Annotated in this window: 47 protein-coding genes and 2 tRNA genes (2 of these 49 only partly in view); 30 read left to right on the forward strand and 19 right to left on the reverse strand. The window is 71.8% G+C overall.

What is annotated here, in order from left to right:
* On the forward strand, positions 1-365 hold the end of the coding sequence (locus tag OG927_RS21675; RefSeq protein WP_199862813.1) for a ferritin-like fold-containing protein. Its footprint begins 391 nt before the window's first position; only the last 365 of its 756 coding nucleotides appear in the window; its start codon lies beyond the left edge, outside the window; its stop codon occupies positions 363-365.
* A 9-nt stretch (positions 366-374) separates the two neighbouring features.
* On the opposite strand, the gene OG927_RS21680 is transcribed toward OG927_RS21675, so the two are convergent.
* From OG927_RS21680 to OG927_RS21695, 4 genes are all read right to left on the reverse strand, one after another.
* Positions 375-647 (reverse strand): hypothetical protein, encoded by a 273-nt coding sequence (locus tag OG927_RS21680; RefSeq protein WP_124281245.1) that lies wholly within the window; start codon positions 645-647, stop codon positions 375-377.
* 184 nt (positions 648-831) lie between these two features.
* The gene (locus OG927_RS21685; RefSeq protein ID WP_056793994.1) at positions 832-1,059 is read right to left on the reverse strand and encodes a DUF3107 domain-containing protein; all 228 of its coding nucleotides are present in this window, start codon (positions 1,057-1,059) and stop codon (positions 832-834) included.
* A 145-nt stretch (positions 1,060-1,204) separates the two neighbouring features.
* The gene (locus OG927_RS21690; RefSeq protein ID WP_056793996.1) at positions 1,205-1,846 is read right to left on the reverse strand and encodes a TetR/AcrR family transcriptional regulator; all 642 of its coding nucleotides are present in this window, start codon (positions 1,844-1,846) and stop codon (positions 1,205-1,207) included.
* 169 nt (positions 1,847-2,015) lie between these two features.
* A complete protein-coding gene (locus OG927_RS21695; RefSeq protein WP_330320652.1) occupies positions 2,016-2,240 on the reverse strand; it encodes a hypothetical protein in 225 nt (74 codons plus the stop codon).
* 110 nt (positions 2,241-2,350) lie between these two features.
* Between OG927_RS21695 and OG927_RS21700 the strand changes: the two genes are divergently transcribed.
* From OG927_RS21700 to moeZ, 7 genes are all read left to right on the forward strand, one after another.
* Positions 2,351-3,316 (forward strand): alpha/beta fold hydrolase, encoded by a 966-nt coding sequence (locus tag OG927_RS21700; protein ID WP_330320653.1) that lies wholly within the window; start codon positions 2,351-2,353, stop codon positions 3,314-3,316.
* An 8-nt stretch (positions 3,317-3,324) separates the two neighbouring features.
* On the forward strand, positions 3,325-4,656 hold the full coding sequence (locus OG927_RS21705; RefSeq protein ID WP_056794001.1) for a DUF3152 domain-containing protein: 1,332 nt from the start codon (positions 3,325-3,327) through the stop codon (positions 4,654-4,656).
* A 498-nt stretch (positions 4,657-5,154) separates the two neighbouring features.
* On the forward strand, positions 5,155-6,921 hold the full coding sequence (locus tag OG927_RS21710; RefSeq protein WP_330320654.1) for a DUF3492 domain-containing protein: 1,767 nt from the start codon (positions 5,155-5,157) through the stop codon (positions 6,919-6,921).
* Positions 6,914-8,458 (forward strand): hypothetical protein, encoded by a 1,545-nt coding sequence (locus tag OG927_RS21715; RefSeq protein ID WP_330320655.1) that lies wholly within the window; start codon positions 6,914-6,916, stop codon positions 8,456-8,458. Before OG927_RS21710 ends, OG927_RS21715 begins: the two co-directional genes overlap by 8 nt.
* A 135-nt stretch (positions 8,459-8,593) precedes the next feature.
* Complete coding sequence (locus OG927_RS21720; RefSeq protein WP_056794003.1) at positions 8,594-9,559, forward strand: NAD-dependent epimerase/dehydratase family protein; 966 nt, start codon at positions 8,594-8,596, stop codon at positions 9,557-9,559.
* Entirely contained in the window at positions 9,547-10,374 is an 828-nt protein-coding gene (locus OG927_RS21725) for a spherulation-specific family 4 protein (RefSeq protein WP_056794005.1), read from the forward strand. The genes OG927_RS21720 and OG927_RS21725 overlap by 13 nt, the downstream gene beginning before the upstream one ends.
* Positions 10,375-10,458: 84 nt before the next feature.
* Positions 10,459-11,637, forward strand: a complete 1,179-nt coding sequence (gene moeZ, locus OG927_RS21730; RefSeq protein ID WP_056794007.1) for an adenylyltransferase/sulfurtransferase MoeZ — start codon at positions 10,459-10,461, stop codon at positions 11,635-11,637.
* 67 nt (positions 11,638-11,704) lie between these two features.
* On the opposite strand, the gene OG927_RS21735 is transcribed toward moeZ, so the two are convergent.
* The 3 genes from OG927_RS21735 to OG927_RS21745 form a co-directional block, all read right to left on the reverse strand.
* The gene (locus tag OG927_RS21735) at positions 11,705-13,207 is read right to left on the reverse strand and encodes an alpha/beta hydrolase (protein ID WP_330320656.1); all 1,503 of its coding nucleotides are present in this window, start codon (positions 13,205-13,207) and stop codon (positions 11,705-11,707) included.
* A gap of 137 nt (positions 13,208-13,344) precedes the next feature.
* Positions 13,345-14,934: an alpha/beta hydrolase gene (locus OG927_RS21740; RefSeq protein WP_330320657.1), complete on the reverse strand. Its 1,590-nt coding sequence runs from the start codon at positions 14,932-14,934 to the stop codon at positions 13,345-13,347.
* A 59-nt stretch (positions 14,935-14,993) separates the two neighbouring features.
* Positions 14,994-17,738, reverse strand: a complete 2,745-nt coding sequence (locus OG927_RS21745) for a lysylphosphatidylglycerol synthase transmembrane domain-containing protein (protein ID WP_330320658.1) — start codon at positions 17,736-17,738, stop codon at positions 14,994-14,996.
* A 221-nt stretch (positions 17,739-17,959) separates the two neighbouring features.
* On the opposite strand from OG927_RS21745, the gene OG927_RS21750 reads away from it, so the two are divergent.
* The 6 genes from OG927_RS21750 to OG927_RS21775 all read left to right on the forward strand — a co-directional run bounded on the left by OG927_RS21750 (position 17,960) and on the right by OG927_RS21775 (position 29,175).
* On the forward strand, positions 17,960-18,454 hold the full coding sequence (locus tag OG927_RS21750; protein ID WP_124281237.1) for an MGMT family protein: 495 nt from the start codon (positions 17,960-17,962) through the stop codon (positions 18,452-18,454).
* A gap of 200 nt (positions 18,455-18,654) precedes the next feature.
* Complete coding sequence (locus OG927_RS21755) at positions 18,655-22,230, forward strand: ATP-dependent helicase (RefSeq protein ID WP_330320659.1); 3,576 nt, start codon at positions 18,655-18,657, stop codon at positions 22,228-22,230.
* Positions 22,231-22,325: 95 nt separating this feature from the next.
* On the forward strand, positions 22,326-25,802 hold the full coding sequence (locus OG927_RS21760) for an ATP-dependent DNA helicase (RefSeq protein WP_330320660.1): 3,477 nt from the start codon (positions 22,326-22,328) through the stop codon (positions 25,800-25,802).
* Between the two features lie 10 nt (positions 25,803-25,812).
* The gene (locus OG927_RS21765; protein ID WP_330320661.1) at positions 25,813-27,207 is read left to right on the forward strand and encodes a dipeptidase; all 1,395 of its coding nucleotides are present in this window, start codon (positions 25,813-25,815) and stop codon (positions 27,205-27,207) included.
* A gap of 46 nt (positions 27,208-27,253) precedes the next feature.
* Positions 27,254-28,201: an NAD(+) diphosphatase gene (gene nudC / locus OG927_RS21770; protein ID WP_056794024.1), complete on the forward strand. Its 948-nt coding sequence runs from the start codon at positions 27,254-27,256 to the stop codon at positions 28,199-28,201.
* Between the two features lie 143 nt (positions 28,202-28,344).
* On the forward strand, positions 28,345-29,175 hold the full coding sequence (locus OG927_RS21775) for a hypothetical protein (protein WP_330320662.1): 831 nt from the start codon (positions 28,345-28,347) through the stop codon (positions 29,173-29,175).
* Positions 29,176-29,493: 318 nt separating this feature from the next.
* Here the strand turns inward: OG927_RS21775 and OG927_RS21780 are convergent, their stop codons facing one another.
* A complete protein-coding gene (locus OG927_RS21780) occupies positions 29,494-29,751 on the reverse strand; it encodes a mycoredoxin (RefSeq protein WP_056794029.1) in 258 nt (85 codons plus the stop codon).
* A 252-nt stretch (positions 29,752-30,003) separates the two neighbouring features.
* On the opposite strand from OG927_RS21780, the gene OG927_RS21785 reads away from it, so the two are divergent.
* The 5 genes from OG927_RS21785 to OG927_RS21805 all read left to right on the forward strand — a co-directional run bounded on the left by OG927_RS21785 (position 30,004) and on the right by OG927_RS21805 (position 33,987).
* The gene (locus OG927_RS21785) at positions 30,004-32,232 is read left to right on the forward strand and encodes an ATP-dependent DNA helicase UvrD2 (RefSeq protein WP_124281234.1); all 2,229 of its coding nucleotides are present in this window, start codon (positions 30,004-30,006) and stop codon (positions 32,230-32,232) included.
* A gap of 170 nt (positions 32,233-32,402) precedes the next feature.
* Complete coding sequence (locus OG927_RS21790) at positions 32,403-32,732, forward strand: hypothetical protein (RefSeq protein WP_079099458.1); 330 nt, start codon at positions 32,403-32,405, stop codon at positions 32,730-32,732.
* 172 nt (positions 32,733-32,904) lie between these two features.
* On the forward strand, positions 32,905-33,273 hold the full coding sequence (locus OG927_RS21795; protein ID WP_056794033.1) for a WhiB family transcriptional regulator: 369 nt from the start codon (positions 32,905-32,907) through the stop codon (positions 33,271-33,273).
* A gap of 17 nt (positions 33,274-33,290) precedes the next feature.
* On the forward strand, positions 33,291-33,629 hold the full coding sequence (locus OG927_RS21800; RefSeq protein WP_124281232.1) for a hypothetical protein: 339 nt from the start codon (positions 33,291-33,293) through the stop codon (positions 33,627-33,629).
* Positions 33,630-33,783: 154 nt separating this feature from the next.
* A complete protein-coding gene (locus OG927_RS21805) occupies positions 33,784-33,987 on the forward strand; it encodes a hypothetical protein (RefSeq protein WP_124281231.1) in 204 nt (67 codons plus the stop codon).
* A 7-nt stretch (positions 33,988-33,994) separates the two neighbouring features.
* Here the strand turns inward: OG927_RS21805 and OG927_RS21810 are convergent, their stop codons facing one another.
* Both OG927_RS21810 and OG927_RS21815 read right to left on the reverse strand, forming a co-directional pair.
* On the reverse strand, positions 33,995-35,518 hold the full coding sequence (locus OG927_RS21810) for an ABC1 kinase family protein (protein WP_330320663.1): 1,524 nt from the start codon (positions 35,516-35,518) through the stop codon (positions 33,995-33,997).
* Positions 35,519-35,582: 64 nt separating this feature from the next.
* Positions 35,583-36,728 carry a ThiF family adenylyltransferase gene (locus OG927_RS21815; protein ID WP_124281229.1) on the reverse strand — a complete coding sequence of 382 codons (1,146 nt, stop codon included), beginning with the start codon at positions 36,726-36,728 and terminating at the stop codon, positions 35,583-35,585.
* Positions 36,729-36,908: 180 nt separating this feature from the next.
* On the opposite strand from OG927_RS21815, the gene OG927_RS21820 reads away from it, so the two are divergent.
* From OG927_RS21820 to OG927_RS21835, 4 genes are all read left to right on the forward strand, one after another.
* Positions 36,909-37,532: a M48 metallopeptidase family protein gene (locus OG927_RS21820; RefSeq protein ID WP_079099456.1), complete on the forward strand. Its 624-nt coding sequence runs from the start codon at positions 36,909-36,911 to the stop codon at positions 37,530-37,532.
* 107 nt (positions 37,533-37,639) lie between these two features.
* A complete protein-coding gene (locus OG927_RS21825) occupies positions 37,640-39,256 on the forward strand; it encodes a TerD family protein (protein ID WP_056794043.1) in 1,617 nt (538 codons plus the stop codon).
* A gap of 11 nt (positions 39,257-39,267) precedes the next feature.
* Entirely contained in the window at positions 39,268-39,948 is a 681-nt protein-coding gene (locus OG927_RS21830) for an AIM24 family protein (RefSeq protein ID WP_056794045.1), read from the forward strand.
* Positions 39,949-39,966: 18 nt separating this feature from the next.
* A complete protein-coding gene (locus tag OG927_RS21835) occupies positions 39,967-40,722 on the forward strand; it encodes an AIM24 family protein (protein ID WP_330320664.1) in 756 nt (251 codons plus the stop codon).
* A gap of 68 nt (positions 40,723-40,790) precedes the next feature.
* On the opposite strand, the gene OG927_RS21840 is transcribed toward OG927_RS21835, so the two are convergent.
* Together OG927_RS21840 and OG927_RS21845 are read right to left on the reverse strand one after the other, a co-directional pair.
* Positions 40,791-41,336: an NUDIX hydrolase gene (locus tag OG927_RS21840; protein WP_124281225.1), complete on the reverse strand. Its 546-nt coding sequence runs from the start codon at positions 41,334-41,336 to the stop codon at positions 40,791-40,793.
* Positions 41,333-42,787, reverse strand: coding sequence for a zinc-dependent metalloprotease (locus OG927_RS21845; RefSeq protein ID WP_056794052.1), 1,455 nt, complete (start codon positions 42,785-42,787; stop codon positions 41,333-41,335). The genes OG927_RS21840 and OG927_RS21845 overlap by 4 nt, the downstream gene beginning before the upstream one ends.
* A gap of 191 nt (positions 42,788-42,978) precedes the next feature.
* Here OG927_RS21845 and OG927_RS21850 point away from each other — a divergent pair, with 191 nt between their 5' ends.
* The 3 genes from OG927_RS21850 (at position 42,979) to OG927_RS21860 (ending at position 46,282) form a co-directional block, all read left to right on the forward strand.
* Entirely contained in the window at positions 42,979-44,121 is a 1,143-nt protein-coding gene (locus tag OG927_RS21850) for an SDR family oxidoreductase (protein ID WP_056794054.1), read from the forward strand.
* 113 nt (positions 44,122-44,234) lie between these two features.
* Positions 44,235-44,696 carry a molybdenum cofactor biosynthesis protein MoaE gene (locus OG927_RS21855; protein WP_056794761.1) on the forward strand — a complete coding sequence of 154 codons (462 nt, stop codon included), beginning with the start codon at positions 44,235-44,237 and terminating at the stop codon, positions 44,694-44,696.
* Positions 44,697-45,172: 476 nt separating this feature from the next.
* Entirely contained in the window at positions 45,173-46,282 is a 1,110-nt protein-coding gene (locus tag OG927_RS21860; RefSeq protein ID WP_056794055.1) for a YlbL family protein, read from the forward strand.
* Between the two features lie 25 nt (positions 46,283-46,307).
* On the opposite strand, the gene OG927_RS21865 is transcribed toward OG927_RS21860, so the two are convergent.
* On the reverse strand, positions 46,308-46,877 hold the full coding sequence (locus tag OG927_RS21865) for a PPA1309 family protein (protein ID WP_241191753.1): 570 nt from the start codon (positions 46,875-46,877) through the stop codon (positions 46,308-46,310).
* 127 nt (positions 46,878-47,004) lie between these two features.
* Here OG927_RS21865 and OG927_RS21870 point away from each other — a divergent pair, with 127 nt between their 5' ends.
* The 4 genes from OG927_RS21870 to OG927_RS21885 all read left to right on the forward strand — a co-directional run bounded on the left by OG927_RS21870 (position 47,005) and on the right by OG927_RS21885 (position 52,482).
* Positions 47,005-49,953 carry a UPF0182 family membrane protein gene (locus tag OG927_RS21870; protein WP_209471266.1) on the forward strand — a complete coding sequence of 983 codons (2,949 nt, stop codon included), beginning with the start codon at positions 47,005-47,007 and terminating at the stop codon, positions 49,951-49,953.
* Between the two features lie 42 nt (positions 49,954-49,995).
* Positions 49,996-50,069: transfer RNA gene (locus OG927_RS21875), tRNA-Met, on the forward strand.
* Positions 50,070-50,285: 216 nt separating this feature from the next.
* A complete protein-coding gene (locus OG927_RS21880) occupies positions 50,286-52,313 on the forward strand; it encodes a tetratricopeptide repeat protein (RefSeq protein ID WP_056794065.1) in 2,028 nt (675 codons plus the stop codon).
* Positions 52,314-52,408: 95 nt separating this feature from the next.
* Positions 52,409-52,482: transfer RNA gene (locus tag OG927_RS21885), tRNA-Met, on the forward strand.
* A gap of 202 nt (positions 52,483-52,684) precedes the next feature.
* Here the strand turns inward: OG927_RS21885 and OG927_RS21890 are convergent.
* From OG927_RS21890 to aroA, 6 genes are all read right to left on the reverse strand, one after another.
* A complete protein-coding gene (locus OG927_RS21890; protein ID WP_079099455.1) occupies positions 52,685-53,104 on the reverse strand; it encodes a Fur family transcriptional regulator in 420 nt (139 codons plus the stop codon).
* 125 nt (positions 53,105-53,229) lie between these two features.
* On the reverse strand, positions 53,230-53,631 hold the full coding sequence (locus OG927_RS21895; protein ID WP_056794068.1) for a CBS domain-containing protein: 402 nt from the start codon (positions 53,629-53,631) through the stop codon (positions 53,230-53,232).
* 134 nt (positions 53,632-53,765) lie between these two features.
* Positions 53,766-54,566, reverse strand: coding sequence for a histidinol-phosphatase (gene hisN, locus OG927_RS21900; protein WP_056794070.1), 801 nt, complete (start codon positions 54,564-54,566; stop codon positions 53,766-53,768).
* Between the two features lie 764 nt (positions 54,567-55,330).
* A complete protein-coding gene (locus tag OG927_RS21905; protein WP_056794074.1) occupies positions 55,331-55,654 on the reverse strand; it encodes a DMT family transporter in 324 nt (107 codons plus the stop codon).
* Positions 55,655-55,760: 106 nt separating this feature from the next.
* On the reverse strand, positions 55,761-56,777 hold the full coding sequence (gene rsgA / locus OG927_RS21910) for a ribosome small subunit-dependent GTPase A (protein WP_056794076.1): 1,017 nt from the start codon (positions 56,775-56,777) through the stop codon (positions 55,761-55,763).
* Between the two features lie 4 nt (positions 56,778-56,781).
* Positions 56,782-57,671 carry the 3' portion of a 3-phosphoshikimate 1-carboxyvinyltransferase gene (gene aroA / locus OG927_RS21915; RefSeq protein ID WP_209469770.1) on the reverse strand. It continues 490 nt past the right edge of the window, so 890 of the gene's 1,380 nt are visible here — the last part of the coding sequence; the start codon falls outside the window, past its right edge; its stop codon occupies positions 56,782-56,784.

A 57,671-nucleotide genomic window follows, 5' to 3' on the forward strand; every position in this document is an offset into this window, starting at 1 on the left:
ACGTCGGCGACTCGATCGCCAGCGACTTCTACCGGGAGATCGCCGCCCGCCTCGACAGCGACACCCGCTCCCTCGTCCTGGCCGTCCTCGACGACACGGGACACGGGAACTTCGCGGTCGAGAAGGTGCGCGCCGCCATCGAGGCGGAGCCCCGGGTCGGCGGCAGGCTGGCCCTGTGGGCGCGCAGGCTGATGGGCGAGGCGCTCTCCCAGGCCCAGCGCGTGGTCGCCGACCGCGACGCCCTGTCGACGATGCTCGTCGGCGGTGTGGCCGACGGCTTCGACCTGGCCGAGGTCGGCCGGATGTTCTCCAGGATCACCGAGGCCCACACCAAGCGGATGGCCGCACTGGGCCTCGCGGCCTGACGGGCGGCCCTACTGGGCCGGTGCGGACCGCACCGGCCTGCTGCCGCGGGGGCGGATCAGCAGGGAGAGGGTCACCGCCCCGACCAGCAGGGCACCGGCCGGCGTCGCCAGGAGGTGCCCGGAGCCCAGCGCCGAGTGCGTCAGATACGCGCCGAAGAGGGCTCCGAGCGAACCGGTGACGAACACCGTGGAGTGGGACGGGAGCCGGCCCGGCAACGTGTGGAGAGCAGCCCAGGACAGGGCCAGTCCGAGCACGACGGAGCTGATGAATTCCCAGAACACAGAAGGTCACCTCGCTTGATTGCGCGGCGGGCAGATCGGTCCTAGGCCGTACTACCCGGGGCCTGCGGAATACAACCCTCCCCGCGCTTCCGGGAACCCTCCCGAGCGAAGATCCGGTACAGGAAAGGTGGAGGCCCGGCGGACATCCGCCGGGCCTCCACCTCTGTCCTGTGCGTCGCGCGACCTACAGCGCGCCGAACCCCACCCGTCGGGTGCTGGGCTCGCCGATCTCCACGTACGCGATCCGGTCGGCCGGCACCAGAACCTTGCGGCCCTTGTCGTCCGTGAGGCTGAGCAGCTGCGCCTTGCCGCTGAGCGCCTCGCCGACCGCGCTCTCGACCTCTTCGGCGGAAAGCCCGCTCTCCAGAACGATCTCCCGGGGCGTGTGCTGCACCCCGATCTTGACCTCCACGGCTATGTCCCTCCGACGGTCCGTCTCTGCGCGGTGAACCGCGCCGTACGCAGCACACATTAGCCCGGTCAAGGGAGCGACCACGGGTCGACCGGCAACGCCGGCAGCGAACACCCTCCGGGCGCCGTCGGCCCGGGGCGACCGGTCAGTGCTGATCGATGCCGTGCAGCGGGAACCCCGCGATGCCCCGCCAGGCGAGCGAGGTCAGCAGCTGCACGGCCGTGTCACGCGGAATGGCGGACCGGCTGGACAGCCAGTAGCGCGCCACCACCTGGGAGACGCCGCCGAGACCGACCGCCAGCAGCATCGACTCTTCCTTGGACAGCCCCGTGTCGCCCGCGATCACGTCGGAGATGGCCTCCGCGCACTGCAGCGACACCCGGTCGACCCGCTCGCGGACAGCCGGCTCGTTGGTCAGGTCGGACTCGAAGACCAGGCGGAAGGCGCCGCCCTCGTCCTGCACGTACGCGAAGTAGGCGTCCATCGTCGCGGCCACGCGCAGCTTGTTGTCCGTCGTCGAGGCGAGTGCCGTGCGGACCGCCTGGAGCAGTGCCTCGCAGTGCTGGTCGAGCAGCGCCAGGTAGAGCTCCAGCTTGCCGGGGAAGTGCTGGTAGAGCACCGGCTTGCTGACGCCCGCCCGCTCGGCGATGTCGTCCATCGCGGCGGAGTGGTAGCCCTGCGCCACGAAGACCTCCTGCGCGGCGCCCAGCAGCTGATTGCGTCGGGCACGGCGGGGCAGGCGAGTACCCCGCGGGCGTGCTGCCTCTGTCTGCTCGATGGCTGTCACGCCGCCTCCCAAGAATTGTGATCGAACACAGTCGTACCGTGCACGCTGCGCCGTGGGGCCATCGTACTTTTGAGTAACCCGGGTGCGCGCGGCGCGGACGCAGAATTTCACGGACCGGACGACTCCGGTAGCCACGGGCGGGACGAGTGGCGCCGCAAAGCGGGGCGCTCTACCGGTAATCGTCCTCGTCCTGTGGGACGACACGCGCCTGTTCCGCCGCATCCGCCTCATCGGCCCTGTCCCGGTCGATGTCCGTGAGCGGCTCGTCGTGGTTCTGCCGGACCTCGGCGCGCTGTTCGGCGGAGTCGGCCTCGGGCGCCTCATGGTCCCGTTCCTCGGGCCGGACGTCCTCGGTGTCCTCGAAGGTGTCCGGGTCGCTCGGGTCGACCGTCATGGTGGCTCCCTTCCCTCACTCGAAGCCTAGGAGCATCCCTCCGGGGGCGCTATGCGACCTGTGACCGCGAACACATGAACCACCGCGTGATCGTCTCGTAACATTGCCGCATGTCTTCGACCGAGCTGCCCGGTACCCGCGCCGCCGCCGCCGCGCTGGCGCCCACGGTCAGTGCCGTACGGGTGGCGGAGGGTGAGAAGCTGCGCTCCGTCGAGCTGCCGGGCCTCACCCTCACGCTGCGCACCCGCCCCGCGCGGGCGGCCGGTCGGGCCCCCGCCCTCTACGTGCACGGGCTGGGCGGCTCCTCCCAGAACTGGTCGGCGCTGATGCCGATGCTGGCCGACGTGGTCGACGGCGAGGCGGTCGACCTGCCCGGCTTCGGGGACTCCCCGCCGCCGGACGACGGCAACTACTCGGTGACCGGACACGCCCGGGCGGTGATCCGGCTGCTCGACGCCGACCGGCGGGGACCCGTCCACCTCTTCGGCAACTCCCTGGGCGGCGCCGTCGCCACCCGGATCGCGGCGGTCCGCCCCGACCTGGTGCGCACCCTGACGCTGATCTCACCGGCCCTGCCCGAGATCCGGGTGCAGCGGCCGGCCGTACCGACGGGGCTTCTCGCACTCCCTGGCGTCGCTTCCCTGTTCTCCAGGCTCACCCGGGAGTGGACCGCGGAGCAGCGCACGCGCGGCGTCATGGCACTCTGTTACGGCGATCCGGCACGGATCTCCGAGGAGGCCTTCCGCCATGCGGTGGCCGAGATGGAGCGTCGGCTGGAGCTGCCGTACTTCTGGGACGCCATGACACGCTCGGCACGGGGCATCGTCGATGCCTACACGCTGGGCGGACAGCACGGGTTGTGGCGCCAGGCCGAGAGGGTGCTCGCACCGACCCTCCTCGTGTACGGCGGACGGGACCAGCTCGTCTCGTACCGGATGGCACGCAGGGCGTCCGCGGCCTTCCGCGACTCGCGCCTGCTGACACTGCCCGACGCCGGGCACGTGGCGATGATGGAGTACCCGGAAACGATCGCCCAGGCGTTCCGGGACCTGCTCGACGAACGCGGCGGGAGCTGATCCGGGGCGTGGGACGACACAGCCGAAAGGGTGCCGAGGCCAAGGGGCGCGACACCGGGGCCGCCACGGGCGGCGAACGCGGTACGACGCGTACCGGGCCCGGCAGCGGCCGGCGCAGACGGGATTCCGCGACGCCGCCCGCGGGGGACGGACACACCTCTTTCCACGACGCTCCGCAGGTACGGGGCGGTCATCCCGAACAGCATGAGCCGGGCGGCGGCTGGGGGACCGGTCCGCAGCCCCGGCACGACAGCCGGCAGGGCCCCGGGGACGCCTCCACGCGACAGGCCGTGGCGCGGCAGCTGGCGGCCCAGCAGGCCGCGCAGCGTGCCTCCGAGCGGCGTACGGCGCCCCGGACCGGTGCTCGGACCGGTGGCCTTCCGCTGGTGCCGGGCCCGCGCAGGGAGTTCGTCGACGCGTTCGACGCCGCTCCCTCAGGACCCGCACCGCTCGGCGGGGCGGGTTCTGACGGCGACGGCGCGCCCGCCGGTCCGGACGGTGCCCCCGACGACGACGGCGGCCGGGACGGCAGGGGCAGCAAGGGCCGCGCCTTCACGGGCATCGCCGCCGCCGCGGTGACCACGGTGCTCGCCGTCGTGGTGGCCGGCCAGGTGGCGGAGGACTCCGGCGCACCGGTCGTGTCGCAGGCGGCAGGCGTCGACCGCGAGGATGCGGAGGACGCCTCCCGCTCGGTCGAACGCCCGACCCCCCGGGCGCCGCAGCCGCAGGTCAAGCCCATGTCGTACGCCGAGAAGATGGCCAAGGCGTACCCGCTCGCTCCGACGCTCAAGGCGACCGGGGTGTTCGAGGCGGTTCCCGGGCTCGCGAAGGCCCCGGGGAAGGGCGAGAAGTACACGTACCGGATCGACGTCGAGAAGGGTCTCGGTCTCGATGCCGGGCTGTTCGCCGAGGCCGTGCAGAAGACACTGAACGACGACCGCAGCTGGGCGCACAACGGTGCCATGACCTTCGAGCGGATCTCCTCCGGCGAGCCCCGCTTCGTGATCACGCTCGCGAGTCCGGGCACCACCGGGGTCTGGTGCGAGAAGTCGGGCCTGGACACCACGGAGGACAACGTCTCCTGCGATTCGGCGGCCACCGACCGCGTCATGATCAATGCCTATCGCTGGGCACAGGGCGCTTCGACCTTCGGCCCCGACAAACTCCTGGCGTACCGCCAGATGCTGATCAATCACGAGGTCGGCCACCGGCTGGGACACAATCACGTGAGCTGCCGCACCCCGGGTGCGCTCGCCCCCGTGATGCAGCAGCAGACCAAGACGCTGGAGATCGAAGGCATCAAGTGCCGCCCCAACCCCTGGGTGTATCCGGGTAGTTGACCCGGTGGGTGGGTGTCCCGTCCCTGTGGCGGTACGGGCGTCCGCCGGGCGGGACCGGGCGTGCTCGCGGCCCGGTCGCGGCGGATCGTGTGCGACGCGCCGGCGCCCGATGCCCGGGTGGCCGGGTCGAGGTGACTGGGCCGGATCGTCGAGCGGGGGTGTGGCCGACGGGGCGTGCGGATCTTCGCGGTCCCTGAGCGACACGGCTTGCGGTCGGCGGTCCTGTGCTCGAACCGGCGTTCCCGGGTCCGGTCCGTCGTACGCCGCACCCTGCCGCCCGACCCGCAAGGACTGGGCCACAGCCTGACCCTCCGTGACCGTCGTGGCCCCTTATCGCGACAGAACGCGACGGGGGAGGGAAAGTTACGGTGGTTCACCCCTTTCGGTGGTGCGACGGACAACCGTCCGTCATGTCGCCGGTGTGTCCGCTTACGGTCGTCCCGCTGTGAGTCGCCGATCAACGGCGGCTGTCCACAAGGGAGATCGAGGGGTGTGCTCGTGCGGATCGGACTCCTCACGGACGGTGGCTATCCGTATGCGACCGGTGAGTCCAGGCTCTGGTGCGACCGCCTGGTGCGCGGCCTCCCCCAGCACGAATTCGACCTGTTCGCGCTCAGCCGCTCCGCCCACCAGGAACAACAGGGCTGGGTCAGACTTCCGGACCGGGTCGGCCGGGTGAGGACGGCACCGCTGTGGACGCACGGGGAGGACCCTCGCGGAGCACGCCCGAAAGGCGTGTCGGGCCGGCTCGCGACCGGCCTGGGGCGCTCGTACGGGCGGCGTGACCGACGGCGCTTCACGGCGCATGTGACGGCGCTCGTCGGCGCGGTCTGCGCGGGCGCGGACCGCGGGCCGGGCGCAGCGGGCGGTGAGCGGGCGGCGGACCTCTTCACGGAGGGTCTCTACGGCCTCGCCGAACTGGCCACGGACTGCGGCGGCCTGCACGCCGCCCTGCGCTCCGAGACGACCGCGCGGCTGGTCGAATCGGCCTGCCGCGCCCCCGGCACCGGACGGACGGTCCACAGCGCCACCGTCCCCGACTACCTCGCCTTCACCGCCGAGCTCGAACGCGCCCTGCGCCCCCTTTCCCTCGACTGGTACGACGAGTCGAGCCTCGGTGCGGTGGACCTCTGTCACGCGGCCTCCGGAGGGGCCGCGGCCCTGCCGGGGCTGCTGGCCAAACGCTTCTTCGGAGTGCCGCTGCTCGTGACGGAGCACGGTGTTCCGCTGCGGGCGCACTATCTCGCCGTGCCCGAAGCCCCGTTCAGTGCGCCGGTGCGCGCCCTGCTCGCGAACTTCCACGGACGGATGGCCTCCGAGGTGTACCGGCAGGCCGCGGTCATCACCCCCGGCAACACGCATGTACGCCGGTGGCAGGAGCGCTGCGGAGCCGACCGGGACAAGCTCCGCACGGTCTATCCGGGTATGGAGGCCGAACGCTTCGGGACGGTGGGCGAGCGCGGCGACGGCGGTGGTCCGGACACGCTCGTGTGGATCGGGCGCATCGAGCCCGCCAAGGACCTGATCGCCCTGCTGCACGCCTTCGCGGAGGTGCGCAGGGCCGAACCCGACGCCCGGCTGCGCATCTTCGGAGCCCCGGCGCAGGGCGGTGAGGGCGACGCGTATCTCGTCCACTGCAGAGCGCTCGCCGCCCAGCTCTTCCCCGACGAGGCGACGGACGCCCACGCGGCCGGCGCCGACCCGGTCACCTTCGAGGAGATCGGCGGACCCGAGGTGCCCGAGCTGGCGGAGGCGTACGCGGCGGGCGGTGTGGTCGTCCTGTCCAGCGTGGTCGAGGGCTTCCCGATCAGCCTGGTCGAGGCGATGTTCTGCGGCCGGGCCACCGTCTCGACCGACGTGGGCGCCGTGGTGGAGGTCGTCGGCGGCACGGGGCTCGTGGTGCCCCCGCGCAATCCGCGGGCGCTCGCCGATGCCTGCGTCACACTCCTGCGCGACCCCGAGCGCCGTGCACGCCTGGGCGCGGCGGCGCGTGCCCGGGCGCTCGAACTCTTCACCGTCGAACAGAATTTGGTGGCGTTTCGCGGTATCTACCTGGACTTGGTGGCGCACTCCCCGGCCAGGTGGGCGTCCGGGACGAGCGCCGAGGACCCGCCACGCCCGTTCGCCACGCCTCCCGAGGCCCATGTGCTGGGCCACCTGCCGCCCACCCCGGTCGCCTCCGGCGCCGCCCGGCTGCCGAGCTGGGCCATGGCTGCCGACGGCGCGTGCGCGGGCGCGCGGGGAGCGGGAGACGGCGATGCGTGACGACGTGACAGGACACGACCGCGGAGGGGCCTCCATGGGCGGACCGGCCGGCACCTCCCCCCAGGACCTCGACCAGCGAGCCGGGACACCGGCCGCGGTCTCGGCGGCCGGAATCCCGGCACCGCCGCGAGGACCGGGCGACGGGGCGGACGCCCGGCCGGGGGAGGCCGAGGGCCTCGGCCCCACGGCGCTGCCCGGCCCCATGGCACCGTCCGGCCCCATGGCACCGTCCGGCCCCACGGCGCCGTCCGGTGCCGCGGACGGGAACAGCCGGGCCTTCGCCCCGGCCGGCCGGGAGGGGGGTGCGGCCGACGTGGAGCCGGACCCGCGCTCCACGGACCCGCTGCCCGGTGCGGCCGACGGCGCGCTCCCCGCTCCCGGGGGCGGGGAGGCGTCCCCCGTAGCGGTACGCGCCGCTGTGCGCGCCCCCGAGATCGCGTACCACCCCGACCGTCGGCCCGCCGCGCGCCGGGGACCCGCCGACCCCGTGAAGGTGCTCATGCACCGGCACCGGGAGCTCTGCGAACGGTCCGTCGATCCGCTGGAGATCGCTGCGGGTCTGGAGGCGCACGGGCTCACCGACCGCACGGCCGCCCGCTACCGGCACCGTGACGTCTTCTCGCTGGCGGAGGAGCTCTATGCCCGCGCCCCCGGAGCCGGCCGTCACGCGGCGTGCCGCCCACCGCGGCCCGGCCCCGGGCCCGACACCGGGGCACGGGCGGGCTGGACGCTCCTCGCACTGCTCCCCGGCGCCGCCTGCCTCGCGACCGCGGGGGCGCTCCGGGGCACCGAGGGGCTGCTCGGCGGAGAAGCACGGTTCGCGGTGACCGCCGTCGGAGCGCTGCTCGTGTTCCTCGGGCTCCGGCTCTGTCTCCGCGGCGGCCCACTGAGGGCCAGGGACGGCATCGGGGCCGTCACACCGTACGTCTGCTCGCTCCTCGCGTACGCCGTGTACGGGGACGACCTGCTCGCCCAGGTCATCAGCGGCGGCCCCGACGGACACTGGACCGCCGCCCCGGCCCCCCTGCTCGGGCTGGCCCTCGCCGTGGCCCCCGCCGCCTGGTGTGCGCACCTGTTCGCCGTGCGGGCGCACCACAGGCTGGCCGGAAGCCACGTACTCGCCGATTTCGGCGCCGGCGTGCGCCCTCTTCTTCTGGGCATCCTCGCGCTCTTCCTCTGTGCGCTGGCCGCGCTCCTGTTCCTCGCCGACCTCGGCTACGGAGGGGGCGGAACCCTCGTCGCACCGGCCGCCCTCGGTGTCCTGCTCTTCCTGGCCCGGCTCCTCGCCGTCCACGGCTTCCCCGAACCCGCCGCCACCGGACTCGCCGCCGCCTGCGCCGTCGAAGTGGCCGCCCCCTTCCTGGTCCTGGCCGGGCGGCTGCCCGGCCTCGACCTCCTGGCCCGGCCCGTCGGCGCCGTCGTCGCAGCGGCGGGCACCGGCGGCGTACCCGCGCTCGCCTGTGGCACCGCGGCCCTCGGGCTGCTGATCCACGCATCCGTCACCCTGCCCCGGGCCTCCGCACACGCCGCGGCGTAGCCGGACCGCCCACCCACCCCGCGGAGCCGACGCCGCGGGTCCCGTCACCGCACCCACCTTCCTCAAGGAGACACCGGACATGACCCCCCAATCCCCCGCACCGGCAGGCCGCCGTCGGCACCGAGGGGGCGCGCGATGAGGGTTCTGCTGCTCGGAGCCAACGGATTCCTCGGCCGCTTCGTCGCCGACCGCCTGCTCGCCGACCCCGCCGTGCACCTCACGGCACTCGGCCGCGGTGACGACGCCGACGTACGGTTCGACCTCGCCGGCGGCAGTCCCGGAGCGCTCACCCGCTTCCTGGACGCCGTCCACCCCGGAGTCGTCGTCAACTGCGCGGGGGCCACCCGCGGGGGCGCCCGGGACCTCACCCGCCACAACACCGTCGCCGTCGCCACGGTGTGCGAGGCCATGCGCCGCAGCAGCTGCAGCGCGCGGCTCGTCCAGGTCGGCTGCGCCTCCGAGTACGGGCCCTCCCAGCCCGGCTCGTCCACCGCCGAGGACGCCGTCCCCCGCCCCGGAGGCCCGTACGGCGTCAGCAAGCTCGCCGCCACCGAACTCGTCCTCGGCTCGGGGCTCGACGCGGTCGTCCTGCGGGTCTTCTCGCCGGTCGGGCCCGGCACCCCGGCGGGCTCCCCGCTCGGCCGGCTCGCCGAGACGATGCGCCGCGCCATGCAGTCCGGCGATCCGGAGCTCAAGCTCAGCGGCCTCGGAGTGCAGCGCGACTTCGTCGACGTACGGGACGTGGCGCGGGCCGTGCACGCCGCCTCGCTCTCCGCGGCCCAGGGCGTCGTCAACATCGGCACCGGCCGGGCCGTCCGGCTGCGCGACGCCGCGGCGGTCCTCGCCCGGGTCGCCGGATACGCGGGTGCGCTCCACGAGCTGGACACGCCCCCGGCCCGGCTCCCCATCGGCGCACCCCGCGCCTCCGCGGAATCCGTGGTCGAGCACCTCTCGGCGACACCCTCCCCCTACCCCGACGGCTGCGGAGCCTGGCAGCAGGCGGATGTCCGCACGGCCCGGGACCGGCTCGGCTGGCGCCCCCGGATCAACCTGGAGGAGTCCCTCGCCGACATCTGGATGGAGGCGGCGTGCCGTATCTGACCAGCACCGGTGCCGCCGTGCGGACCAGCGGTGCGGAAGGGCTCGGCGTCGGTGTGCCCGGCTACGCCCATCCGCTGCTCGCCCCCGCCGAATGGGCGGAGCTCGGCCGCCCCGGCACACCGCTGCACTGGGCGGTGCTGAACATCGACGACGGACCGGGCACCCGCCCCGACCCGCACTGCCTGGAGGCGGCCGGCCGGCTCCGCAACGCACGCGAACGGGCCCTGCACGGCGAGGCCCCGGACGACACCGTCCGGGCGGCGGGAGGCAGGCTGCTGGGCCACCTCGACCTGGACTTCGGCAGCCGCCCCTTCAGCGAGCTGGTCGCCGACGCCCGGTCCTTCCTCGACTGGTACCGGGTCGGCGGCTTCTACCTCGACCGCTGCCCGGCCGATCGCGCGGACCTCCCCGCCGTCCGCCGGCTCACCAGCACCCTGGCGGCCCTCCTGGACGACAGCGACAGCGCGGACGAGGAGGGCGGGCGCCTGGTCCTGGGCCCCGGCACCCACCCGTACCCGGGCTACGCCGAGGCCGCCGACCAGCTGGTGACCTTCCGGGGGCCCTGGACGGACTACCGCTGGTCCCAGGTGGCCGAGTGGACGGCGGCGTACGAGCCGGCCCGCTTCGCGCACTTCGTCCACGGGGTCCCGCGGACGCATCTGGAGGAGGCGATGCGCGTCGCCCGCTGGCAGGGCGCGGGCACGATCTTCTTCACGGACCGGGACGGCACGAGGGGACAAAACGATCCATTCGCGGCACTGCCCAGCTACTGGGACGAATTCGTCTCGCGGATCGGACCGGGTATCTCGGAATGAGGAGGGGCGTGGCAGTGTTACGGCAGAACAACCGTACGTAGATGAAGTACGTAGAAACCGACCACCTGCATTGTTGAGGTTCCTGTGTCGCTGCCACCCTTGGTCGAGCCAGCTGCTGAGCTCACCGTCGACGAGGTCCGCAGGTACTCCCGCCACCTGATCATCCCGGATGTCGGGATGGACGGACAGAAGCGGCTGAAGAACGCGAAGGTGCTCTGTGTCGGAGCCGGCGGCCTCGGCTCGCCGGCTCTGATGTACCTGGCCGCGGCCGGTGTCGGCACGCTCGGCATCGTGGAGTTCGACGAGGTCGACGAGTCGAACCTGCAGCGCCAGATCATCCACAGCCAGGCCGACATCGGCCGGTCCAAGGCCCAGTCGGCCAAGGACTCGGTGGTGGGCATCAACCCGCTGGTGAACGTGGTCCTTCACGAGGAGCGGCTCGAAGCCGAGAACGTGATGGACATCTTCGCCCAGTACGACCTGATCGTGGACGGCACGGACAACTTCGCCACCCGCTATCTCGTCAACGACGCCGCGGTCCTGCTGAACAAGCCCTACGTGTGGGGCTCGATCTACCGCTTCGACGGCCAGGCGTCGGTCTTCTGGTCCGAGCACGGTCCCTGCTACCGCTGCCTCTACCCGGAGCCGCCGCCCCCCGGCATGGTCCCGTCCTGCGCCGAGGGCGGTGTCCTGGGCGTGCTCTGCGCGTCCATCGGATCCATCCAGGTCAACGAGGCCATCAAGCTGCTCGCCGGTATCGGTGACCCGCTCGTCGGCCGGCTGATGATCTACGACGCCCTGGAGATGCAGTACCGCCAGGTCAAGGTCCGCAAGGACCCGGACTGCGCGGTCTGCGGCGAGAACCCGACCGTCACCGAGCTCATCGACTACGAGGCCTTCTGCGGCGTCGTGTCCGAGGAGGCCCAGGAGGCGGCGGCCGGCTCCACGATCACTCCCAAGCAGCTCAAGGAGTGGATCGACGGGGACGAGAAGATCGAGATCATCGACGTCCGCGAGCCGAACGAGTACGAGATCGTCTCGATCCCGGGTGCCAAGCTGATCCCGAAGAACGAGTTCCTGATGGGCGGTGCCCTGCAGGACCTGCCGCAGGACAGGCGCATCGTCCTGCACTGCAAGACCGGTGTCCGCAGCGCCGAGGTCCTCGCGGTCCTCAAGTCGGCGGGCTTCGCCGACGCGGTGCACGTCGGCGGCGGCGTGATCGGCTGGGTCCACCAGATCGAGCCCGAGAAGCCGGTCTACTAGAAGCGCGGCGGTACACACGAGGGGGCCGGCTCCGCACGGGAGCCGGCCCCTTCGCGTGCGGGGACCGTCAGGAGCACGTCCGTCCGTCGGCCGGGACCTTCCCGTCCAGGAAGTAGGCGTCGACGAGGGACGTCACGCATCCGCTCCCGCCGTACGAACCGTGCCCCTCACCCTCGTTGGTCAGCATGACGCCGACACCCTCACCCAGCTCGTCCGCCATCCGCTGCGCCCCCTCGTACGGTGTCGCCGGGTCCCCCGTCGTACCGATGACGAGGATCGGAGCGGCCCCCGGGGCGCTCGCCTCCGGGGTGTCGTGCTCCCCCTCGACCGGCCACCGGGCACACCAGCCCGCGGTGTCCCACGCCAGGAACGGTCCGAAGACCGGAGACAGCTCCCGGAACCCGGGGACCAGCGCCCGGGCCTCGGCCGCCGTCGGCCTGGCCCTGGTGTCGGCACAGGAGATCGCCCGCTGGGAGTGGCTCTGGGTGTCGTAGTGCCCGTTCTCGTCACGGCCGTTGTACGAGTCGGCCAGTTGCAGCAGCCCGTCGCCCGTGCCGCTGTTCTCGGCCTCGTCGAGCGCCTGTGTCAGCTGCGGCCAACTGCTCCTGGAATACAGGGGCGTGACGATGCCTGTGAGGGCGAGGGTCTCGTTGAGCCGGCGGCCGGAGGAGGTCGGCAGCGGGTCGCCGTCGATCCGCCGCAGCATCTCGGCTATCCGCCGCGTACCCGCCTCCGGGTCCTGGCCGCGGTCCTTCAGGTAGTTCTCCAGCGCCCGCCGGAAGCCGGTCGCCTGGTTGCGCGCGTGGCCCACCGTGTCCGCGGTCGGGTCGACGACGGCGTCCAGCACCACCCGCCCCACGTTCTCGGGGAAGAGGTGGGCGTAGGTCCCGCCGAGCTCCGTACCGTAGGAGATGCCGAAGTACGACAGCTTCCGGTCGCCGAGCGCACGCCGGATCGCGTCCATGTCCCGGGCGGCGTTCGTCGTGCCGACGTGGGGGAGCACCGTGCCGGAGAGGCGCGCGCAGCCGGCACCGAAGTCCGCGCCGTCCTCGACGAACGCGGCCTCTTCCGCCGGCGTGTCCGGGGTCATGTCGATCCCCCGGAGGGCCTCCTCCTGCTCCTTGTCGTCGCGGCAGCGCACCCCGCTGCTGCCCGCGACCCCGCGAGGATCGAAGCCCACCAGGTCGTAGCGCGTGTTGAGCTTCTGGTACGAACCGGCGGCGCGCGGCAGGATGTCGACGCCCGAACCACCGGGTCCGCCGAAGTTGAAGAGCATGGAACCGATCCGCTCGCTCTTCCGTGTGGCCTCTTTGCGGATCAGTGCGATCCCGATCGTGTCCCCGTCCGGCTTCGCGTAGTCCAACGGCACGTCGACGGTGGTGCACCGCCAGGCGTCGCCGGGCTCCGTGCCGCCCTCCGGGGCCGCGCAGCGCTTCCAGTCCGGCTGCCCCGGCCCGGCCTGGTCGGGCCGTGCCGAAGACGGACTGTCGCACCCGGCGAGGACCCCCGTCACCAGCAGGGCCGCTCCGGTCAGGACCGCGGCCCGCCGGGCCCGTCCGTGTAGGCGCATGTGCGTTCCCTCCCCGATGCCCGAAGGCCGGTACCGCGAGGGCGGTGGGGCACGCGCCGGGCGTTGCATGGAGCCGCCATGCTAATCGCCGCTGCGCACCGCCGATCGACGGGCGGGCGCAGGGGCCGGGGGAGGGGCTAGTCGCAGACGGTGCCCGAGGCCGGTACCTTCCCCTCCAGCAGGTAGCCGTCCACCGCCTTCTGCACGCAGGAGCTGCCCCCGTTGTAGGCGCCGTGGCCCTCGCCCTTGTAGGTGAGCTCGATCCCGACACCCCTGCCCAGCTCCGTGGCCATCGCCTTGGCGCCCGCGTACGGGGTCGCCGGGTCCCCGGTGTTGCCGATGACCAGGATCGGGGCCGAGCCCGGGGCGCTGACGTCCGGCGTCTTCCAGGCACCGGCGACGGGCCAGCCGGTGCAGGACATCAGCCCCCAGCCCAGGTAGTCGCCGAAGACGGGGGACGCCTTGCGGAACGCGGGGAGTGCCGCCCTGGTCTGCTCCAGGGTGAACCGCTGTGCGGAGTCGGCACAGTTGATGGCCGCGTTGGCGGCGTTCGAGTTGTCGTAGTGGCCGTCCTCGGTGCGGCCGTTCAACGAGTCGGCGAGCGCCAGCAGCAGTCCGCCGTTGCCACCGTCCGCCTCGTCGAGACCCTGTTCGAGCAGGGGCCAGGTCTCCTTCGAGTACAGGGCCGATGCGATGCCGGTGGTGGCCTGGGTCTGCGTCAGCTCCCGCTCGCCCAGTCCCGGGACGGGGTTCTTCTCCAGCTCGGCCAGGAGATCCGCCATCCAGTCCTGGACCTCCTGGGCCGTCGTTCCGGGGAGCTTGCAGTCGTCGCGCTCCGCGCAGTCGGCGGTGAAGTTGTCCAGGGCGAGCTGGAATCCCCTGGCCTGGCCGATCGACGACTGCTCGGCGTCCTCCGTCGGGTCGACGACGGCGTCCAGGACGGCCCGGCCCACGTTCTTGGGGAACAGGTGGGCGTAGACACCGCCCAGCTCGGTGCCGTACGAGATGCCGAAGTAGTACAGCTTGTCGTCGCCGAGCACCTGGCGCAGCAGGTCCATGTCACGGGCGGCGTTCGTCGTGCCGACGTAGGGCAGCTCGCCCCCGGAGTTCTTCTCGCAGTCCGCGATGTACGACTTCAGGTCGTCGACGAAGGCCTGCTCCTCCTCGGCGTCGTCCGGGGTGCCGTCCATCTCGTACCGCGCGTCGAGCGTCTCGTCGTCGGAGCATTCGACGCCCTCGCTGCGGCCCACTCCGCGCGGGTCGAAGCTCACCAGGTCGTAACGGGTCCGCAGTGTGTCGTACGCCGTGCCGAAGGACGGCAGGGTGGCGACACCGGAAGCGCCCGGGCCGCCGAAGTTGAAGACGAGCGAGCCGATCCTGCGGTCCTGGTTCCGCGCCGCGGCGCGGATGAGTGCCAGCTCGATGGTCCGGCCGTCCGGATCCCCGTAGTCGAGGGGCGCGTCCATGAAGGAGCACTGCCAGGTCGCTCCGCCCGGCAGGGGCGAGGGCGTGGTGCCGCTGCCCTGGGCCGGGCTCGGGGCGGGGCAGGGCTGCCAGTCCAGCTTCTGGTCGGCCAGCTTCCGCGGCGTCGCCGTGGGGGACGCGGTCGACGCGGTGGACGGCGTCCCCCGGTCCGCGCCCCCGCCGTCCCCGTCCGAACAGCCGGCCAGCGGCATGAGCACGGTGGCGGCGAGGGCAGCGGCGCGCAGGGCAGGGGAAGTCCTCATGGCCCCATCGTGCGGCGGGGCGCGAGGGACCGCGCGGGGCGCGGTCCATGCGAGTGGCCCTAGAGCTCGCCCCTGCGGGTCAGCTGGTTGAAACAGATCCAGCCCGGCAGTACCGGCAGCCACAGCGTCATCACGCGGTACAGCAGTACCGCCGGTGCCGCGACCTCCTTGGGCAGGCCGACCGCGATCAGCCCGAGGGTCAGCGCGCCCTCGACCGCGCCCATACCGCCCGGGGTCGGCGCGGCGGAGCCCAGGGCGTTGCCCGCGAGGAAGACCACCGCGATGCTGGCGTAGCTGAGCTGCGGGACGTCGGGACCGCTGAACGCGCGGATCGACGCGTCCAGGCAGAGCACGAACAGGCCGGTCAGCAGCAGCATGCCGCCGATGCCGGTGACCAACTTCTGCGGACGCTGCACGACGTCCAGCATGCGCGGTACGACTCCGGCGAACAGCGAGCGCACCCGCGTCACGACGAACTTCCGCAGGAAGGGGATCGCCGTCACCACCAGCACGAGCACGGCGACGGTGAGCAGTCCCGCGATGACCGTCCTCGACGGGGTGAGGGAGTCGGGCGTCTTCTCCGTGCCGGTCAGATAACCGAACAGGGCGAGCAGCAGGATGTGGCAGCCGAGACCGAACAGCTGGGAGGCGCCGACACTCGCGACGGCGAGCCCGGGGCGTACCCCGGCGCGTTGCAGGAAGCGCGTGTTCAGCGCCACACCGCCGACCGCGGCCGGCGCGACGATCTTCACGAAGGACCCGGCGACCTGGGCCAGCACCGTCTTGCGGAACGGCACCCGCTCGGGCACGAAGCCCAGCAGGCTCATGGCCGCGGCGACGTAGCTCAGGGCGGAGAAGCCCAGGGCCGCCGCCACCCAGCCCCACTCCGCCTGCTCCACCACCGTGCCGAAGTCGGCCTCGGTGACCTGGGAGATCAGGAAGTACGCGGCGATCGAACCGGCGATGAAGCTGAACAGGGTGCGCGGCTTGATGCGCTCCAGACGCACGGGCTCCACCGGGGCCTGGGGCCGGATGAGCAGCACCTGCCGGCGGATCTGGGCGAGCAGGTCCTCCTCGCGGGCCTCGTCCAGGGCATCGTCGATCGCCCGCTTCTCGGCCTGCTTCTCGGTGCGCAGCGACTTGCGGACCGTCTTGCGGACCGTCTTGCGGTCGCCGGAGGCCGACGCGTCGTGATCCGCCGCCTTCGCCTGCTTGGCCTCCTGCGACGCCTCCAGCACGGCCTCCCGCTCGCGCTGCGAGCGCTCCCGGGCGATCCTGCGCAGCGTCGCCCGGGTGGAGCGGCTCAGCGCGATCGGCTGGAGCAGGGGCAGCGAGTCCGCGACGGCGTCGGGCCCGAGCACCGCGAGCGCGCCCGCGACGGCCCGTTCGGCGCCCACCCGCAGACCGGTGGTGGTGAGCAGCTGGGCGACGTCCATACGCAGGATCAGGTCGCCCGCGGCGATCTCCCCGCCGCGCAGGTCCGTGACGAACACCGTCCCGGAACGATCAACCATGATCGCGTCCCCGGTGAGCCTGCGGTGCGCGATCCGCCGTGACTGCAGCGCCCGCACCTGACGCCAGGCGCCCTGCAGCAGGTCGTCGGTGATCTCCTCGTCCTCCAGGGCGTCGAGCGAGCGTCCGCCGATGTGCTCGTACACCAGCATCACGGCGTCGGGGCCCAGCTCGGAGGTGGCGATCAGCTTGGGGGCGTTGGCCCCGGCGGCGATCGCCGCGTACGCGAGCAGCGCCTCCTGCTCGAGGGCCTGGCGCAGCGACTGGATGGAGCGGCGCTGGGTGATGCTGCGCAGGGTGAGTCTGCGCCACACCCGGTAGAAGAAGCCCGAAGCCTGCTGTTCACGGTCGACGACCGTCACATCGAGCGGTGGACCGTCCTCCAGGGTGACCAGATAACTTCGGCCCCGGTCGCTCTGCTCGACGCTTTCCGGCGCGTCCTCGTCGCGCATGGCGGCGACCGGACGGAAGCCGACGTGGCGCAGACCGGCCATCAGGTGCTGGCCGGTCGGACGGACGTTGGGTGAGCCGACCGCGTAGAGCGTGCCGTACGCCACGGTCCAGCCGATGAGTACGGTGAGGACGATCGAGAACGGTGTGGTGTACCCGCCGACCAGCATCGCGAAGGCGTCCAGCAGCAGCACCACCCACAGCACGACCCGCCAGCGCGGTCTGCGCGCCATCCCGACCGCCGTCATGTACGCGATGACGGGCGCGAGATAGCCGTGCACGGGGTCGGTGAGAGCGTCACCGGGCTGGGGCTGGGTCAGCGCGTCCCGGATCGTCCCGGAGGCCGACCTGGCGACCCAGAGGTCCGTGGCCAGCGTCACCCCGTGGGCCAGTACGGCGGCGAGCACGCCGTCCGCGATGCGCAGCCCGTCGCGTTTGACGAGACGCTCGATCGCGAACGCGACCGGTACGAGCAGGACGGCGATGCTGGACACCAGCCCGGCGAGCTTGATCAGTAGATCGGGCGCCTGGTCCGTGCCCTTGGAGATGTCGTCCTCGAGGCCGGTGGTGGTGCCCTGGGCGAAGGCGGCGATGGAGAAGAGCAGGGCGATCGCGAGGACACCGACCAGGAGCCGCAGCAGATCGGAGGGGCGGTGCACCCGGGCGGGCAGCAGCGGCTCGTCGCCCGATACGCGGTCGGTCGGCCCGGTGCCGGCGGACGCCAGGGTCGATCCCGCGAGATGCTCCTCGGACGGCTCGGGAGAGCCCTCGGCATCCGGGGCGCCGGCACCCGCGGGGCGCGGCTCGGCATCAGAGGCGTCGGCCGCCTTCGGTGGCTGCACGCCCTGCTCCTTCGTCGCCTCTGATTGGTCTTCGTGTTCTCGTATCACCGGTCACCGCCCGCATGATGGTGGCACGGCGTGCAGACAGAGGGGGGCATCAGGGTGCATTGCACGGGCGCGCGAGGGGCAACATACGCTCCTTCGCCCCTGCCCGCACGCTGTGTGATCAGTGTGATACCGAACCGGTACGGCTGTCGGTGGCGTACGGCAGGATGGGGCGGATGAGCAGAGACCGGACGAGCGGCGGCGCCGCACCCGCGGCCCGGGAGGCCGCCGAGCTGCCCCCGTACGCGGAGCGGGTCCTGGACGTCGCCGATCTGATCCCGCCCGGCCGCGTGATGACGTACGGCGACGTCGCGGAGTGGCTCGGGGACGGCGGGCCGAGACAGGTCGGCCGGGTCATGGCGCTGTACGGCTCCGCGGTGCCGTGGTGGCGAGTGGTGCGGGCCGACGGGGCCCTGCTGCCGGGGCACGAGCTGCGGGCGCTGGACCGCTACCGCGAGGAGGGCACACCGCTGCGCGGCGCTCCACGGAGTGCGGAAGGTCACCTTCCGCGCCTCGACATGAAACGCGCCAGGTGGGACGGCGAGGCCGGCGGACACGGTCCGGACGGGGGCGAGGAAGCTCACATCCGACAGCTTCGGCCATCGGACCCCGCCGGGACAGGCGCCGGGCCGGTGGGCGAGACGCCCGGAGCCGACGGCACCCGCACGTGACGAGGGACGCAGCCCACTCACCGCGTTCCGCCCCGCCGCTGGCGTAGCGTCGTCCACGCGCCCCGCGCCCCTCTCCCTCGTCCCATCCGTCTTTCCGTACACCCGTTGTCCCAGCCACCCGTCGTGCTCGGCCCACCCGTCGTACCGGCGCACCCGGCGAGCGGGCAGACCGGGAACACCCACCAGGACCGGCGATCCACGTGAGCTCCTCCTCCACCACCCGGAACAGCCCGCACCGCCAGACACGGCGGCGGGCCCCGGGTGCGTACCGGCTGGTGCGCACCCCGCCGGGCTCCGTGGAACCCCCTCTTCTGGACGCACCGCAACGTGCGGTGGTTGACCACCCGGGCGGTCCGCTGCTGGTTCTCGCCGGACCGGGCACGGGCAAGACCACGACACTCGTCGAGGCGGTCGCGGCGCGGGTGGCCGCGGGGACCGATCCGGCCCGGATCCTGGTCCTCACCTTCAGCCGCAAGGCGGCGGTCGAACTGCGCGACCGGATGGCGTCCCGGATGGGCGGCACCCGCGGGCCGCAGGCCACCACCTTCCACTCGTACTGCTACGCCCTGGTCCGCGCCCACCAGGACGCCGACCTGTTCGCCGATCCGCTGCGCCTGCTCTCCGGACCCGAACAGGACGTCACGGTCCGTGAACTTCTCGCCGGGCAGCTCGGCCTGGAGAAGGCGGGGCTCGCCCATGTCCGGTGGCCCGACGAACTGCGGGCCTGTCTGACCACCCGGGGTTTCGCCGACGAGGTGCGTGCGGTGCTGGCCCGAAGCCGCGAACTGGGTCTCGGCCCGGACGCCCTCGCCGCGTTCGCCCGCCGCACCGGCCGGCCGGACTGGAGCGCCGCCGCGCAGTTCCTCGCCGAGTACCTGGACATCCTCGACGCCCAGGGCGTCCTGGACTACGCGGAGCTCGTCCACCGGGCGGTCCTGCTCGCCGAGCGGCCCGAGGTCTCGGCCCTGCTGGCCCGCAGTTACGACGCCGTGTTCGTCGACGAGTACCAGGACACGGACCCGGCCCAGGTGCGGCTGCTGCACGCGCTGGCGGGCAACCGGGGGAGCGCCCCGGGCACCGGGGGCGGCCGGACGCTGATCGCCTTCGGCGACCCCGACCAGTCGATCTACGCGTTCCGGGGCGCCGACGTGAACGGCATCCTCGACTTCCCCGACACCTTCCGCCGGGCCGACGGCGGGCCCGCCCCGGTCGGTGTCCTCACCACCTCGCGCCGCTCCGGCGCCCAGCTGCTCGCAGCCACCCGGCTGCTCACCCGCCGCATGCCGCTCACGCGCCTGCCCTCGGACAAGGTCCGCGCCCACCGGGAACTGGCCGCCGTGCGGGACGGCGGACACGTCGAGACGTACACCTATCCGACGGCCTCCACCGAGCTGGAGAACATCGCCGACCTGCTGCGGCGCGCACATCTGGAGGACGGTGTGCCGTGGCGGGACATGGCCGTCCTCGTACGCGCCGGCGGCCGATCGATTCCCGCCGTGCGCCGGGCGCTCACCTCCGCGGGCGTACCGCTGGAGGTGGACGGGGACGATCTCCCGCTGCGTCATGAGCCGGCGGTCGCCCCGCTGCTGACCGCGCTGCGCACGGTCGCCAGGGCGGCTCTGGAGGGTGCCGCCGCGACTGACGGGGGCGACGACGGCGGCAGGGACGGCGACGGCGACGGCGATCGGGGCGCCGACGGCGGCAGGGGCGACGGCGACAGGGGCGGCGACGGCACCAGTGATCATGACGATGATGTGGTGTCCGTCCTCCTGAGCGGCGCGGACGCGGACGATGACGCGGACACGGCCTCCGACAGGCCCGCGGATACGGCCTCCGACGCGCCTGCGGATCCGGCCTCCGACGCGCCCGTGGAGGCGGGCTCCGCCGCGGGCACGGACGGCGGATGGCTCGACAACGAGACCGCCCTCACCCTTCTCACCTCCCCCCTCGGCTCCATGGACGCCGCCGATCTGCGCCGTCTCGGCCGTGCGCTGCGCGACGAGGAGCGGGCCGCCGGCAATCGCGTACCGCCCCCCTCGGGGCAGCTGCTGGCCCGGGCGCTGGCCGAGCCCGAGCGGCTCGTCACACACGATCCGGCGTACGCCCGGGGCGCCCAGCGCCTCGGCGCACTCCTGCGGAAGGCCCGCGAGCTCCTCCAGGGCGGCGGCACCGCCGAGGAGGCCCTGTGGACCCTGTGGAACGGCACCCCCTGGCCGGGCCGGCTGGAACGTGCCGCGCTGCGCGGCGGCGCCGGTGGCCGGAACGCCGACCGGGACCTCGACGCCGTCTGCGCCCTCTTCGAGACCGCGGCCCGGGCGGAGGAGCGCACCGGGGGACGTGGCGCACTCAACTTTCTGGAAGAGGTCGACGCCCAGGACATCGCCGCCGACACCCTCTCCCGGCGCCATGTGCGCCCCGACGCCGTGCGCCTGATGACGGCCCACCGTTCCAAGGGGCTGGAGTGGCGTCTGGTCGTCGTCGCGGGGGTGCAGGAGGGCCTCTGGCCCGACCTGCGCCGCCGCGGCTCGCTGCTGGAGGCGGACCGGATCGGGCGCGACGGGCTTGCCGAACCCCTCACCCCGGGGGCGCTCCTGGCCGAGGAGCGCCGCCTCTTCTACGTCGCGGCGACCCGCGCCCGTGAACGTCTCGTCGTCACCGCGGTCAAGGCCCCCGCGGACGACGGCGACCAGCCGTCCCGCTTCCTCGGTGAACTCGGGGCCGAACCCCGCGACGTCACCGGCCGGCCACGGCGCCCCCTGGCCGTCGCCGCGCTCGTCGCCGAACTCAGGGCGACGACCGTCGACCCCGCCGCCTCGGCCGCCCTGCGCGACGCGGCCGCCCACCGGCTCGCGCGCCTCGCCGCGCTCACCGACGACGAGGGCCATCCGCTCGTTCCCGCGGCCCATCCGTACCGCTGGTGGGGACTCGACGAACCGACCCGCTCCGAGATCCCGCTGCGCGACCGGGACCACCCCGTCGCGCTCTCCGGGAGCGCGCTCGACCAGCTCGCCAACACCTGCGCCCTCCAGTGGTTCCTGGGCCGCGAGGTGAAGGCCGACGCCCCGGCCACGGCCGCGCAGGGCTTCGGCAACGTGGTCCACGTACTGGCCGACGAGGTGGCCTCCGGACGCACCGCCGCCGATCTCGACGTCCTGATGGAGCGCCTGGACTCCGTGTGGAACGGCCTCGTCTTCGACGCCCCGTGGAAGTCCCGGCAGGAGAAGGACCAGGCGCGCGCCGCCCTGGAACGCTTCCTGCGCTGGCACGTCATGGACCGGGCCGGACGCACCCCCGCCGCCAGTGAGCACGACTTCGACGTGACCCTCGAAGCGGGCGAGTACGCCGTGCGCATCCGGGGGTCCATGGACCGGGTCGAGCAGGACACCGAGGGCCGGGCGTACGTCGTCGACTTCAAGACCGGGAAGGGGGCGCCCACCAAGGACGAGGTGGCCGCGCACCCCCAGCTCGCCGTGTACCAGCTGGCGGTCAGGGAGGGGGCCGTCGACGAGGTCTTCGACGGCCGGCGTCCCGATTCAGGCGGCGCCGAACTCGTACAGCTGCGCCAGCCGGCCCCGAAGAAGGAGGGCGGCGACGCCCTGCCCAAGGTGCAGGCCCAGGAACCGCTGTCCGGGGAGTGGGTCTCCGGGCTGCTCGCGACGGCGGCCGGCCGTGTCCTGGACGAACGCTTCACCCCCACGACCGGCCAGCACTGCGCCCACTGCACCTTCCGGGCCTCGTGCAGCGCACAGCCCGAGGGTCGGCAGGTCATCGAGTGACGTCCCGCACGTCCCACCCGGTGAGCTGCCCGGACAGGCCCCGGTGACGTCCGGACGGGACGGCTCTGTCGGTCCCTCCGGTTAGCCTCTGTGGAGTGTCCCCGCGTATCACCGACCCCGAGCAGCTCAAGGAGCTCCTGGGGATCCCCTTCACCCCGGAGCAGACGGCCTGCATCATCGCGCCGCCCGCCCCGCAGGTGATCGTGGCCGGAGCCGGCTCAGGGAAGACCACGGTGATGGCCGCCCGGGTGGTCTGGCTGGTCGGTACCGGGCAGGTCGCCCCGGAGCAGGTCCTCGGCCTGACGTTCACGAACAAGGCGGCGGGCGAGCTCTCCGAGCGGGTCCGCAGGGCCCTCGTCGCGGCCGGGGTCACCGACCCCGACGTCATCGACCCGGACAACCCCCCGGGCGAACCCAGCATCTCCACGTACCACGCCTTCGCCGGCCGCCTGCTCACCGACCACGGTCTGCGGATCGGGCTCGAACCCACCACCCGCCTGCTCGCCGACGCCACCCGCTACCAGCTCGCCGCCCGGGTGCTGCGCGAGGCCCCCGGCCCCTACCCCGCGCTGACCAGGTCCTTCCCCACCCTTGTCAGCGACCTCCTGGCCCTGGACGCCGAGCTCGCCGAACACCTCGTACGGCCCGAACAACTGGCGGAGTACGACACCGAGCTCCTGCGCACACTCGAAACGGCCCGACTGACCAACGCCGAGCTGCGCACGATTCCCGAGACGGCCCGGGCCCGCCGCGAGCTCCTCGAGCTGACCCGGCGCTACCGCGCGGCCAAGCGCAGCCGCGACCTCCTCGACTTCGGCGACCAGATCGCCCTCTCGGCGGAGCTGGCCCTCACCCGGCCCGAGGTCGGCGCCGTCCTGCGCGACGAATTCCGGGTGGTCCTGCTCGACGAGTACCAGGACACGTCCGTGGCCCAGCGCCTCCTCCTCGCCGCGCTCTTCGGCGGTTCGGGCGAGGGCACGGCAGGTCACGCCGTCACCGCCGTCGGCGACCCGTGCCAGGCCATCTACGGCTGGCGCGGCGCCTCCGTCGCCAACCTCGACGACTTCCCCCACCACTTCCCGCACGCCGACGGCACGCCGGCCACCCGGTACTCCCTCAGCGAGAACCGCCGCAGCGGCGGACGCCTCCTCCACCTCGCCAACGGTCTCGCCGACCCCCTGCGCGCCATGCACGAGGGAGTCGAGGCCCTGCGCCCCGCGCCCGGCGCCGAGCGGGACGGCATGGTCCGGTGCGCCCTGCTGCGGACGCACGCCGAGGAGATCGACTGGCTCGGCGACTCGCTCGCCCACCTCGTGCGGACCGGCACCGCACCCGGGGAGATCGCCGTCCTGTGCCGGACCGCCGGGGACTTCCCCCGGATCCAGGCCGCCCTCGTCGCCCGGGACATCCCGGTGGAGGTCGTCGGCCTGTCCGGACTGCTGCACCTCCCGGAGGTCGCCGACCTCGTCGCGGTCTGCGAAGTGCTGCAGGACCCCGGGGCCAACGCCTCCCTGGTCCGGCTGCTGACCGGTCCGCGCTGGCGGATCGGCCCCCGGGACCTCGCCCTCCTGGGGCGGCGCGCCCGCCTCCTCGTCCACCGGGCCTCGCACGGCGACGACGACTTCGACCCCGACCGCCGCCTCGCCGAAGCCGTCGAAGGCATCGACCCGGCCGAGGTCATCTCGCTCGCCGACGCCCTCGACACCTTCCTGGAGTTCGGGGGCGCAGAAGACGACCGGCTGCCGTTCTCCGCCGAGGCCCGTGTCCGCTTCGCCCGCCTCGCCACCGAGCTCCGGGACCTGCGCCGGTCGCTGGCCGACCCGCTCATGGACGTGCTGCACCGCGTCCTCGCCACCACCGGCCTCGAAGTGGAACTCTCCGCGTCGCCGCACGCCCTGGCAGCCCGCCGCCGCGAGACCCTCGCCAACTTCCTGGACGTCGCGGCGGGCTTCGCCGCGGTGGACGGCGAAGCGTCCCTGCTCGCCTTCCTCGGCTTCCTGCGCACCGCCGCGCAGTACGAGAAGGGACTGGACAACGCCCTCCCCGGCGGCGAGAACACGGTCAAGGTCCTCACCGCGCACAAGTCCAAGGGTCTGGAATGGGACGTCGTCGCCGTGCCGGGGCTGGTCACCGGCCAGTTCCCCAGCGGCCGGTCCCGGGACGCCTGGACCTCGCAGTCCAAGGTGCTGCCGCACGCCCTGCGCGGTGACACGGCAACCCTCCCGGTCGTCCACTCCTGGGACGCCAAGGGCATCAAGGCCTTCAAGGACGAGATGAAGGCGCACCAGCACACCGAGGAGCTCCGCCTCGGCTACGTGACCTTCACCCGCCCCCGCAGCCTGCTCCTCGGCTCCGGCCACTGGTGGGGCCCCTCCCAGAAGAAGACCCGCGGCCCGTCGGCCTTCCTGGACGCGCTGTACGAGCACTGCGCGGCCGGACACGGGGAGATCGAGGTCTGGGCGGACGAACCCGGCGAGGACGAGGAGAACCCGGCACTCCAGGAGGACGACGCGGACCAGGCCTGGCCGCTCCCGCTCGACAGCACGGCCATGGCCCGCCGCCGCGCCGCGAGGGACACGGTGCTCGCCCACCTGGAGGCCCTGGCGGCCACGCCTGTGCCGGACCTGTACGACGTCGCGCCGGCGCACGACGAGGAGCCTGCGTACGACGACGGTGCGTACGAGGAACCCCCGTACGACGACGCTGCGTACGGCGAGGAACCCCCGTACGACGAGGAGCCCCCGTACGAGGAGTCGCCGTACGCAGAGGCCGACGAGCACCTCCCCGGCCCCTTCCCGGACGGTGGGCCCTCCCGTCCGCGGGTCCCCGCCCCGCACGTTCCCGCAGCCCGGGCACCCGCGGACGCCGGCCTGACACCGGAGGAGTCACGCGCCCTGGCCTCCTGGGACCGGGACCTCGACGCCCTCGCCGGTGAGCTGCGCCGGGCCCGTGCGACCGTGCGCGACGTCCTCGTACCGGCTTCGCTCTCCGCCACCCAGCTGCTGCACCTCGCCGACGATCCGGAGGGCTTCGCCCGGGAGCTGGCCCGCCCCATGCCCCGGCCCCCGCAGCCCGCGGCCCGCCGGGGGACACGCTTCCACGCCTGGGTGGAGTCCCGGTTCGAGGAGCTGCCGCTGCCCCTGCTCGGCCCGGACGAACTCCCCGGGGGCGACGAGAACGACGCGGAGATCGCCGACGAACGCGACCTCGCAGAACTCAAGGAGGCCTTCGAGCGCACCGCGTACGCCCGCCGCACTCCGTACCGCGTCGAGACGCCGTTCCAGATCACGCTGGCCGGCCGGGTGATCCGTGGCCGGATCGACGCGGTGTACCGCACGGGCGACACCTACGAGATCGTCGACTGGAAGACCTCCAGGCACCGCACCGCCGACCCGCTCCAGCTCGCCGTCTACCGTCTGGCCTGGGCGGAACTGCACGATCTGCCGCTGGAGGCCGTCACCGCGACCTTCCTCTACGTCCGCACGGGGGAGACCGCCCGACCCACCGCTCTGCCGGGCCGGACAGAGCTGGAAAAGCTTCTGCTGGACGAGCCACCTGCGCAGGGCCGATAGGCTCAGGAGTATGAGCGACACCCCGGACAGCGCCGTCCGTACGTACACCGAGCAGCACCGCGCGGCTTTTCTCGACGACCTCGCCGAGTGGCTGCGCATCCCGTCCGTATCCGCTCAGCCGGAGCACGACGGGGACGTACGGCGCAGTGCCGAGTGGCTGTCCGCCAAGCTCGCCGAGACCGGGTTCCCGGTCACCGAGATCTGGTCCACGCCCGGTGCCCCGGCGGTCTTCGCCGAGTGGCCGTCCGACGATCCGGACGCACCGGTCGTCCTCGTCTACGGCCACCACGACGTGCAGCCCGCGGCCCGCGAGGACGGCTGGGACACCGACCCCTTCGAACCGGTGATCCGCGACGGCCGGATGTACGGACGCGGTGCGGCCGACGACAAGGGCCAGGTGTTCTTCCACACGCTGGGCGTCCGGGCACACCTCGCCGCCACCGGCCGCAGCACCCCGGCCGTGCACCTCAAGCTCCTCGTCGAGGGCGAGGAGGAGTCCGGCTCGCCGCACTTCCGCGCACTGGCCGAACAGCGCGCCGCGCGCCTCGCCGCGGACGTGGTGATCGTCTCCGACACCGGTATGTGGGACGAGGACACCCCGACCGTCTGCACCGGCATGCGCGGTCTCGCCGAATGCGAGATCGAGCTGCACGGCCCCGGCCAGGACATCCACTCCGGATCGTTCGGCGGCGCCGTCCCGAATCCCGCGACGGCCCTCGCCCGCCTCGTCGCCGCACTCCACGACGCGGAGGGAAGGGTCACGGTCCCCGGCTTCTACGACGGTGTGGCCGAACTCACCGGATCCGAGCGGGCCCTCTTCGCCGAGCTGCCCTTCGACGAGGACGCCTGGTTGCGCACCGCCGCCTCGCGGGCCACCGCGGGCGAGGCGGGCTACTCCACGCTGGAGCGCGTCTGGGCCCGTCCCACCGCCGAGGTCAACGGCATCGGCGGCGGCTACCAGGGCGCGGGCAGCAAGACGGTCATCCCCTCGTCAGCCCTGGTCAAGCTGAGTTTCCGGCTGGTGGCAGGCCAGGACCCCGACCGGGTCCAGGACGCGGTCAGGACCTGGGCCGAGGCACAGGTCCCGGCCGGCATCCGCCACCGGATCACCTTCGCCCCCGCCACCCGCCCCTGTCTGACCCCGCTGGACCACCCCGCCCTCCAGGCAGTGGCCCGGGCCATGGGCAAGGCCTTCGAGAAGAAGGTCCTCTTCACCCGTGAAGGAGGCTCGGGCCCCGCCGCGGACCTGCAGGACGTACTCGGCGCACCGGTCCTCTTCCTGGGCATCTCCGTACCGTCCGACGGCTGGCACGGCCCCAACGAGAAGGTCGAGCTCGACCTCCTCCTCAAGGGCGTGGAGACGACCGCCCATCTGTGGGGCGAGCTGGCCGCAGTACCGCGCTGAATCCTCTGAACACCCGATCCGTCCCCCGGGGGAGTGGGAAGCACTTGTGAGCACCTTCGACAACGCCACCGCAGACCGTCCGATCGGTCTCACCGCGCCCAGCGGCATCGACCGCGCCGCGCACCACCGGCTCGACGAGGCCTGGCTCGCCGCGGCCTGGAGCCACCCGACCACCAGAGTCTTCGTCGTCTCGGGCGGCCAGGCGCTCCTCGACGACACCCCCGACGGGGGCACCGAGCTCGTCATGACGCCGTCCTTCGAGGCGCCGCTCACCGAGACCCACCGCTACTTCCTCGGTACCGACGAGGACGGCGTGTGCTACTTCGCGCTTCAGAAGGACACCCTCCCCGGCCGCATGGACCAGTCCGCGCGACCCGCCGGACTGCGTGAGGCCGGGCTTCTCCTCGGCCCTCGCGACGCCGGACTGATGGTGCACGCGGTGGCCCTGGAGAACTGGCAGCGGCTGCACCGCTTCTGCTCCCGCTGCGGCGAACGCACCGTCATCGCAGCGGCCGGTCACATCCGCCGCTGCCAGGCCTGCGGCGCCGAGCACTACCCGCGGACCGACCCCGCGGTGATCATGCTGGTCACGGACGACCAGGACCGCGCGTTGCTGGGGCGCCAGGTCCACTGGCCGGAGGGCCGCTTCTCGACGCTCGCCGGCTTCGTCGAGCCCGGCGAGTCGATCGAGCAGTCGGTGGCCCGCGAGGTGTTCGAGGAGGCCGGCGTCACTGTCGGCGAGGTCGAGTACATCGCCAGCCAGCCCTGGCCGTTCCCCTCCAGCCTGATGCTCGGGTTCATGGCGCGCGCCACGTCCTCGGAGATCAACGTCGACGGCGAGGAGATCGAGGAGGCCCGCTGGTTCTCCCGCGAGGACCTGTCGGCGGCCTTCGAGTCGGGCGAGGTGCTGCCCCCGTTCGGCGTGTCGATCGCGGCACGCCTCATCGAGCTCTGGTACGGCAAGCCGCTTCCCAGGCCGGGCAGCTTCGGCTGACGACTCGGGGTGGTGCCGGTGCGGGTGGTGCGGGTGGTGCGGGCGAGCGGTGCGTGTGCGCGCGCTGCGGACGGTGCCGGGTGCGGTCCCGGAGGTCACCCGGCCGGGTCCGTGCCCCGCACGGCTCTGTAAAGTCCGCGGTCATGCCCGGACAGAGCGTCCTCCGCGACGCGACCATCAACGCCGTCATGGCCCACGCCGGCCGTTCGACACTGGCCTTCAAGGCGGCGCACACGGACCGCCAGTACGCGACGGCCTTCTGGTTCAACGATCTCGTCGAATCCACGCCCGACTCCGAGGTCATCAGGCAGTACCTCGTGACGGCGGCGGAGGCGACGCGCCACGACACGGCCGAGCTGACGCTGCGTCCCGAGTTGTGCGAACCGGTCATGAGCGCGGAGAAGCTGCTCATGACGGACTTCGCCGACGGATGGACCGTCCTCGGTGACCTGGGGGTCGCCGTGATGCCCACGGCGGGCCTGCACGCCCACGGCAGGCGGAAGGGCTGGAGCTGGACGACCGACGAGATCACCGACGGTCTGGCCGCTCACCACGAGGACATCGCCGGGATCGGTGACGGGCCCCTGCCCGCCTACATCCTGGGCCATGACGTGGAGGAGACGAGCGGAGAGAGGCAGCAGGCCGTCGTCGTGGGCCACGTGGCACGCGGGCAGGACGGCCACATCCGCTGGGACTCCACCGTGCCCGAGGGGTGCGTGGGTGCTCCGGTCTTCACGGGGGACGAGCTCGGGGGCGACAGTTTCAAGCTGGTCTGCGTCGGGCTCGTCCTGCCCGGTGAGAAGCAGAACCGGATAGCGACCTTCGACCTCATCAGGACCGCTGTGCGGGAAGCGGCCGCGTCGGCAACGGTACCGACGGCGGAGCCGATCACGGAGTCGGCTGCGGAACCGGGCCCGGACCAGGGCACGGAACGCCGCCCGAGCTGGTGGCGGAGGAAGCCCCGCAAGCGCTGACGGCTGCTTGCCCGGCTGCCCGGCGCCGGCCTGCTGCTTGACCTGGGCCGGCGAGGGGTTCGGCAGTCAGAGCACGTCTGGTGGGTACCGGAACAGTGTCCGACCTGCGGAAACGTTCACGTGCTCTCGTATCCATTTCGCCCCCGGCGGGGGTCGTTGCCGCGCAGGGCGCACGACGCCGCCCGAGGCTTTCCGGTCATGTCCTGCCTGATGCTCCCGATCACGCGGGGTGGGGAGCACGGGCTGCGTTCCGCCCCTATACACAGCGCCGCCCCCTCCGGTGGCCTCGACCGAAGGGGGCGCAGCGCCGGAGGAGCATCAGACCGCGAGAGCCTGCTTCACCTGTGCGAGGCTCGGGTTCGTCATGACGTGGTGCTCGCCACCGTCGGCGGGAACGACCAGGACGGTGGGAACCGTCTGGTTTCCGCCATTGGCCTTCTCGACGAAGGCCGCCGAATCCGGGTCCAGCTCGATGTTGACCTCGGTGTACGCGATGCCTTCGCGGTCCATCTGGCCCTTGAGCCGGCGGCAGTAGCCGCACCACGTGGTGCTGTACATCGTCACAGTGCCCGGCATGTCGCTGGACTCCCTTGTCTCGTCCGTCTCGCTGGATGCGGGACCGCACGTACGCGCACGCTCCCGCAGGGAGGAACGTACGGGACCTGACCACCATTCCCGGAGACCCTCCGGCGGTTACGGCGACCGGCACAGCGGCTCCCCGCCCGTTACGGCGACCGGCACAGCGGCCGCGAGGTACCGGTACGACGAACGGCACCCCCCTGTGGACAACCTCCGCACCCGTCCCCCGCGACCTGGCAGCATGGCAGGGTGACAGCAGCAACGCATTCCACCCTCTTCCCCCGGGTCCCCGAGTCCGCGGACGCCGTGCTCGACGGGCTCGACCCGGAGCAGCGCGAGGTCGCGCTGGCCCTGAGCGGTCCTGTGTGCGTGCTGGCCGGAGCCGGTACGGGGAAGACGCGAGCCATCACGCACCGCATCGCCTACGGGGTGCGGGCCGGGATCCTCCAGCCGACGACCGTGCTCGCCGTCACCTTCACCAACCGGGCCGCGGGCGAGATGCGGGGCCGGCTCCGCCAGCTCGGCGCGAGCGGTGTGCAGGCGCGGACCTTCCACTCCGCGGCCCTCCGCCAGCTCCAGTACTTCTGGCCGAAAGCCGTCGGTGGCGAGCTGCCGCGCCTGGTCGAACGCAAGGTCCAGCTGGTCGCCGAGGCGGCGGCCCGCTGCGGAGTCCGGCTCGACCGCAACGAGCTGCGGGACGCCACGAGCGAGATCGAGTGGGCCAAGGTCACCCAGACCGTGCCCGCCGACTACCCGGCCGCGGTGGCAAAGACCCAGCGGGACGCACCACGCGATCCGGCCGAGCTCTCGCAGATCTACGCGATGTACGAGCAGCTCAAGCGCGACCGGTCCGTGATCGACTTCGAGGACGTCCTGCTCCTCACCGTCGGCATACTCCAGGACCGCCACGACATCGCCGACCACGTGCGCCGGCAGTACCAGCACTTCGTCGTCGACGAGTACCAGGACGTCAGCCCGCTCCAGCAGCGGCTTCTCGACCTCTGGCTCGGCGACCGGGACAATCTCTGCGTCGTCGGTGACGCCAGCCAGACGATCTACTCCTTCACCGGGGCCACCCCCGACCATCTGCTGAACTTCCGCACGCGCCATCCGGACGCGACCGTGGTCAAGCTGGTGCGGGACTACCGCTCCACACCCCAGGTCGTCCAGCTGGCCAACGGCCTGCTGAGCCAGGCCCGCGGAAGGGCCGCGGAACACCGGCTGGAGCTGGTCTCGCAGCGGGACAAGGGCCCCGAGCCCGTCTACGCGGAGTACGCGGACGAGCCCGCGGAGGCCGAGGGCACCGCCCGCCGCATCCGCGAACTGATCGCCGCGGGTGTCCCGGCCGGCGAGATCGCCGTGCTGTACCGGGTCAATTCCCAGTCCGAGGTCTACGAGCAGGCCCTCGCGGACGCGGGCGTGCCCTACCAGCTGCGCGGCGCGGAGCGCTTCTTCGACCGCGCCGAGGTGCGGGAGGCGGGGGTGGCCCTGCGTGGCGCGGCCCGCGCGGGGGGCAACGACTCCCTGCTCGACGGGGCCGACGACCTTCCGTCCGAGGTGCGGGCGGTGCTCTCCACCAAGGGCTGGACGTCCAAACCACCCACCGGATCGGGCGCGGTGCGGGACCGATGGGAATCACTGGCCGCGCTCGTGCGGCTGGCCGAGGACTTCGAACAGGCCAGGCCGGGCGCCACGCTCTCCGACCTCGTGGCCGAGCTCGACGAGCGGGCCGCCGCCCAGCACGCCCCCACCGTCCAGGGCGTCACGCTGGCCTCACTGCACTCGGCGAAGGGCCTGGAGTGGGACGCCGCGTTCCTGGTCGGGCTCACCGAGGGCATGATGCCGATCGCCTATGCCAAGACCGATGAACAGGTCGAGGAGGAACGCCGGCTGCTGTACGTCGGTGTCACGCGGGCCCGCTTCCACCTGTCGCTGTCCTGGGCCCTGTCCCGCTCGCCCGGCGGCCGCGCGGGACGCCGCCCGACCCGCTTCCTGAACGGGCTGCGGCCCGGTTCGGCCGTGCTCGGCGCCCGGGGCGGCGCCGGGGGAGGCGGCGGCATTGACCGCGGCTCCGGCACAGGGACGGGCTCGCGCGGCGGGAACACGGGACCGGCGGCGGCGAGCCGGCGACGTGGCCCGGTGCGCTGCAGGGTCTGCGGCAGGACCCTCACCGAAGCCGGTGAGATGAAGCTGATGCGCTGCGAGGACTGCCCATCGGACATGGACGAGGGGCTGTACGAGCGGCTGCGCGAGTGGCGCGCGCGCCGGGCGAAGGAGATCAGCCAGCCCGCCTACTGCGTGTTCACCGACAAGACCCTGATGGCGATCGCCGAGACCGTGCCGGACACCGAGGGCGAGCTCGTCGTCATCGCCGGTGTCGGGAACCGGAAGCTGACGAGGTTCGGGGCCGATGTGCTGGCCATCTGCGCAGGTCGGACCCTGGGCGAGGGTTCCCCGGAGGACGACGGCGACGTGTGAGAAAAACTCGTCGAAAAAATAGTTTGCGCCCGCAGCAGTCATCACCATAGGTTCTTAACCACGGGAACAGCGACTTCTTCTCTGAAGCCCTGAGTCCGTGCTGTACTTATCCGAATACCGCAGGACCGGCCCCGGCCGGTCCCCCGAGACGCCGAGAGGAGGCGATTCCTGTGATCAGCATCATTCAGACCATCAAAATGACCGATCTCTCGGTCGTCTCCGCCCACTCGCTCGGCCTCGCCTGCTCTTCGGATCTTTCGCTGCGTGGCATCGGTATGTCCGGCGTTCCCGCCGTCAGCCCCCTGCCCCTGGCGAGCCTGCCCGTGCGGGAACGCAATGAGCGACCGACCGAGGCACCGGCAGCAGCAGTAGTGAAGACACAGGCCCAGGCCTATGCCTTTGCGGCAACCGGTGCCGGATCCAAGAAGCACGCAACGCAGCACCAGCACCACACGATGTGGGCCTTCCGTGGGCCTGAACCCTGGAGCGATCCAGCCTGATCCGGAATCAGGCCGGCGCCTTCAGGGCCGCGGAACCCCACTCGGGATCCGCGGCCCTTTTGTTTTGTCCGAACGGATGAGACGAGACGAAGGAGCCTCGGGACAAGCAGGACCTGGTACCAGCCGCCAACCGGCCAACAGGCCGGCACGACCAGACGAGGACAACACCACCGTGCAACTCGAGACGCACGCCCCGTCCGTACCGCTTTCCGACACGATCTCCCCGCCCGGCCTCACGGAGGACTCCACCTTGATCCCCCTCACCGCGCTCACCGCGCTCGACGACGCCATCGAGAACCTCGGTGTGCCCGTCCCCTGCCGTTCGTACGACCCGGAGGTCTTCTTCGCCGAGTCGCCCGCGGATGTCGAGTACGCCAAGTCCCTCTGCCGGACCTGTCCGCTCGTCGAGGCCTGCCTCGCCGGTGCCAAGGAGCGGCGCGAGCCGTGGGGCGTCTGGGGCGGCGAGCTCTTCGTCCAGGGCGTCGTCGTCGCCCGGAAGCGTCCGCGTGGCCGTCCGCGCAAGAACCCGGTCGCGGCGTGACCGCCGGCCTGGGGGTCATGTCCCCCACACGCACGAAGCGCATCGGAACCATCGACCGTCCCCAGACCCATGACCCCCGAAATCAGGCACCAATGATCACCCCCACGAGGGAGCCCGTCGGCTCCGCGACCCCGGACGTCACCATCATCGGCGCGAACGACTCGCGCCAGAACAGGACCCGCGAGATGCAACTCATCCCAGAAGCCCTGGCACGTGCGCATATGCACGACCGCCTGAGGGACGCCGAGGTGGACCGCCGGGCCCAGCGCCTGGTGACCGCCCGGCGGATGCAGCGCCGGGCGGAGCGTGCCTCGATGCGCGCCCGCCGCGCGCTCGCCATGGCGGTCATGCAGTAATCGCCCCACCAGCGGCACGCGCACCACAGCTGCCGGGGCAACCGCTCTGCCCGTAGCGCAGCCACCCACCCCATCCGCGGGGCCGGTCCGAACAGGCCGGCCCCGCAGTGCGTTGCAACGTCACCCGTCCCGTCGGCGGGGTTGTCGTCGCGAGGTGGACGAGGAAACTCATCACCCGGCGAAACCCGCTGTCGAACAGGTGACGTGCGCCCGCTGCGGCGCCACCGCCGACGGCGACATCGCACCTCCGACCTGGATCTGCTCGGTGGAGGACGGCAGAAGTCAGTACTTCTGCGACGCCTGCTCCCGTACCCACCTCAGGGCGATCGAGAGCAGGCTCGACTCCGCCTGCTGGTGACGGGCGGTCAGCGCTCCCCGGACGGGACGGTCGTGGCCCCGCCCCCCGAGCTGTCATGCCCCTCGCACGGAACCTCCTGCGCCACGTCTTCTTCCTGCGCCGCGTCGTCCCGTACGTCCTCCAGTGCGCCCATCAGCCCCTCCTCCAGCGCGTCTTCGTCCGGCTCGTACTCCGGGACGAAACCCGGGAGCCAGGACTCCAGCTCGTCCCGCAGCCGCACCGTCGCACCCAGCTGGCACAGCACACCGATCGTGCTGAGCGTGACCCGGTGGATCAGCAGATACGAGGGAGGAAGGTTCAGCTGCTTGCCCAACTGATGAGCGGGGGAGCGCGGATCGGCGATCCGGGCAGCCTGGCTGCGCAGCCAGGAGCGGCTGAAGGTGAACTCGTCGACCTGTGCCGGCTCGATGATCGGGAGCAGATACTCGAGTACGGCGTCCGGTGCGAGGGCGATCGAGTCCTTGACGAAGCCCTCCCCGCGCAGCATCTCGTACACGGCCTCGGCATCGCCGTCCAGCGTCATCCGCAGGGAGTCTCCAATGGTCCGGGGGAGCCCTCCCGGCAACCGGTCCACCGTGCCGAAGTCCAGTACGCCCAGCCGCCACCGGCCGGGGTGGCCGTCCGGCCCGCCCATGTCCTCGACGTCCGAGCCCGCCGGGGGCAGCAGCCGGAAGTTCCCCGGGTGGGGGTCGGCATGCAGGAGTCCCGTACGCGCCGGCCCCGAGAACAGGAAGCGCGCCAGCAGCTGGCCGGCCCGGTCCCGCTGGTCCGACGTACCGTCAGCGATGATCTCGGACAGGGGTATTCCGTCGATCCACTCCGTGACCAGCACCTGCTCGGACTGGTGCACCACTCCGGGAACGACGACATCGGGATCGTCCACGAACTCCGCGGCGTGTTCCTGCTGGGACTGCGCCTCCAGCGCGTAGTCCAGCTCCTCCGAGACCCGGTCCCGCATCTCCGTGATGAGCGGCTTGATGTCCATCCCCGGAACCAGCGGACCGAGCAGCCGCGCGAAGCGGCTGAGCTGGGTGAGGTCGGAGAGCAGGGCCTGTCCGGCACCGGGGTACTGCACCTTCACGGCGACGGGGCGTCCGTCGTGCCACACCGCCCGGTGGACCTGTCCGATCGACGCCGCGGCCGAGGGCCGGTCCTCGAACTCCAGGAAGAGCTCCCGCCAGTCGTCTCCGACCCGCGCCGCCAGCACCTCATGGACGGTGCGGGCCGGCATGGGCGGTGCCGCCTCCTGCAGCTTGGTCAGAGCAGCCCGGTAGGGACCGGCGACATCTTCGGGAAGTGCGGACTCGAAGACGGACAGCGCCTGTCCGAGCTTCATCGCACCTCCCTTCAACTCTCCGAGAACCTTGAAGAGCTGGTCCGCGGTGCGCTGCTGGACCTCGCGGGCCACGATTTCCGCCGACTTGCCGCCGATCCGCTTGCCCAGGCCCCACGTGGCACGGCCGGCGAAGCCGAGCGGCAGCGCGGCCAGCTTCGCGGTACGGGTGACCGCCTTCCGGGGAAGATCAGACATGTGCCCCTCCAGTTACCGGACTGCCGTGCCGCGTGAGTGTTCGGCCCTGCTCCGTCGGCGGCGGTCACCCAGCCATTGTGTCCTGCGAGGGGCGGGCCGCGGGGGTGAGCTCCCCCTCACTCTGCCCGGCGGCGCCACAGGAACAGTCGAGGTGCGGCTCCAGCCGCTCCGAGCGCCAGTCCAGCAGAGGCATGGCTGCCTCCCAACGAGCGCCGGTGCTGGCCGGCAGCTCCCCGTCGAGAAAGGACAACGCGTGGGCCGCCGCGAGCCCGGCCACCGCCGTCGCCAGCCCCAGATCGCAGGCCGGTACGGCGTTGCGTCTCCCCGACCTCCACTGCGCCATCATCCGGGGCCACTGTGCATCCCGCTCCGTACGGTGCAGGGCCAGACAGCCCGCGCACCCCGTGCCGCCCGGCAGGACGAGGGGGCCGACCACTCCCGTGGCTTCCATCACACCCGCGTAGAGATGAGGTGTACCGGAAGCGACCCACTGCGCCGCCGTGTCCGCCTCCGGTGCGTAGACCGAGAGGCCGTCCCTGGGGGCCACCACGATCAGGGACAGAGCGGGTTCGCCGCCCGTCGCCGAGGCAGCCGCCCCCGCCGCCCGGGGCGTGCCGCCGACCGCGGACCGCCGGACCAGCTGCCGTGCCGCGGTGTCCCTGCGCTCCCCGACGGCCGCCGCCGGGAGGCCGCCCGGCGCGATGTCCCACGGCTCCGTGCGGCCCCCGTCGAGCACCTCCACCCGGCCCACCCCCGACCCGGAGAGCACCGCCGCGACCGAAGCGCCGACCCTGCCCGCGCCCCGCACCTGGACCCGCATCGCCCGCCGTGCCGCGAGCCTGCGCAGACCGCTGCCGGGAGCCGGATGGACCACGGAGAGTGACGCCGCGTCGGAGCGCTGGCGCTCCAGGGTCTCGGCCCGCTGCCGTAAGGCGTCGGCTTCCGGGCCGCCGGCCTTCGGGTCGTCGAGCAGGCCCGCCTCCGTCAACCGCGACACCAGGACGTCCACATGACGGTCCGACAGATCCAGCGCCCTCGCCTCTTCACGCAGCAGGGGCAGACCGCGTGTTCCGTCGAGGAGTTCCAGAAAGCTCCCCGTCGCGATATCCATCGGCCCCAGCGTCACTGCATGTGCGGGGGTCACGCCGAATTGCACAGTGTTCCGTCCGCGCCAGGCCCTGCGCAGCGCAGGCTTCAACATGGGATGCATGACTTCTCTCCGTCCGGTTTCGCGATCTGTTGCCAGAATGCAACGCGGCGGCGAAACGGGCGGAAAGTTATCCACAGCCCGGGGTATTAGTCGTTCAAATGGTGCGTGCCGAGAAGTGGATCAATGCGTGAGCGTCCGGGAGGCGGGACTTCCGCCACCGGCAGCGGGTAACGTCGTGGCGTGCCCGCCGACTCCTCGCCCGGCCCCGCCGGGGCGACCCCCGCGCGCCGTGCCGGACGCCCTCCGCGCAGCGCGGCCGCCCATCAGCCCAGCGCGTCGGTGACGAGCGCCGTGGAGGTCCGCAGGAGCGCACGCCGCAGCAGAACGGTCTCCGCGTACCGGGAGGGCGACCGCACCATCGTGCTGATCCCCGCCCGGATGTCGGAGGCGGAGGAGCAGCGCTGGGTCGGCGTGATGCTCGACAAGCTCGCCGCGCAGGAGAGCAAGCGTGTCATCGGTGACAGCGGGCTCGCCGAGCGTGCCGAGCGGCTGTCGGCCCAGTACTTCGAGGGCCGGGCGCGCCCCGCCTCGGTGCGGTGGGTGACCAATCAGAACACCCGGTGGGGTTCCTGCACCCCGGCCGAGGGCAGCATCCGGCTCTCCCACCGCATCCAGAGCATGCCGGAGTACGTCGTCGACTACGTCCTCCTCCACGAGCTGGCCCACCTGCTCGTCCCCGGCCACGGCCCGCGCTTCTGGCGCCTGCTGGACGCCTATCCGCGTACCGAGCGGGCCCGGGGCTATCTCGAAGGGGTCGTGGCGGCCGGCCGGCTGCCGAAGCTGCCCACCGCACGCGATGAGTGACGTTCGGTGATTCTGTACCGGGTCTGTACCGACTTGGCTCAATGGCGCGGTTTGCGGTTAGCCTGACGCGACGCATTCACCTTCGGGATGGGGGACGGTCGTTACGCATGGCCAGGGAATTCCAACGCGGCCACAAGGCCAAGATCAGTGATCTCACGCCCGGGACGGATCTGTACGTAGGTGTGCAGATCGCAGGCCCCGGCCTGACGTTCGACATCAGCTGCTTCGGCCTCGATGCCAATGAACAGCTCTCGGACGACCGGTATTTCATCTTCTTCAACCAGCCGAAATCGCCGGAGGAGTCCATTCAGCTCCTGGGCGCGCAGGCCGGTGACACCGAGTCGTTCCGCGTCACCCTCGACCGCATTCCGGCCAACATCCACAAGCTGTCCTTCACCGCGACCCTCGACGGTGCGGGGCAGATGTCGCAGGTCGGTCCGGGCTACATCCGGATCGTCGCGGGCGGCGAGGAAGTGGTGAAGTACGCCTTCACCGGAACCGAGTTCACCACCGAGCGGGCGGTCATGCTCGGTGACTTCTACCTCAAGGACGTCTGGCGGTTCGCCGCGGTCGGCCAGGGCTTCGACGGCGGCCTCGACGCGCTGCTGAAGAACTTCGGAGGAGAGGTCGCCGAGGAGGAACCCGCCGCATCGCCGCAGGTCGCCGTCCCGTCCTTCGCCCCGCCGGCCCAGGCCACCGCGCCCCCGGCGTTCGGAGCCCCGGCGGCCCCCCCGGCGCCGCAGCCCGTACCGGCGTTCGGTGCGCCGGCTGCGCCCGCGCCCCAGCAGCCGGTGCACGCCGCACCGACGATAGCGGCGCCCCAGGCGCCCGCCCCGTACGGACAGCCGCCGCAGTTCGGGCAGGTCCCGGGCCAGGGCGCGCCTCCGGCCGCACCGCCGTACGGCCAGCAGTCTCCGGCGCCGTACGGACAGCAACCTCCCGCACCTCCCTACGGACAGCAGCCTCCGGCCGCTCCGCCGTTCGGTCAGCAGTCTCCGGCGCCGTTCGGTCAGCAGCCCCCCGGCGCGCCGCAGGGTGTACCCCAGGGTGCCCCCCGGACCGGTGCGGGGCTGCAGGCCGCCCTCCAGCCCTACAAGGAGGCGGCCACCGGGCAGCGCTGGACCTCGCAGAACCAGCAGCTCATACGGGTGGACCTGACCATGGGCGGCAACCCGGTACTGGCCCGCCAGGGCAGCATGGTGATGTACCAGGGCAAGGTCGACTTCGGCTACAAGGGAGCGGGCTTCGCGGGCCGCATGGTCGGCAACGCCACGGGCCAGGAGATGCAGCTGATGCGCTGTACCGGCCGCGGCCAGGTCTTCCTCGCCGAGGAAGGGTCGCACCTCCACCCCATCGAGCTGCAGGGCGACGCCATCTGCGTCTCCGCGGAGAGCGTCCTCGCCTTCGACGAGTCGCTGCAGTACGAGGTGCGCAGGATCGAGGGCCACGGGATTCCCGGCGGCGCCCTGTTCACCATGCAGTTCCAGGGCACCGGCACCGTGGTCGTCAAGACCCACGGCGTCCCGGTGGTCCTGCCGGTCACCCCGACCACGTTCGCCGACTGCAACGCCGTGGTGGCCTGGTCGGCCGCGTCCCAAGTGATCATCTCCAGCCAGGTCCGGCTGCGCCGCAACGCCTATCCGGGGCACAGCGGGGAGACCGTGAACCTCCAGTTCCGGGGAGCCCCCGGGAACTTCATCGTCGTCCAGCCCTACGAGGTCTGAGGGAGCCCGTCATGAATCAGCAACTCGCGGGCTTCGCCCCGACCCCCGTCACGGCCCGGATGGAGAACCACGGCCGCACGATGCTCAAGGTCGCCATGGCCTCCGGGCAGGACCTCTACGCGCGCACCGGTTCGATGGTGGCGTACGAGGGGTTCATCCAGTACGAGCCCAACCCGCCCGCCGTCCGGCAGATCGCGTCCCAGTGGATCACCGGCGAGGGGGCGCCCCTGATGAAGTGCGCCGGTGACGGTCTGCTCTACCTGGCCGACTACGGTGCCGACGTGGTCGTCATCAACCTCGACAACGATGCGCTCTCGGTCAACGGCACCAACCTGCTCGCCTTCGACGGCCACCTCACCTGGGGTGTCGAGCGGGTCAAGGGGCTGGCCAAATTCGCCGGCCAGGGCCTGTGGAACGTCGCCATCCAGGGCACGGGATGGGTCGCCATCACCTCACGCGGCACGCCGATCGTCGTCGACTGCGGCCGGGGCGAGGACGAGACGTACGTCGACCCCGACGCGCTCGTCGCCTGGTCCCCGAACCTGAAGGTCAAGGGCAAGCGCAGCTTCAAGGCCGGCTCGCTCATCGGGCGCGGCAGCGGAGAGGCGTACCAGATGGCCTTCTCGGGCCAGGGAATCGTCGTCGTCCAGCCGAGCGAGGACAGTACCGACCGCCTGCGGGTCCGGAACTGAGCGGGGGGAGAACACATCATGCAGAGTCCGCTTTTCAGCCACACCGAACAGCAGTCGCAGGACCGGTACACCGTCCAGAACCCGCAGCTCCTGCGGGTCTTGCTGACCGGCCACGACGACGTCCTCGCACGCAAGGGCGCCATGGTCGCCTACCAGGGGCTCATGGAGTTCGACGGCGAGTACCAGTCGCAGGGACAGCGCCGCGCCCGCAGGAACACGGGTGAGGGCCTGGACCTGATGCGCTGCTCGGGCCAGGGGACGGTCTACCTGGCCAATCTCGCCCAGTACATCCACGTGGTCGACGTCGACCACGAGGGCATGACGGTCGACAGCGCCTACGTCCTGGCGCTGGACTCCTCGCTGCACACCGAGGTCATCGCGGTGGACAGCCAGTACGGGATCTCCGGCACCGGCAAATACCAGCTCAACATCACAGGGAACGGCAAGGTCGCGCTGATGACCTCCGGCCAGCCGCTGATGATGCCGGTCACGCCGGACAAGTACGTCAACGCCGATGCCGATGCGATCGTCGCCTGGTCGAGCGGGCTGAGAGTCCAGATGCAGGCCCAGACCCACTCCTCGGGCGTGTTCCGGCGCCGAGGCAATACGGGGGAGGGCTGGGAACTGAGCTTCCTGGGCCAGGGCTTCGCCCTCGTACAGCCCAGCGAGGTGCTGCCTCCGCAGAACGCCCAGATCGGCCAGGGCGCGGCAGCCCAGTTCGGTGCGGGACAGCACGGGGCGCACGGCCAGAACCAGAACAACTCCTGGAACTGAGTCGGGCAGCCATCGAAGGAAGAGGGGCGGTCTCCCCGCGGAGACCGCCCCTCACCCGTGTCCGGTGGCTAACTGCTGTGCGCCAGGCGTGCGCGGGTGCGGTCCAACAGCCGGACCACGGAGGTGTCCGCCACCGCGGCCACCTCGTCGTACGGGAACCAGCGAAGGTCGAGGGACTCGTCGCTGATCCGCTCCGTCGCCTCGGGCGCGGCGATCGCCGCGTACTGCACGTCGAGGTGCCAGTGGCAGGGCGCCGGGATCGGATGCCGGTCCAGCCGCACGGGGCCACCGGGCAGCAGGGTGAGGCCGGCGATCCCCGACTCCTCCGCGGCCTCGCGCAGAGCCGCAGCGGTCAGCGTGTCGTCCTGCGGCTCGCAGTGGCCGCCCATCTGCAGCCACATCCGCAGCTTCCGGTGCAGCGTGAGCAGGACGCGGCCGCGCGCCGGATCGATCACCAGGGCGCTGGCCGTCAGGTGCCCGGCCCCGCACGCCTTCCACATGCCGTCGGGATGCCCGGCCAAGTGGTCCAGATACGTCCGGCGCAGCTCCGCCTGGTCCGGATCCCGCTCCCCGTACCGCTCGAGTACGAGAACGGCGTCGTCGTGCAGGCTCACTGGTCGGTGTCGTCCTTGCCGTCGCGCTTCGTGCCGTCCGAGGCCTCGTCGGTCGCCCCGTCCTCGCCCTCGGCGGCCGGCTTCTGCGGGCCCTTCGCCGCCTCGCCGAGCATCTTGTCCAGCTCGGAGAAGTCCAGCTGCTCGTGGTGCACGAAGCCGTCGGGGTCGTCGAGGTCATGGGCCGTCGGCAGCATGTCCGGGTGCTGCCACAGGCCGTCGCGGCCGTCGACGCCCCTGGCGTCCGTGAGCGACGCCCAGAGCCTCGACGCGTCCCGCAGCCGGCGCGGGCGCAGCTGGAGCCCGATGAGCGTGGCGAAGGTCTGCTCCGCTGGACCGCCGGACGCCCGGCGCCTGCGCATCGTCTCGCGCAGCGCGTCCGCCGAGGTCAGACGGGGCTTCGCGGCCTCGTGCACCACGGCGTCCACCCAGCCCTCGACGAGGGCGAGCGCCGTTTCCAGACGGGCCAGCGAGGCCTTCTGCTCGGGGGTGTCCTCGGGCTGGAACATGCCCTGCTGGAGGGCGTCCTGCAACTGCTCGGGCTGCGACGGGTCGAACTGGCCGACGACGTCCTCGAGCTTGCTGGTGTCGACCTTGATGCCGCGCGCGTAGGCCTCGACCGCGCCGAACAGGTGCGAGCGGAGCCACGGCACGTGGGCGAAGAGCCGTTGGTGGGCGGACTCACGCAGCGCGAGGTACAGACGCACCTCGTCCTGCGGCACGCTCAGGTCCTTTCCGAACCGCTCGACGTTGAGCGGGAGCAGCGCGGCCTTGCCGGCCGGGCCCAGCGGGAGGCCGATGTCGGTCGAACCGACGACCTCTCCGGCGAGCACGCCCACGGCCTGCCCGATCTGCTGGCCGAACATGGCGCCGCCCATCGACCGCATCATGCCGATCAGCGGCCCGGCCATGGCCTGCATCTCTTCGGGCAGCACGTCGCCCATGGCCAGCCCGACCCGCTCGGCCACCGGGTCCACCAGCTTCTGCCAGGCGGGCAGCGACGCCTCGACCCACTCCGCGCGGCTCCACGCCACCGTCGACACCGAACCGGAGGGCAGCGAGGTGACACCGTCCAGCCAGTGATCGGCGAGACGCAGCGCCTCGTCGACGGAGGAGCGCTCGGAAGCGCCGACGCTCGCGTCCTTGCTGCCGTCCTGCGTGCCCTGCGAAACGGTCTGGCGGGCGATCTGCTTGGCCATGTCCCAGTTGACCGGGCCGCCCTCGTAGCTCAGCATCTGGCCGAGCTGCTGGAACGCGGCGCCCAGGTCGTTCGGGTTCATCGTGCCGAACATCGCCGCGAACGGGTTGTCCCCGCCCGCGCCCGGCCCGATACCGAACGGGTTCGCCGGCCCGCCCGAGCCCTGCCCACCTCCGGTGGGGTCCTTCTTCTTGCCCTCGTCGCCGTTCTCCGGCTCCTCCGGCGGAAGGCCGAATCCGAATGGGGTGTCACTCACGGGTTTCCTCGGCTCGTAGGGCCGCCGGCTCGAACCGACGGCGACTGCCCGACATCACCATCCAGCGTAGACACCAAAGCCCGCTCGGGCCCTCAGTGCTCCGCCGGCTCCCGGCCTGCGGCAGGATGGACGCCACCTGGTACGTACGCGTCATTCGGGTACGTACTGAAGACAACCGCTGGAGACGCCCGGTGAGTTCCCCAGATCCGCAGGTTCGCGCAGCGCGAAACCTGGCCGACCCCTCGCCCGAAAGCAAGCCCACGAAAAATTCCTCAAGAAGCCGGGGCCCCGTCGTCGCGGTCACCGGTGCCGCGACCGGCGTAGGTGAACTGCTCACCGCGCACCTCGCCGCATCCGACGAGATCAAGCAGGTCATCGCCATCGACGAGCGCCGGGGTGACGTCGCCGGGGCGACGTGGCACATCCTGGACGTACGGGACCCCGCCATCGCGGAGAAGCTGCGCGGCGCGGACGTCGTCGTGCACCTGGCGCTCGACCTCGACCTCGAGACCGACCCCGCCGCCCGTACCGCGTACAACGTGCGCGGTACCCAGACCGTGCTCACCGCGGCAGCCGCCGTGGGAGTCCACCGGGTCGTGCTGTGCACCTCGGCGATGGTCTACGGGGCCCTGCCCGACAACGACCTCCCGCTGTCCGAGGACGCCGAACTGCGTGCCACGGCCGAGGCCACCGGCGTCGGCGACCTGCTGGAGATCGAGCGGCTCGGGCGTCGCGCCCCCCGCGCGCACCCCGGCCTCAACGTCACGGTGGTCCGGCCCACGGTCCTCGTCGGCGGCACGGACACCGCGCTGACCCGCTACTTCGAGTCGCCGCGGCTCCTGGTCGTCGCCGGATCCCGTCCGGCGTGGCAGTTCTGCCACGTCGACGACCTGGTGAGTGCGCTGGAGTACGCCGCGCTGGAGAAGATCGACGGAGAGTTCGCGGTCGGCTGCGACGGCTGGCTCGAGCAGGAGGAGGTCGAGGAGCTCTCCGGCGTGCGCCGTATGGAGCTGCCGTCGGCCGTCGCCCTCGGCGCGGCCGCCCGGCTCCACCGGATCGGCCTCACCCCCTCGCCGGCGGGAGACCTCGCCTACACGATGCACCCCTGGGTGGTCAGTGTGAGCCGGCTGCACGACGTGGGATGGCGGCCCCGGTGGACCAACGAGGAAGTCCTCGCAGCCCTTCTGGAGGAGGTCGAGGGCCGCCACACGGTCGCCGGCCGCCGGCTCGGCCGCAAGGACGCCACCGCGGCCGGTGCGGCGGGCGCGACCGTCGCCCTGCTCGGTACGGCGGCACTGGTGCGGCGGGCCCGCAAGGCGCGCCGTCGCTTCTAGCCCGCTCCGCACCCGCCCGCGGGTGTCCCTGTAGGAGGCTCCAAGGGGGACGGCCCGCCGCCGGGTGAAAGTGCTGTTCCGGGATGTCGGCGCCGTACGGCACGATGGGTCCCATGGCACGCATCCACGACCACCCCGGCGAGCAGGCAGCCCTGGACCCGATCAGGCTGCTGGACATCCGGGAGACCCCGCTCTCGGTCGACGAGATCTTCCGTGCCGTCGGTGACGACGCGGCCGGCGGCATCGCGCTCTTCGTCGGCACGGTGCGCAACCACGACGACGGCCAGGACGTCGGCGCGCTCGGCTACTCCTGTCATCCGACGGCCGGGGAGGAGCTGCGCCGGGTGGCGGAGCGGGTCGTCGCCCAGTTCCCGGTCCGGGCGCTGGCCGCCGTCCACCGGGTGGGTGAACTGGGCGTGGGCGATCTGGCCGTGGTCGTCGCGGTCTCCTGCGCCCACCGGGGTGAGGCCTTCGAGGCCTGCCGCAAGCTGATCGACGACCTCAAGCACGAGGTTCCGATCTGGAAGCACCAGCGTTTCTCGGACGGCACGGAGGAGTGGGTCGGCGCGTGCTGAGCGCAAACCGGCCCGGGGGTCATCAGCCCCGATTTGCGTAACCGCACCCCTGCCACGAGCGTTGGTCCAGCAGGAGGTTAATCTTCTGATCGTCGGTTGCGGTCGCTCATGGTGCAGGGAGGTCGTGATGGCAGCTCTCGCTTGGCTCTTGATTCCGCTTATAGCTGCTCTTGGCGCGGCGATATGGGGAGGGTGGGCAGCCCGTAATCGAACCACCGGCGATGTCACCGAACTCGCCGGCTACGCCAGGTTCCGTGAAGCGATGGAGAAATCGCACTCCGGTTCCGAGGCGGTCTGAACAGCACGCAACTGTACGCAGTTGCCAATGCGGCACCTCCGCTCCCCTTCCGCGTGTTCTCCACGCAGCGAGCGGGCCGAGGACGTCTCCCGGCAGGACCCGGCACAGCCCGGATCGGCGGCCCCGTACGGACCGGCCCCGACGGTGCACTGACAGGCCCTTCCCGTACTGTCGTTCCATGCCACGCCGCACCGCGACGATGCTCGCCTCCACGCTCATCCTGATCGCGCTGCTCTGCGCAGGCGTGCTGATCCCCGTGCCGTATTCGGAGATGTCTCCCGGCCCGACCGTGAACACCCTCGGTGACGCTCGTGGCGAGCCGGTTCTGCACATCACCGGCCACAAGACGTACCCGACGTCCGGGAACCTCAACATGACGACGGTCCGCGTCACCGGCGCGGACTACGACATGAACATCGTCGAGGCCGTCTACGGCTGGCTGGCCCACGACAGCGTGATCGTGCCGCACGACACCCTCTACCCGGACGGCAAGACCGAGGAGGAGTCGACGCAGGAGAACGCCGAGGAGTTCAGCCAGTCCCAGGAGAGTGCCAAGGTCGCCGCCCTGGAAGAGCTGAAGATCCCCGTCACCTCCCGTGTCATCGTCTCCACGGTCCTCAAGGACAGCGCGGCCCAGGGCGAACTGCACGCGGGCGACGTGATCCGGGCCGTCGACGGGACGACGGTCGAGGCGCCCGAGGACGTCGCGAAGCTCGTCACCCGGCACAAGCCGGGCGAGGACGTGGTCTTCACGATCGTTCCCGCCAAGACGGCGGCCGCGGCGGAGAAGGCGGGCAAGGAGCCGAAGGGCTCCCGGAAGATCACCCTCACCACCCGCAAGGCGCCCGCGGACCCGGCGGACCCCGCGGCACAGGACCGGGCGGTCGTCGGCATCCAGGCCGGGACGGACCACACGTTCCCGTTCGACATCGACATCAAGCTCGCCGACGTCGGCGGACCGAGCGCCGGCCTGATGTTCTCCCTGGGGATCATCGACAAACTGACTCCCGGCAACCTGACGGGCGGCAGGTTCGTAGCCGGCACCGGCACCATCGACGACAGCGGCACCGTCGGGCCCATCGGCGGCATCAACATGAAACTGGTCGGGGCGCGCGACGCCGGCGCGCGCTACTTCCTGACTCCGGACGACAACTGCGCCGCCGCGGCGTCCGACACCCCGAGCGGCCTCACGCTGGTGAGGGTGAAGACCCTGGACGACGCGACAAGGTCCATGGAGAAGATCGGCGCGGGGGACACGGCCGGCCTGCCGAGCTGTTCGGCGGGCTGAGGCCGGCCCCCGCGGACCGGACGGATCAGGACTCGAAGGTGGCCGCGAGCGCCTCGGCCAGACCCGGGACCAGACCGGCGCCGGTCAGGACCTCGGTGGGGGAGTCCTTCTCGCGCAGCCGCACGGCCGAGTCCCGCGCCCCGTCCCGCAGTACGGCCACGGTCATCCGCACCTCCTGCCGGTCGGGGTGCTTCGCGACCCACGCGGTCAGCCTGGCGTCGCTCATGCCCTCCGGTACGGAGGCCTCGGCGGACGGCGGCAGCATCAGCCGCTCCACGGTCATGGCACAGCCGACCACGGCGTCGGGCCAGGCGATCGTGGCGAGGAATTCGTCCAGCGCGGTGCCTTCGGGCAGCTCCTCCTGCTCGATGGGGGTGAGGGTGGCGGTCGTCGTCGCGGTGTCGTCGAGGCCGAGCTGGGCGGCGAGGCCCGGCTCCTGGGCGCGCAGCCGGGCGGTGTCGACGAGGGCGAACAGCCGGGCGGGCTGGTCCCAGCCGAGGCTTGCGGCGTAGGCGTCGATTTCGAGGACGGCGACGGTGAGTGGACTCGCGGCCATCGGAGGGCCGGAAGGGGAAACGTTGGGCATGCCCAACATCCTGCCTCCTTCCGCCCCGGGATCGGGAACTAGGTAAAGCCTCAGTAAGTTGCATAGGTGGGCTCTACGATCGCTGGGCCTGCTTCACACGACCGCGAACTTCGAGGTGCGCACGTTGGCTTTCCAGATGCCGGACCGCGGCGGAGGCCCGACCGGGCCACGGATCAGAGTCGGCCGCCCGTCCCGGCGGGTCCGTACCCTGCTCATGACATTGGGTGTTCTGGCGGTTCTCGCCATGGCCTTCGTCATGTTCGCCGGGTTCTGGACGGACTGGCTCTGGTACAGGTCGGTCGCGTATTCATCCGTCTTCACCACCACCCTGTGGACCAAGATCGGGCTGTTCCTCGTCTTCGGACTGCTGATGGCTGTCGCCGTCGGTGTGAACATCTGGCTCGCGCACCGGCTCCGGCCGCCGCTGAGCGCGATGTCGCTGGAGCAGCAGAGCCTGGACCGCTACCGGATGAGCGTCGCCCCGTACAAGAAGTGGGTGCTGCTCGCGATCACCGCGCTCGTCGGGCTGATCGCCGGGGCATCCGCCTCGGGCCAGTGGCGTACGTGGCTGATGTACATCAACGGCGTGCCGTTCGGGCAGAAGGACCCCCAGTTCAAGCTGGACGTGGCCTTCTACGCCTTCGACCTGCCGTGGTACCGCTTCCTGCTCGGCTTCGGCTTCGCCGCCGCCGTGCTGTCGCTGATCGCCGCGGCGCTGACCCACTACCTGTACGGCGGGCTGCGCGTCACCAGCCCCGGTGCGCGGGCCACGGGGGCGGCCACCGGCCACCTCTCCGTGCTGCTCGGCATCTTCGTGTCGCTGAAGGCCGTGGCGTACTGGCTCGACCGGTACGGCCTGGCCGTGAAGTCCAGTGACTTCAAGGCCACGGACAACTGGACGGGCCTGCGGTACGTCGACGCCAACGCCTACCTGCCGGCCAAGACGATCCTGTTCTGCATCGCCGCGATCTGCGCCGTGCTGTTCTTCGCGACGCTCTGGCGGCGCACCTGGCAGCTTCCGGTGATCGGCTTCGGACTGATGGTGCTCTCCGCCATCCTGATCGGCGGGCTGTACCCGGCGATCGTGCAGAAGTTCCAGGTCCAGCCGAACGAGCAGGCCAAGGAAGCGCCGTTCATCCGGAAGAACATCGACGCGACACGAGATGCCTACGACATCGACGACGCGCAGGTGGACGACTACTCCGGCAAGAGCACGACCACGGACGGCGCCAAGCTCCGGGCCGACGCGGACGCGGCCGCCAGCTACCGGGTGATGGACCCCAACGTCGTCTCCCCGGCCTTCCAGCAGCTCCAGCAGAAGAGGAACTACTACCAGTTCCCCAAGACGCTGGACGTCGACCGCTACAAGGGCAAGGACGGCAAGGAGCAGGACACCGTCATCGGCCTGCGCGAGCTGAACCTCGAAGGTCTCCCCAAGCGGAACTGGATCAACGACCACTTCACGTACACCCACGGCTACGGTGCCATCGCGGCCCGGGGCACCACGACGGGCACCAACCCGACGGGCTCCCCGGACTTCACCGAGTCCGGCCTGCCGACCACCGGCGAGCTGCCGAAGTACGAGCAGCGGATCTACTACGGCGAGAAGACCGAGCAGTACTCCATCGTGGGAGGGCCCCAGAAGGAGCTCGACTACGAGGAGGACGGCGAGAAGACCACCAGCTACAAGGGCAACAGCGGGGTCAGTCTCTCCAACGCCTTCAACCGCGCGGCCTACGCCGTGTCGTTCAGCGAGCCGCAGATACTGTATTCCGGAGCCATCGGCGAAGGTTCGCGGGTCCTGTACAACCGCACGCCCAAGGAGCGCGTCGAGGCGGTCGCCCCCTGGCTGACCATCGACGGTGACGCCTATCCGGCGGTCGTGAACGGCCGGATCCAGTGGGTCGTCGACGCCTACACGACGACCAACGGCTATCCGTACGCCTCGCGCACGACGCTCGGCGACACCACGGCCGACTCGCTGACCACCAACCAGCGAGCGGTCGTCGCCCAGCAGAACCAGGTCAACTACATCCGCAACTCGGTGAAGGCCACCGTCGACGCGTACGACGGCAAGGTCAAGCTCTACGAGTGGGACACCGAGGACCCGGTGCTCAAGACGTGGCGCAAGGCCTTCCCCGGGACGGTGAAGGCCAAGGGCGACATCCCGCAGGAACTGATGGACCACCTGCGATACCCGCAGGACCTGTTCAAGGTCCAGCGAGAGCTGCTCACGCGGTACCACGTCGAGGATCCCGCGCAGTTCTACAGCGGCAGTGACGCCTGGCAGGTGCCCGACGACCCCACCAACAAGGAGCCCGGGGCCGTTCCGCCGTACTACCTGAGCATGAGGATGCCGGGCCAGGACGAGCAGAAGTTCTCCCTCACCACGACGTTCACGCCGAAGGGCCGGCCCGACCTGGGCGCCTTCATGGCGGTGGACGCGGACGCGGCGAGTGACGACTACGGCACCATAAGGCTGTTGAGAGTCACCACCACGGTCAAGGGTCCGGGCCAGGTCCAGAGTGAGCTCAACGGCAACGACGACGTCGCCGAGTTCGTGAGGAACCTCAAGGGCACCGACTCGGACATCGAGTACGGAAACCTGCTGACCGTGCCGCTCGACGGTGGCTTCCTGTACATCGAGCCGGTGTACACGCGCGGTGGTACGCAGAACTACCCACTGCTGCGCAAGGTCGCCGCCTCGTACGGGTCGAAGATCGTCTTCGAGAACAGCCTCGGTGAGGCGCTCAACGCCGTCTTCGGAGTCGAGGGTTCCGATACGACGACGCCGCCCGAGACGGAGCCACCGGGCGACACCACCGAGCCGCCTGCCACCGGGGAAGCCGCTCTGAAGCGGGCGATCGCCGATGCGCAGAAGGCCTATACGGAGGGTGAGGCGGCCCTGAAGGAGAACGACTGGGCCGGCTACGGCAAGGCGCAGGAGGAGCTGCAGGACGCTCTCAAGCGCGCGGCGGCGGCCCAGCCGAAGCCCGGCAGCGCGGCCGATGCGCCGGACAAGGCGGCCGACGGGGCTGATGCGGCCGACAAGGCCGGCGAGAAGGGCGACGACCAGGGCAGCTGAGAAAGTCCCACCCCGCGTCGTGGTACGGTTTGAACACAACGACGCGGGGTGGAGCAGCTCGGTAGCTCGCTGGGCTCATAACCCAGAGGTCGCAGGTTCAAATCCTGTCCCCGCTACTGAAAGACAGAGGCCCGGATCCTTCCAAGGATCCGGGCCTCTGTCATGCCGTCGGGCGGGCTTTTTCCAGTTGTCGGAGTGAAGTGCGTTTCGCGGGGCACGAGTTGAGCTCCGACGTGTTTGACTTGTCTCTCTGTGGGCATGTCGACAAAACGCTGAAGTGACCTCACTGGCCGCGGTATTCCAGGTGTACGCGGGTTACAGGTGGTGCGACGATGGTATTTATGGGGGACAGGGCAACTCTGTTGGAGACAGGGCGGTTTGTGCAGCGACGCGTTCGGACGACGGATAACGTGGCAGATGCGGTATTCACCGCGGCCGTCGCCGAGACCGCTGGAACCGTCGGCGACCCCTGCGCCGACGACACCGCGTTCGCCACGGACCCGACGGATTCCGCGGATCACGCCGACGAGACCGAGGCGCGTCACCGGCGTGCCGCGGACCGCGGTGACACCGAGTCGATGAGCGTCCTGGGTGCGCTCCTGCTGCGCCGCGGCGACCTGGACGGCGCCGAGGCCTACCTGCGGGCGGCCACCGCCGAGGGCGACCGGGCCGCGGCCAATAACCTGGGCGTCCTCCTGCACCAGCGGGGTTACCCGGACGAGGCGGCCGGATGGTGGCGCATCGCCGCGGTCGCGGGCTCCGCCGCCGCCGCACACGCGCTCGGCCGCCACTTCCGGGAGCGCGGCGACGAGCCCGGTGCGGAGTACTGGCTGCGCCAGTCCGCCGAGCAGGGCCACGCGCTGGGCGCCTACGCCCTGGCCGACCTGCTCGAGCACCGCAGCGACGTCGGCGCGGAGCGCTGGTTGCGCGCTGCCGCCGAGCAGGGCCACCGGGAGGCCGCGTACCGGCTGGCCCGATCCCTGGAGCGCAAGGCCCTGGGCGACGCGTACGACGCCTTCGGCTCCGGACGCGGCATCGGACCGGGCCGCGGCCTCGGGCCGGAGCGCGGAATCGGCACGGGCACCCCGGACCTCCTCCAGGACAGTGTGGCGGGAAGGCGTGACAGCCCCGTCGCGGGCCCCGCGGCCGGCCGGCTCGGCGAGGCCGAGCAGTGGTACCGCCAGGCTGCCGCACGCGGCCACCGGCGCGCGGCACTGCACCTCGGCGCCATCCTCGAACAGCGCGGCGAGCTGAAGGAGGCCGGCCGCTGGTACCTCACGGCGGCCAAGGGCGGCGAGGCACGTGCCGCCTGCGCCCTCGGCTTCCTGCTGCGGGACGTGGGCGACGAGGAGAGTGCCGCCGTGTGGTGGCTGCGTGCCGCTCAGGACGGCGACGGCAACGCCGCCAACGCCCTGGGCGCGCTCCACGCGGCCAGGGGGGAGCAGCAGACCGCCGAGCGCTGGTACCGCGCCGCCATGGACGCGGGGGACGTCAACGGCGCGTACAACCTGGGACTGCTCTGCGCGGCCCAGGACCGAATCGCGCAGGCCGAGCAGTGGTACCGCCGCGCCGCCTACGCCGGGCACAGGGAGGCGGCCAACGCGCTCGCCGTGCTGCTGCTCCAGGCCGGGGACGCGACCGGCGCCGAGCCCTGGTTCTCCAAGGCGGCCGAGGCGGGCAGCGTGGACGCCGCCTTCAACCTCGGCATCCTGCACGCCGGGCGCGACGAGGACCGTACGGCGCTGGGCTGGTACCGGCGTGCGGCGGCGGCCGGTCACACCGACGCCGCGCTCCAGGTGGGCATGGCGCTGCTGCGCGACGGCGAGGAGCAGGAGGCGGAGCGTCATCTGCGCTGCGCCGCGGGTGGCGGCAGCGCGGAGGCCGCCTTCCGGCTGGCCGGAGTGCTCGACCTGCGGCAGCCGCCGCCCGGCTCGCCCGGGCTGGGCGAGCCGATGCCGGAGAAGACGGAGTGCGAGGAGTGGTACGAGCGGGCGGCCGGGCAGGGGCACCGTCGTGCCCAGGTCAGGGCAGGCATGCTCGCCGCCGCGCGGGGCGACATGGAGAGCGCCGCCCGCTGGTACCGCGACGCCGCCGAATCGGGCAGCCGCAACGGAGCCTTCAACCTCGGCCTCTTGCTGGCCCGTGAAGGCAGTGAGCGCGAGGCGGCCCTGTGGTGGAGCCGCGCCGCCAACGACGGACACGGCCGGGCGGCCCTGCGCCTCGCGCTGCTCTCCGCTCGCCGGGGCGAACTCGCGGAGGGGCAGCGCTGGTGCGCCCGCGCGGTCGAGCTGGGACCGGCGGAGGTGGCCGAGCGGGCAGGGCGGCTGCTGGAGGCCCTCCACCAGGAACTGACCGCATGAGAACGGGTCCGGAGGGCGGGGCGCTGATGGCTCAGGTGTCCGAGGAATGAATTTGCGCTGGTCGACAGGGTCCCGTACTGTTGCAAACACAACGACGCGGGGTGGAGCAGCTCGGTAGCTCGCTGGGCTCATAACCCAGAGGTCGCAGGTTCAAATCCTGTCCCCGCTACTGAAAGACAGAGGCCCGGATCCTTCCAAGGATCCGGGCCTCTGTCGTGTGCCCGCGAAGAGGCGACGCTCCGGGAGGAGTCGCGTGCCCGCCCCGGCGCCGACTCTCAGGTACGTCCGCGCCCGGTCGTACGTTCGGGAACAGCAGAAGCCTCGGCCCCGGCGGTCGCCCGCCGGGGCCGGTGTGCTCAAGGGGGCGCTGCTCAGGCCGTGGCGGCGCAGTTCGGGCAGATGCCGCGGTAGGTCACTTCGACGCCCGAGACGGTGAAGCCGAAACGTTCGTCGGCCGGCAGGTCGGCCAGCGGATCCCCCGACGGGTGCACGTCCCGGATCGCACCGCACCGCGCGCACACCAGGTGGTGGTGGGGACGGTGGGCGTTGGGGTCGTACCGCTTGGCGCGGCGGTCGGTGGAGACCTCGATGACCTCGCCGAGGGACACCATCTCGCCGAGCGTGTTGTAGACGGTGGCGCGGGAGATCTCCGGCAGGCGGTCCACCGCCCTCGCGTGGACCTCGTCCGCCGTCAGGTGCACATGGTCCCCGTCAAGGACCTCGGCCACGACACGCCGTTGCGCCGTCACGCGCCAGCCGCGTCCGCGCAGTCGCTCAAGGAGGTCACTCATGGGAGTCAGCCTAACAGTGCCGGGACCGAGCCCTGAATGGGTGCGACTTTGGACGCATGCCGGAATTGGATGTTGTCCACAGTGGGGGGGTGGGTGCGGCGTCCGCGGAAGCGGTCGCCGCAGCCTCAGAGGGTCAGCTCGGCCGGGCGCCGCTTGGCCGGCGCCCAGCACCGGATGATGTCGCGCACCGAGACGATGCCCACGGGGCCGTTGCCGTCCAGCACGATCAGGTGCCGGAAACCGCCGTGCGTCATGGCCTCCGCCGCCTCCTCGAGAGTCCAGGTGGGGGAGGCGAAGACCACGTCCGTGGTGGTGTGGGTGGACGCGGTCTCGGTGTCGGGGTCCTGGCCGGAGCCGACCGCGTCGAGGATGTCGCGTTCGGTGATGATCCCGAGGCCGCAGGTGTCCGGATCATGGACGACAGCTGCTCCGATGCGGCGGGCCGACATCAGCCGGGCCGCCTGACGGAGGGTGTGGGCCGGGCCGATGGTGAGGACCAGCGTGCTCATGGCGTCGCGGACGAGCATGAAGGGAGCCGCCTCCTTCGGTACGTGACCCGTGACGCGACCCTCGTGAGTCGATTCACAAGTTCACAAGTGGGGGGACTCTCAGAGTGGCACCCGCGAGGGGACCGGACAAGGGGGCGGCGGGGGCAGGCTTCCTAGTACCTCTGGTTGAGATAGCCGAGCAGCTCGTGGTGCAGGAGACCGTTGGAGGCCGCCGCGTTGCCGCCGCCCGGGCCCGGGACCCCGTCCAGGCTGGTGAAGAGCCCGCCCGCCTCCTGGACGATGATCGCGTTCGCCGCCATGTCCCACAGGGAGAGCTCCGGCTCCGCACAGATGTCCACCGATCCCTCGGCGACCATCATGTACGGCCAGAAGTCCCCGTATCCGCGGGTGCGCCAGCAGGCCCGCGTCAGATCCATGAAGCCGTCGAGCCGGCCCTGCTCCTCCCAGCCGGTCAGCGAGGAGTACGCCAGCGAGGAGTCCGCGATCCGCTCGACCTTCGACACCTGCAGCCGGGTCGCGGAGGTGAGGCTGCGGCCGGAGAACGCGCCCGCGCCCTTCGCCGCCCACCAGCGGCGGCTCAGCGCGGGGGCGGACACCACGCCGACCACCGGCTGGAAGCCGTCCTCGCCCGCCTCCATCAGCGAGATCAGCGTCGCCCATACCGGGACGCCGCGTACGTAGTTCTTGGTGCCGTCGATCGGGTCGATGACCCAGCGCCGCGGACCCGTGCCCTCGATCCCGTACTCCTCGCCCAGGATCGCGTCGCGCGGCCGTGCCCGGTGCAGGTGCCCCCGGATCAGCTCCTCGGCGTGTTTGTCCGCCTCGCTCACCGGGGTCATGTCCGGCTTGGTCTCGACCTTGAGGTCCAGAGCCTTGAACCGGTCCATCGTCGCCGCGTCGGCGGCGTCCGCCAGCACGTGGGCAAGGCGCAGATCATCGTGGTAATCGGGCATGCCGTCACAGTATCCACCGGCACCCGTCCGGGCTACACGACCCCGGGCGGGCCCACCCGGGCGCGGGCAGGTGCGCGGACCCTTGACAGTCTCCGGCGGCGCGTCAACTCTGAATCGCACGTTCCCCGGCGCGGGAGGCGACGATGCCCACAGCGCGAGAAGCCCTCCTGGACGCCGCACTCTCGGCGCTCTCCGCCCTGCCGTGGACCGCGGTGCGCATGGTCGACGTGGCGGCGTCCGCAGGCGTCTCGCGACAGACCCTCTACAACGAGTTCGGCAGCAAGGACGGTCTCGCCCGCGCCCTGCTCACTCTGGCCGCTGACAGCTACGTGGACGGCGTCGAACACGCACTGGACGCCTGCGGTGCCCTGGGTGACGGCCCGGTGGAGCTCGCCCTCTGGACGGTCCGGGCCGCCCGGGCGAACGTCCTGGTCAAGGCCTTGCTCACCGGGGCCTGGGACGCCCGCCTACCGCGGCCGGCCGCTGCCGCCCGGTGCCACTCCGACGTCGCACTTCCGACCCCCGCGGAACTGCTCGCGCTCGTCCGCGACAGGGCGGTCGCCACGCTGGCGCGCGAGGACCCGCGGGAGGCCGTGCGTCTGGAGGCGACCTGTGAGATCGCGCTCCGGCTCGCCCTCTCGTACGCGATGGTGCCGCCGGTCACCGCGCCGTCGCCGGTCGGGGCGGACGCCGTCCCGCTCCTCCGCGAGGCCCTGGCGCGGCGCACGCCCCCGGCGGACGCGGGGACCGGCCGGCGCACGGCTTCAGTGCGAGGAGCCGGACAGCTGCAGACCGATCACGCCGACGATCACCAGCGAGATGGACACCAGTTTGAGGGTGGAGACCACGTCGTCGAGGAAGACCATCCCGTAGATCGCGGTCCCGGCCGCGCCGATGCCGGTCCACACCGCGTACGCGGGGCCGACGTCGAGCTTCTTGAGGGCCAGGGTCAGTAGACCGAAACTGCCGAGGGCGAACACGCAGAACGCGACCGTCGGCCACAGTCGGCTGAATCCGTGCGACAGCTTGAGACACACGGCGAAGCCGGTCTCCAGCAGTCCGGCGACCACGACCAGCAACCACGCCATCGTCAGGTGCCTCCCGCCTAGGTGAGTGCTTCGTCCCGCTCAGCGTGATTATGCCCTTACCAGTCGTGAGAGCTCGCAAACGTGCGCGAGTCGGGTGGTCCCGCCGTCAGTCGCCCTCGCGCCGCTCCCGGGTCGAGAGCAGCCGCCTGAGGGAGTCGAGCCGCGCCGGATCGGCGTGCCCCTCCGCGACCCAGGCGTCCAGGGCGCATTCGGTCTGCTGGCTGTCGTGGGTGCAGCCCCGCGGGCAGTTCTCCGCACCCGGCTGCAGGTCGGGGAACGCGTTGATGACCCGGGACGGATCGACGTGGTGGAGCCCGAAGGACCGCACACCGGGAGTGTCGACCACCCAGCCGCGGCCGTCCGGCAGCGGCAGTGCGAGCGCCGACGTCGTGGTGTGCCTGCCGCGCCCCGTGACCGCGTTGACCACACCGGTGGTCCGCCGTCTGTCCTTCGGGACCAGCGCGTTGACCAGGGTCGTCTTCCCGACTCCGGAGTGCCCGACGAAGGCGGTCACCCGGTCGTTGAGCAGCTCGCGCACCCGGTCCGCGGCGTCGCCGTTCTCCAGCTCCTCGCGGCTGGTGACGATGAAGGGGACACCCAGCGGGGTGTACGCCTCCAGCAACTGGTCCGGGGAGGCCAGGTCGGACTTGGTGAGGACGAGGAGCGGGCTGAGCCCGCCGTCGTACGCCGCCACCAGACAGCGGTCGATCATGCGCGGCCGCGGTTCGGGATCGGCGAGCGCGGTGACGATCGCCAGCTGGTCGGCATTGGCGACGACCACCCGCTCGTACGGATCGTCGTCGTCGGCGGTGCGGCGGAGGACCGAGCGGCGTTCGCCGATCCGCACGATGCGGGCCAGCGTGTCCTTGTCGCCGGAGAGGTCGCCGACGATGGAGACCCTGTCGCCCACCACCGCGGCCTTGCGGCCCAGCTCGCGGGCCTTCATCGCCATGACGGTGCGGCCCTCGACGAGGCAGGTGAGCCGGCCGCGGTCGACCGTGAGCACCATGCCGTCCTGGGCGTCCTCGTGCTTGGGGCGGATGTGCGTGCGAGGCCGGTTGCCCTTGCGGTTGGGGCGTACGCGGATGTCGTCCTCGTCGGGGTTCTTCCCGTAACGGCGCATGCCCTCAGACCCCGCGCCTCTCCGGGGAGGACCCGGGTGCTCCGGGGGCGGCCCCGGCGGTCTCCGGGGACGCACCGAGCATGCCCGTCCACATCTCCGGGAAGTCCGGGAGGGTCTTGGCGGTCGTACCGACGTTCTCGACCTCGACTCCGGCCACGGCGAGGCCGATGACGGCCCCCGCCGTCGCCATCCGGTGGTCGTCGTAGGTGTGGAAGGTGCCGCCGTGCAGCGGGCGCGGGTTGATCCGCAGACCGTCGGCCGTTTCCGTGACATCCCCGCCGAGGGCGTTGATCTCCTTGGTGAGCGCGGCCAGCCGGTCCGTCTCGTGCAGGCGCAGGTGCGCGACCCCGCTCAGCGTCGACGGGGAGTCGGCGAGGGCGGCGAGAGCCGCGATGCCCGGCGTCAGCTCACCGACCTCCCCCAGATGGACGTCGATGCCGTGGATGCGGCCCGAGCCCCGGAAGGTGAGCCCGTCTTCGGTCAGCTCGCAACTGCCACCCATTGCGGTGAAGATCTCGCGCAGCGCGTCACCCGGCTGGGTGGTGCGCAACGGCCAGTCGGGGACGGTGACCCGGCCCCCGGTGACCAGCGCGGCCGCCAGGAAGGGCTGGGCGTTGGAGAGGTCGGGCTCGACGGTCAGATCGCGGCCGAGCAGGGCGGAGGGAGACACCCGCCAGACATCGGGCTCGCCGCCCGTCTCCGGTTCGTCGACCTGTGCGCCGACCGCGCGCAGCATGTCGACGGTCATCCGGATGTGCGGCATGGAGGGGAGCGCGGAGCCGGTGTGGCGTACCTCCACACCCTGGTTGAAGCGGGGCGCGGACAGCAGCAGGGCGGAGACGAACTGGGAGGACGAGGAGGCGTCGATCGCCACCGGGCCCCCGTCCAGGGCTC

The sequence above is a fragment of the Streptomyces clavifer genome (assembly GCF_036345975.1).
Taxonomy (GTDB): Bacteria; Actinomycetota; Actinomycetes; order Streptomycetales; family Streptomycetaceae; genus Streptomyces; species Streptomyces clavifer.

Excerpts from the sequence above, each read along its gene's own strand:
- OG927_RS21695 (WP_330320652.1), bottom strand. The coding sequence starts at position 2,240 with ATGACGGTCGACCCGAGCGACCCGGACACCTTCGAGGACACCGAGGAC.
- OG927_RS21700 (WP_330320653.1), top strand. The coding sequence starts at position 2,351 with ATGTCTTCGACCGAGCTGCCCGGTACCCGCGCCGCCGCCGCCGCGCTG.
- OG927_RS21715 (WP_330320655.1), top strand. The coding sequence starts at position 6,914 with ATGCGTGACGACGTGACAGGACACGACCGCGGAGGGGCCTCCATGGGC.
- OG927_RS21720 (WP_056794003.1), top strand. The coding sequence starts at position 8,594 with ATGAGGGTTCTGCTGCTCGGAGCCAACGGATTCCTCGGCCGCTTCGTC.
- OG927_RS21735 (WP_330320656.1), bottom strand. The coding sequence starts at position 13,207 with ATGCGCCTACACGGACGGGCCCGGCGGGCCGCGGTCCTGACCGGAGCG.
- OG927_RS21740 (WP_330320657.1), bottom strand. The coding sequence starts at position 14,934 with ATGAGGACTTCCCCTGCCCTGCGCGCCGCTGCCCTCGCCGCCACCGTG.
- OG927_RS21750 (WP_124281237.1), top strand. The coding sequence starts at position 17,960 with ATGAGCAGAGACCGGACGAGCGGCGGCGCCGCACCCGCGGCCCGGGAG.
- OG927_RS21765 (WP_330320661.1), top strand. The coding sequence starts at position 25,813 with ATGAGCGACACCCCGGACAGCGCCGTCCGTACGTACACCGAGCAGCAC.
- OG927_RS21775 (WP_330320662.1), top strand. The coding sequence starts at position 28,345 with ATGCCCGGACAGAGCGTCCTCCGCGACGCGACCATCAACGCCGTCATG.
- OG927_RS21780 (WP_056794029.1), bottom strand. The coding sequence starts at position 29,751 with ATGCCGGGCACTGTGACGATGTACAGCACCACGTGGTGCGGCTACTGC.
- OG927_RS21800 (WP_124281232.1), top strand. The coding sequence starts at position 33,291 with ATGTCCCCCACACGCACGAAGCGCATCGGAACCATCGACCGTCCCCAG.
- OG927_RS21810 (WP_330320663.1), bottom strand. The coding sequence starts at position 35,518 with ATGTCTGATCTTCCCCGGAAGGCGGTCACCCGTACCGCGAAGCTGGCC.
- OG927_RS21815 (WP_124281229.1), bottom strand. The coding sequence starts at position 36,728 with ATGCATCCCATGTTGAAGCCTGCGCTGCGCAGGGCCTGGCGCGGACGG.
- OG927_RS21825 (WP_056794043.1), top strand. The coding sequence starts at position 37,640 with ATGGCCAGGGAATTCCAACGCGGCCACAAGGCCAAGATCAGTGATCTC.
- OG927_RS21830 (WP_056794045.1), top strand. The coding sequence starts at position 39,268 with ATGAATCAGCAACTCGCGGGCTTCGCCCCGACCCCCGTCACGGCCCGG.
- OG927_RS21835 (WP_330320664.1), top strand. The coding sequence starts at position 39,967 with ATGCAGAGTCCGCTTTTCAGCCACACCGAACAGCAGTCGCAGGACCGG.
- OG927_RS21855 (WP_056794761.1), top strand. The coding sequence starts at position 44,235 with ATGGCACGCATCCACGACCACCCCGGCGAGCAGGCAGCCCTGGACCCG.
- OG927_RS21860 (WP_056794055.1), top strand. The coding sequence starts at position 45,173 with ATGCCACGCCGCACCGCGACGATGCTCGCCTCCACGCTCATCCTGATC.
- OG927_RS21865 (WP_241191753.1), bottom strand. The coding sequence starts at position 46,877 with ATGTTGGGCATGCCCAACGTTTCCCCTTCCGGCCCTCCGATGGCCGCG.
- OG927_RS21870 (WP_209471266.1), top strand. The coding sequence starts at position 47,005 with ATGCCGGACCGCGGCGGAGGCCCGACCGGGCCACGGATCAGAGTCGGC.
- OG927_RS21880 (WP_056794065.1), top strand. The coding sequence starts at position 50,286 with ATGGTATTTATGGGGGACAGGGCAACTCTGTTGGAGACAGGGCGGTTT.
- OG927_RS21890 (WP_079099455.1), bottom strand. The coding sequence starts at position 53,104 with ATGAGTGACCTCCTTGAGCGACTGCGCGGACGCGGCTGGCGCGTGACG.
- OG927_RS21895 (WP_056794068.1), bottom strand. The coding sequence starts at position 53,631 with ATGCTCGTCCGCGACGCCATGAGCACGCTGGTCCTCACCATCGGCCCG.
- hisN (WP_056794070.1), bottom strand. The coding sequence starts at position 54,566 with ATGCCCGATTACCACGATGATCTGCGCCTTGCCCACGTGCTGGCGGAC.
- OG927_RS21905 (WP_056794074.1), bottom strand. The coding sequence starts at position 55,654 with ATGGCGTGGTTGCTGGTCGTGGTCGCCGGACTGCTGGAGACCGGCTTC.
- rsgA (WP_056794076.1), bottom strand. The coding sequence starts at position 56,777 with ATGCGCCGTTACGGGAAGAACCCCGACGAGGACGACATCCGCGTACGC.